This is a genomic window from Idiomarina sp. H2 (assembly GCF_004364275.1).
In the GTDB taxonomy this organism is placed as follows: domain Bacteria; phylum Pseudomonadota; class Gammaproteobacteria; order Enterobacterales; family Alteromonadaceae; genus Idiomarina; species Idiomarina loihiensis.
Genome location: NZ_SNZY01000007.1, coordinates 115,343 through 173,013, shown reverse-complemented (window position 1 = coordinate 173,013; position 57,671 = coordinate 115,343). Strand labels below are relative to the sequence as shown.

Sequence of the window (57,671 nt, the reverse complement as noted above, 5' to 3'; positions counted from 1 at the left end):
GCTAAAACAGGCGCCAATCGCTGTCGATGACAATGTCAAGTAACTGTAAAATATTCAGGCATAACATAAGTACTATGTTTATCGCTGATCTCATTATCCACAGATATCTGAATGTCGCAGTAGATAACGGCTACATGATCTTATCCACGGAATCTGTGGATAACCTTGTGTTTAACTCTGTTAAGTCGTAAGAGTGATGCGGGTTTGAAGGCATTTCTAGGGCTGGTTAAAAAATAACGCAGTGATTTAATTTATATAAAATACAATAGGTTACGTTATTTTGATGAATAAACACTCATGTTGGTGATTCCGTCACCAACCAATGCCTGAAGAATCAGCAACTTGTGTATTTCTTAGTGGATTTGACTAAAAAACGCGCCAAAAAATCTTTCCGGAAATAGGTTGATCGGGCTTGACATTGATTAAATTGATCGGGATCTAATTGACTTTATCTGAGGTGGACTTTTAGTAATTTGTAATAAAACTATCAAAATAGAAAAGGGCAATATTGGCGTGATTTAAGCTGGAATGACTGTTCAATTAATAGGGTTTTGGCGCTCATTCGGGGAAATGGCGCCAAAACCTTTATTTTATAAACTTTCTGAAAAGTCTTTAATTCTCTTAACCGCTTCTTTTAATACATCCATACTGGTTGCAAAGGACAGACGGCAATACCCATCGGTACCGAAAGCTGAGCCAGGCACTAAGGCTACGTTTGCTTCGGTTAGCAGTTTTTCGCAAAGCTCAACGTCGTTACTTACCTTAGCTTTAGCCATTAATCCATCAACCTGCGCGAATGCGTAGAAGGTACCGTCACCGGGCACACAGTTAACGCCGTCTATGCTATTTAAGGCATCTACCAAGTAGTCGTGACGCTCTTTAAATGCACTTACCATGGTGTCGATGCAGCTCTGGTCACCATTTAATGCTGCCGCCGCTGCATACTGACTAATGCTGGTTGGGTTTGAAGTACTTTGTGACTGCATTTTTTTCATGGCTGCAATAATAGGTTTAGGCCCGGCAGCATAACCGATACGCCAGCCTGTCATTGCATAAGCTTTGGATACTCCGGTCAGGATAACGGTGCGATCTTTAAGATCCGGAGCCACCATAGGCAAGTTGGCAAAAGCGGAATCACTCCAGAGGATATGTTCATACATATCGTCAGTGGCGATAAGTACCTTTGGATAGTCACGCAGTACTTCAGCCAAAGCTTTCAGTTCGTCTGCTGTGTATGCAGTTCCCGCCGGGTTAGACGGACTATTAATAAACATTAACCGGGTTTTATTGGTCAAGGCTTCGCGCAGTTGTTCCGGAGTGATCTTAAAACGCTGATCAATACCAGCTTTAACAATAACGGGCTCTGCGCCAACCAGTTTGGTCATATCCGGATAAGAAACCCAATAAGGAGCGGGGATAATGACTTCATCACCCGGGTTTAACCAGGCACTGAGCAAATTAAAAATACTGTGTTTGCCGCCGGCAGAGACAATAATTTCTTTGCGCTCATAGCTCAGGTTATTGTCACGCTCCAGCTTTTTAATGACCGCATCTTTTAGCTCGTCGATGCCATCAACTGCAGTATATTTTGTTTTACCATCGCGAATCGCCTGAATAGCCGCTTCTTTGATAAAATCTGGTGTATCAAAATCTGGCTCGCCGACGCCCAGACCAATAACATCTTTGCCTTGTTGGCGTAATTCATTGGCTTTTTGAGTAACCGCCAGAGTCGGCGATGGTTGAATCGCATTGATACGATCAGAGAGTTGATAATCCACGTTCAGATCCTGTTTTTCGCAAGGGTTGAAATGCCCATTACTATACGGATCGCAGTGGCTAAAGTCTATTCTCCGTAGCCACAAAGCACAGTCTCATGTACACTATTCGGCTATCGAACTGAGGAGGGATTGAATGGCAGCTGCCGACGCATCAAGAAGTCTTATCAGCGCGCCGGTAGGACAAAAACTCTGGGAAATGACCTGGCCGGTTATTTTCGGTGTGGCTACTCTCATTAGCTTCAATGTTGTCGATACCTTCTTTATCAGTATGCTCGGAACAGACCCTCTCGCGGCTGTCAGCTTTACCTTTCCCGTTACTTTCACCGTTATAAGCCTGGCCATAGGTTTAGGTATAGGAACATCTGCCGTCATTGCCCGTAAATACGGCTCCGACAGGCCGGAAGAGGCTCATTTTGACGGTTTTTCTGCGCTCTCGGTGTCCGCCATATTAGTTGCTGCATTGGCACTCATTGGCTATTTGCTGATGGACCCGGTTTTCAGTTTATTGCAGGCACAGGAACGGCTAATGCCATTGATACGGGAGTATATGACGCTCTGGTATCTGGGCTGCGTGATGTTGGTTACGCCTATGGTTGGGAATGCGGTTCTGCGAGCCGCCGGTGACACACGAATACCATCGCTTATTATGGCTTCCGGTGGGTTGGCGAACGCCATTTTCGATCCAATTTTAATTTTTGGGCTAGGGCCTATTCCTGCCATGGGAATTGAAGGTGCCGCTCTTGCCAGTGTTATTTCCTGGTTTAGTGGTGTCTTTTTAGTGTTTTGGTTGCTGCGCAGAAACAAGTTGGTTTCTTCCAAACCGCCGGGTGGACGAGCTTTTTTTCAAGCATGGGTTAAGTCAGCCCGCGGTATTTTAAAAATAGGTATGCCGGCAGCCAGCGCCAATATGCTGACGCCATTAGCTATGTCAGTGATGACTGCTATTGTCGCATCTTACGGAGCTCCGGCCGTGGCAGCGTTCGGTGTCGGGTCCCGACTGGAGTCACTGGCCAGCGTCATTATACTGGCGTTGTCCATGTCATTGCCGCCATTAATTAGCCAGAACTATGGTGCGGATCGTATTGATCGGGTGAAAGAAGCCTACCGGACGGCGTTAAAAGCCGTGCTGGCCATTCAGGCGGTCATTTATTTACTGATGCTGGTAACCGCACATTGGATAGCTCAGGTATTTGCTGAAGAGCAGGCGGTTGCGGACATTGTTAAGCTTTTTATTTATATTATGCCGTTGGGTTACGGGTTACAGGGCATTATTATACTGACCAATTCCAGCTTTAATGCTGTGCACCGGCCAATGAACGCGTTGTGGTTAAGTATCATTCGTCTATTTGTTTTATTCGTACCACTCTCATATTTAGGGAGTTTACTCGCTGACTTAACCGGTTTATTCATTGGTGGTGTGGTCGCTAATCTGTTTACTGCTGTTATTGCGTATTGGTGGTTTTCACGCGAGTTGAGGAGAGAACGTGGCTAAGAAATTTGAACTGGTTTCTAAATACAAGCCGGCGGGTGACCAGCCCAAAGCCATTGAGTCGCTGCTCGATAATCTGGACGCCGGTTTGGCGCATCAGGTGCTTTTGGGGGTAACTGGTTCAGGTAAAACCTTTACCATGGCAAACGTTATTGAACGCTCGCAGCGACCTACGTTGATACTGGCGCACAATAAAACCCTGGCGGCGCAGCTTTATGGAGAGATGAAAGAGTATTTCCCCAATAACGCGGTGGAATATTTTGTCTCTTACTATGACTACTATCAGCCCGAAGCTTATGTGCCGACAACTGATACTTTCATTGAGAAAGACGCCTCAATTAACGACCACATAGAGCAAATGCGTTTGTCAGCTACCAAGGCTCTGATGGAACGCCGTGACGTAGTTCTGGTTGCGTCAGTATCAGCCATTTACGGTCTGGGTGACCCTGAGTCCTACATGAAAATGATGCTGCATTTGCGTTGCGGTGACATTATCGATCAACGTGACGTTCTGCGGCGTTTGGCTCAGTTGCAGTATAAGCGAAACGACGCAGCCTTCGAGCGCGGTACGTACCGGGTTCGTGGCGATGTGATTGATATTTTCCCGGCCGAGTCGGAAGAAATAGCAGTACGTCTGGAGCTGTTTGACAGCGAGGTTGATCGTATTAGCTTTTTTGAACCGTTAACCGGGCAGGTGACGGAAAAAGACGTTGCGCGTGCCACTATTTATCCGAAAACGCATTATGTAACGCCGCGGGAAGTGCTGGTTAAAGCCATTGATAAGATAAAAGATGAGCTGAAAGATCGCCGCGATATTCTGCTTAAGCAAAACAAACTGATAGAAGAGCAGCGGATTAATCAGCGTACGCAATTTGATATTGAAATGATGCTGGAGCTTGGCTACTGCTCGGGCATTGAAAACTACTCACGTTACCTGTCGGGTCGTGCGCCGGGCGAGCCGCCACCAACGTTGATGGACTATTTACCGGATAACGCACTGCTTATCATTGATGAGTCACACGTTACTGTGTCGCAGGTTGGCGCTATGTATAAAGGCGACCGCTCGCGTAAAGAAAATCTGGTGGAATACGGTTTCCGTTTACCCTCAGCACTGGATAACCGGCCGCTTAAATTTGATGAGTTTGAGGCTATAGCGCCACAAACCCTATATGTGTCAGCGACACCGGGCAAGTATGAATTAGAGCGCAGTGGTAATGAAGTGGTTGAGCAGGTTGTCAGACCGACCGGGTTGATTGACCCTCAGATAGAAGTGCGTCCGGTTGCCACCCAGGTGGATGATTTAATGTCTGAAATACGTTTACGGACAGAGTTAGGCGAACGGGTTCTGGCGACAACTTTAACCAAAAAGATGTCGGAAGATTTAGCCGACTACCTGGATGAACACGGTATAAAAGTGCGTTATCTGCACTCAGACATTGATACTGTTGAACGTATGGAGATTATCCGCGATTTACGTCTGGGTAAGTTCGATGTGCTGGTAGGTATTAACTTGCTGCGGGAAGGTCTGGATATGCCGGAAGTGTCGCTGGTCGCGATATTAGACGCAGATAAAGAAGGCTTTCTACGTTCCGACCGTTCGTTAATTCAGACGATAGGGCGTGCCGCACGTAACGTTAACGGCCGCGCCATTTTATATGCCGACCGTATTACCGGCTCTATGCAACGCGCTATGGATGAAACTGACCGTCGCCGCGAGAAGCAAATTGCTTACAACAAAGAGCACGGTATTACTCCGCAGGGGCTGAATAAAGACATCACCGACGTGATGGATCTGGGTCAGGGTTCCGCTAAAGCTCGTAAAAGTAAGGCTGAAAAAGCACTGGCTGAAGTCGCCTCCGGGTATGATGCCCGGACTGTGGTTGTCAAAGACGCGAAAGCGGTGATGAAAGAAATCGACGCTAAAGAGAAAGAGATGTACAAAGCGGCGCAGAATCTTGAGTTTGAACAAGCAGGTAAACTGCGCGATGAAGTCGCTGAACTGCGTGAACAACTTAAACGAGCAGTTTAAAGATAAATACCCTGCAACGAACAGGGTTATCGCTTTTATCAATTGGCTGTAACAATCTTAATCGGCAATAATTAACAAAAGTCGAAGTGGGAGATTGTTATGAAAGACGCAGTAAAGACAGTATCATTTGGTATCATGCATTTTACTATCGCCTTTGGCGTAGTCTGGTTAATGACAGGTGACGTCGTGCTTGGTGGTGCTATTGCTCTGATTGAACCTTTAGTGAATACAGTAGGTTATTATTTCCATGAAAAAATCTGGCAGCGAGGCGACAAGCGCCGGGCAGCGATTGGTAGAGAGAGCACGATACCTGGATAAAGAAGGCCGGGCGAGTATCCCGCTTTCACTCCTGCTGGTGCTTTTATTTGAAATGCGTGGCTATGTCGCCGCCATCATATCTCTGACTTTTTCTGAAGACCGAACTCGATTATTGAAACTCTTCTACACCAGTTCAGAGCAGTTCGGGCTGATGCTACTGATTGGCCTGCCTGCCTTAATTGTTTTGCTGGCAACCACCTTTGTCGGCGAAGACAAACCTAACTGGGCAAATAGATTAATGCGTTTTGCTCAACCTCTGTTATTACTTTCTTTAGTTTTTGATGCCGTACTCATTTCCTGGTTGTTCATTGAGCAACATGGTGCTTTTTCATTTGGACGAGCAGCAATTGTTTTTGGTTGGTTTATTTGTGGTTGGTATTTAATAAAGTCCAGACACTGGCGTTTTTATCGACAGCACCTGATTAAGATAGAGTAACTTAAGTAAAGGGAGTTGATTTTTAAGGTTTAACGTTCTTTAATGGCTGTCTGAGAACTGATTCGGACCGGCATGAACTTCTTAAATAACTTTTTTCTGCTTAAAGACGAAGGAACGTCAGAAAATGGTGTTCCCAATTGGCGAGTCAGCGCACTAAGAATTATTCTTTTCTCGGGAGCTTTCCTTTCATTAGCTGTTTTTATTGATACGCTTGTCCCTTTATTAGAGTTGCATTTAATTTTCACTATAGGCGTTACCTCCACATTTTTGGGAGTGATGCTGACCCTATTTTGGTTAAGTACTCGATACTATCATTTTTGTGCTCATTCTCTGCATGTCATGATTATTGCCGCGAGTTTGTCCTGTAATCTTTTATTAGTCGACTTGAGCCTTGCACAAGTTAGCTCAATGTTTATGTATGCTTCACCACTTATAGCGTTGATGCTTTTAGGTGGACGTGCTGCATTATTCTACGGCATTCTTAATATTGTGCCGTTTTATATTATTCTTAACGATATCGACTTATCAGAATTGACAGGAATTAACGAACAGTTACCTGATGCGTCTCTATATATTTTGGGACTTATTTTTCTGTTTTTTAACATCTGTATTCCTCTCGCAGTGGCTCGTACAATAGTCGCTGCAAAACGTCTGAATCAGGAAACTCAAAAGTCTAACGATTACTTAAAAGGTAAGAACTCGCTTTACCGGGTGTTTTTTGCCGAGTCGAGAAGACCCAAAGTTATTGTTAATGAAGACGGGTTAATTACAGATTTTAATAAACAGGCCGGTGATATTTTTGGTTTAGATGAGTCGACGAGAAGTGGTTGTCAGTCTATTTCTAACTGGTTTCCCGATATTAATCATGCCAAATTACCCACGGGTGGTAAGATTATTCGTCATGAGCATACATACCAACAGGTTGTGAGATTAGAGGTTCCGGAAGCCAGCTCTTATGTTTATGAATTTGTTGATTGCACACAAGAGAAAACGCTGGAGAGTAACCTGACGTTTTTAGAGCAGGAAAACCGCCGTTTGCGTTACCTGGATACTCAGACAAATTTACCGAATAGTGACTGGTTTGAGTTGCAATGCAACAAGTTAATCTCTAAGTCAGATCGTGAATTCTTTGTGGTTGTCGCACAAAGTGAAAGCGAAGACTATTTGCGCTTAAAGTATGGTGAGAGTGTTATCAGAAAGCTCTTAGCGTCCTCTTACAGTCGGCTGAAGAAACACAGACAGCAGCCGCGTTTAACTGCGACTATTGCGTTAAATAAGCTGGTGTTTATTTTGCCAAAGACGGTAGAGAACGAATTAAAAGACGTTTTACTGGATATTAAAAACTCTCTCGATAAAGAATACACCTTTCAGGGTATTAAATGTCAGCAGTCTTTTCAGTTTGGTGTGGCCAGGTTTCCTAAGCATGGTGAAACCGCCGACGTTGTTGTTTCCCGTGCGTTGGAAGCGAAGAAGTTTGCTTCTGTGAACCAGTTTTATCATCTTTATGATACTGAAAACTCGGAAGAGTTTATGGAACGCCATGAAATCTCAATTCTTTTGGATGAAGCCATACAGAACGACGAGTTGGATGTTTGTTTTCAACCGAAAGTGACTGCCGATGGCACTTGTGTCGGGCTTGAAGCACTTGCCCGCTGGGACAGCCCTGTACTGGGTTCCATTTCTCCGGCTATTTTTATTCCAATTGCAGAAGAGTACCGAATGATAAGTCGTTTAACCGACTTAATTGTTCAGAAAGTCTGTGCTCAAATATCGCTGTGGAAGAAAAATGATTTTCCGCTGTTACCCGTAGCCATCAACATTTCACTGCTTGACTTTTCTCAGCCCGATTTTATTTCGAAGCTGGTCAAATATCTGGCCGATTTTTCGGTTAAACCTTCACAGATAGAGCTGGAGTTAACAGAAACCTGTCTGGAGTCGGACAGGGTCAACTCATTAGAGCTTATGAATGAATTGAAGTCCTGGGGCTTTAAGGTATCGGTTGATGACTTTGGAGTCGGCTATTCCAGTGTTACCCGCTTGGCTTATTACCCGATTGATAAGTTAAAACTGGACAGAGCGCTGCTTCGTGGCATAAAAACATCCGGGCGACAATACAGCTTAGTTAAGGGCATTTTTAATATTTGCTCTGAATTGAAAATTAAATGTGTCGTTGAAGGTGTAGAAGAAAAGTCTCAGTTAACAAGATTAACCGAAATTGGCTTTTCAGAGTTTCAGGGTTTTTACTTTTCTAAGCCGTTAACAGTAACTCGTTATGAGAAGCATGTTAAAACCCACGGTCTGGTATTTTTAGATAAAACCGGTCAGCAGCTGTCTTAAGTTGTCTGGCCGGTTAAGTAATACCATTTGCCGTCTTCGAAAATAAAATCAGATTTTTCTTCCATAAAAGCAATATCATCTCCGTCGCAATAAAATGCGCGGAAATGCACCTGCCCTTTATTCTGATCTACGCTGGAAGAAATAACCTGCAATTTAAGCCAGTTTGGTGAGTCGCTTAAATCGAGAAAGGCGGGGCGGTAGCTGCTATGCCATGTTGCTTCTAAGTAGCCTGCTAAGCGTCCGACAAAGGCACTGTAGCGTGAACGCATTAAGGCTTCAGGCGATGACGCAAGTGATTCTCCATTATGATATGGATAGCAACAATGTTGATAGGTTTTATCGAGGCCGCAAGGGCAGGGTTCAGATAGTTTCATAGCGCGAACTTTACCAGCACGCGCGCTGATTTCAACTGCAGTTTTTAATCTGTTTTGCCGGAGTGATTTTTGCCCAGGCCCCCACTTATTGTCAGCTGCAGGGCATCGGCAGGTTTCATAGTCAGTGACTCGATACAATCCGCCGGCACAATGACCATATAGCCGCCGACGTTATAACTCATGGGCAAAAATACCGCCACCTGGTCATCTTTCATCAATTCCGACAGGCGGTCACCCTTAATTCCGCTTTTCTTGGTGACAATACCAATAAGCCGCAGTTTGCTGCCGGGAAGTGTGACTAATACAACAGATTCTTCAGCGAAGTTTTTGCCCGACATCATTTCAAAGACATCGTTAATGGTACCGTAAAGACTGCGCAGCAGTGGCAGCCGGTTGATAAGTTTTCCGGGAAGCTGCCAGAGAGAATCAATGAAATTCCAGCGGGAGCTAAAACCAATAAGCAAAGCAATAGCTAAAAAGCTAATAAAGGCGAGCCCCGGAAAATAGGAAGACTCACCCAGTAAGGTTATCCATATAGGCTTAAGCCAATTTTCGATGGTAACTAGCAGCCATTGCAGTAACGCAAAGGTCACAACAATGGGCAGTAAAATGGCTAACCCTTTAAACAAATACTGCAGCGTTCTTTTCATTATTTAATAAGCCTTTTGGCAAAGAGTTAGCCGCATTGTGAAACGAATAAATCAATCGGACAAGTAATATTCTATGGTGGATACAACCCGCACATTTTTCAGATGAGGATTGTGTCGGTCGCGAGCACTGATACTAAACTGCCCCTGACGTGCCTGTTTGATTTTACCCAACTGAGAGTTCGAGTCTGTCGCAAATTTTTCTGCTACTTCCCGGGCTTTCTTAGTGGCCTCTTCTATCATTTCGGGCTTTACCTCATTCAACCGGGTAAATAAGTATTCAGGTTGCGCCTGATAATCGTCGCTGCTGAGAACAATCCCCTCTTTACCCAGCTCGGCAAGGTCTCCCATGACACTGCGAACCTGCTCTACGTTACTGGAATAGACAGTAATAGCTTGTGTGGCGGTATAACGAAATTCTGCGGGTTGAGAAGAGCCGTAACGCTGTGCAGATTTGTCTGTAATGGAAGGGGCAGATGAGGATATCTCTTCAGCTTTAATACCCTTTTCTCGCAAAAATTCTACGACCTTTTGGTTTGAATCTTCCATGGTTTCATAAATTTCGGTTAAGTCATTGCTGGCTGCTGTAAATTGAATAGGCCAGATAACTGTGTCGGCGAGGTATTCACGTTCAGATAGCCCCTTTACGGTCACACTGCGCTCCATAGACTTGTGCTCAAGCACTGCATTTGAACCGATAATGCTAACGATCGCGAAGCTGATGATAAGAGAAATGCTTATTATCAGAGTATTCTTAGTTGAGTTCATCAAAATCCCCATAGTTTTTAGAAAGAGTGGCTTATGGCAACGGGAGTTAATGTGTGCGTACACTCAACTATTTATAGGCGATAGAAGGGAATTTATCCAGAGTTTAATTTGGCCCTGCTGCGGGTTAGCAGCAGGGGGGAAAGCATAGTTAAGTTTATTAAAATGAATAGCGTACGGTAGCACTTAGGCTATCAACATCGAGGTACTGGACTTCACCGTATGTCTCATAGCCAAGACCAAACGACAGGTTTGCTGTCGCGTGATAGAAAGCAGATACACTAAAGCGAAAAGTATCTTCGTCAAACGCGATATAGTCCACCTTAGCATCGACCTCAACTTTTGGAGCTATCATAGAGCGAAGTCCGACTCCAACACCCCAGGCATTCTCGGATGCCGATGTCGACAGTCCCTGGCCAGAACCTGAAAATTTTGCTCGTTCAAACGATACTGTCGAGTATAAATCAGTGGTGTTAGTTAAGTGCTTATATGAACCGATACCTGCTGACAGAAAGTCGATATCTAAATCGAAACCTGAGTCGTCATTGGAGACAGAGTCGAAATCTGCAAATACGAAAAGGTTATCTAAAACGACGAGGTCCGGATTAATAGCGGCCGAACCGCCGACTCTGAATCCGTCGAAAGAAAGATCGCCAGCTCCGTCAACGCCAACATCGGTATCAAGATAGGACGCATCAACTTTATTCCAGTTAGGGGTCTCAGCTAGAACTGCGCCAGGTAAGGTCAGCATTGCCAATGCGATAACAGCTTTTCTCATAAGTCTCTCCTTGGTTGAGAAAAGCGGGCAATATACCTTTAATAGCTAAGTGCTTCAATTGCTTTATATTTAACCTGACAAGAGATTGACGAGCGTCTATTCTCCTACGCTGTAAGACAGAATTCGCGACAAATGACTGTAAGGTAACTGGGTCTGCTGATGCCAGTGGTTAAACGCACTTTGAGCTTGTTTTAACCCTTTTTGACTGGTGGGAGAAGCGTCTATCAGCTTGTAGTTGGTCAACGCGGTGATAACATCATTGGAAAGAATAAAACCGTCCCAGCCAAGCTCGCGCAAAACATACTGTGGGGTAACGCCGCCTAATCGCGAACCGTTCTTTTTAAGATAATGCAACAACTCCGCTTGTTGGCTCGATGGCCATTGAGCCAGAAACTGACCAAAACTGCCGTATTCTTCGGCTACTTCCACAATCATTCGTGCGTTAGCGGGCACGGTGTTTATTTTTTGCTGGTTGCGGACAATACGTTCATCTTTGGAAAGTGCCTCTAAGACTTCTGGGGGCACTTGTTGCCAGTAAAGAGGCACAAAGCCTTTAAAGGCTTCTTCAAAACCCGGCCACTTCGCTTCAATAATGCGCCAGACAAAACCGGCGCGGAAAATACAACGGGTAATGGTTGATAAAATGACCCGGTCATCCAGCTGTTTCAGCTCGCTTGCAGGTGTAACTTTTGGCATGCGTGAAAGCATAGCGTTTTCGCCGCCTTTGCGTTGACAAGCGCGCTCATAAAATTGAGAAAAGTCTGTGGTTAGGTCTGTCATGGTTAACCTGCTGTTATTTCAACATCCAGTCGGCAATAGCCCGGCAGTGCAGTTCCGTGGTATCGAACAATGGCAAAGCCGAATGTTCCTGCTGAATCAGTAAACCTATTTCCGTGCATCCCAGAATAACACCTTGTGCACCCCGTTCGGCTAGCGAATCAATAATGCGAAGGTAATGCTCTCGGGCTTTTTCAGTAAACTGACCGTGACAAAGCTCTTTAAAAATGATGCTGTCGACAGTAACGCTGTCCTCTTCCTCTGGCACCAGAACTTGTACATTGTTTTGTTCCAGGCGCTCTTTATAGAAAGGCTGTTGCATGGTGAAACGGGTACCAAGCAGCCCAACGTTATGGACACTATTTTGTTTGAGATGAGCGGCTACCGCGTCAACAATATGCAGTAAGGGTATGGTTACAGCGGTTTCAATCTGAGGTGCCACTTTATGCATTGTATTTGTCGCTATAACAATGCATTCGGCTCCCGCGGACTCAAGTTGTCTGGCTTTACCGATAAGAGCCTGCGCGGCTGCGTCCCAGTCGCCCTGACTTTGCATTTTTTCAATAGGCGCAAAGTCAACGCTGGCAAGCAGGAGCTCTGCGCTATGCAGGCCACCAAGTCGTTCATTGACTAGCTGGTTCAGGCGTCGGTAGTAAGTGCTGGTTGATTCCCAGCTCATGCCACCAATAATGCCGACTGTTTTCATTAAGACCTCCGCTCCGCAATAGGCTATTTAAAAATAGCCTAGCGCAGTTTGGACGTTAAGTTAACGGCGATATTAGATGGAAAAAATCTAGCTTATGTTTAACTTTATTTTAATTGAACAGTTAATTAAGAAAGTTTGATTTTAATTGAACGATCAATTAACCTTCACGCCGTTGTCACATTAGACTCATATATTAAGGAACTTGACTACAACACAAGAAACGGGAACTTTTATGAAAACTTATGTGCCTATGAAGCAAAGTTTAATTGCATTATCTGTACTATCAGCATTATCTGCTACCTCCCTGCCAGCAATGGCGCAAGACAACCAAAATCAGCAAGCAGAAGAAGAAAAAGAACAAATGGAAGCCATTGTCGTTACAGGCCGCAGTGTCTCATACGCCAATAACGCAGCTTCTGCTGAAATGAAAAAGCAACAAACTCCAATGACCAGCGCTCTGGCAATGGTTGATAACCTGCCTGGTGTGTTGGTTAACGAAGGTGACCCCTTTGGCTCTGATGAATGGTCAACCAGTATTTCGATTCGCGGTTTTCAGTTAGATTTGGAATCTCAGCAAATTGGCATGACTGTAGACGGCATCTCTAATGGTAATTCAAATTACGGCGGTGGTACCAAAGCAAGTCGTTATATTGATACTGAAAATTTACGCGGTACTGAAGTTTCGCAGGGAACGTCAGACATTAGTTCGCGCTCAAACGAAGCTTTGGGCGGGACGCTTAATTTTACAACTATTCGCCCGGCGTACGAAGAACAGTTCACTGTTAGTACCACTATTGGCGAGCACAATGCACAGAAGGTTTATGCTCGTTACGACACTGGTGAAATTGCAAAAGATACATTCGCCTGGTTCTCATTGTCTAGTCAGCAAAACGACGACTACATGGATGGTTCTGTAACCAATACCCGAGATCATGCCGAAGGTAAGATTATCAGCCGTGTTGGTGAAGTGGATTTAACTGGTTATGTGAGTTATGACGATGCTCAGGAATATACTTACCAGCGTGTTTACGGTCTGGCACAGTATGAACAAAACTCTGAGTGGGATGGCTTAACCGAAGACTGGACGGGGGTTCCTTATCAAGATCAGGCTTTTCGTGAAGGTTGGGTAACTGAACGTGAAAACATGTTTGGTTATTTAAAAGCTGATTTCATGCTGGGTGAAGTGGATGTCAGCACCAACGTTTACTATCACGAGAACGAAGGTGTTGGTAAATGGATTCCTTACTATATCGCTGATGTAACAGATGACGGTGCCGGTAACCCTCATTCTGAACTTGACCCGTCGACCACTGCATACGGTGGTTCACAGTCTGGTTTAATTCATTTCGTTAACCGTGATGGTCAATCACTATCTCCTAATGCGGGCTGTGAAAGCTCAATTGGATACCCCTATGGCGGCGGCGGTGCCGAGATTGATCCGGGCTGTTACGATCAAGGCGCTATGCCGGTCAGTTCTCATCGTCATACCCACTATGAGAAGCAACGCTACGGTGTAAATGCTGACTTTGTCTGGGATACGACTGTTGCAGGTATGGCAAACACCTTACGCGGTGGTTTTTGGTATGAAGATTACCAGCGCGATGAATACCGTGACTGGCATAAAACCATTGATGCAGCAGCAAGCCCGCGCCCTGAAAGCAACCCTTACTGGGTTCAGTATAGTCGTGAATTCCCGGTAGAAACTTTAATGTATTACATTGAAGACGAAATTGATGCTGGGTTTGCAAAATTCCGTCTGGGTGCAAAAAAGTTTGATGTTGAGGTTTCAAAAGAAGACCAGTTTAACCCAGAAAACAACTTGAGCGTATCGTCTGACTCTGATGCATTATTATCAGCTGGCTTTGTTGCGCCTTTACCGGTCAGCGGACTGGAAGTTTTTGGTGGTTACGCAGAGAACTTTGCTGCTGTTAAAGATGCGGTACTGGAGCGTGATGATACGGATGTAAGCCAGGTTGAACCTGAAACAGCGGATAACATTGATTTAGGTTTACGTTACTCAACACCGGGCTTCAACGCCAGCTTAACTTACTATGACATTACCTTTGAAAATCGGATTACCTTTGTCAGTAATGAAGACGTTGACGGCATCGACTTCTTAGAAGCGGCTGCTGGTGGTTATGTGAATACTGGTGGTATTGAGTCAAATGGTATTGAAGCATCATTGGATTACAACCTCAGTGATAATCTGGGCGTTTATGTGTCTTACACAAAAAATGACTCAACGTATACCGATGAAGAGTTCCGGGGTAATACGGTATTGGGCAGCGCTCAGGACATGGCCGTCATTAGCTTTGATTACACTAAAGGTGACTTCTATGCCGGCTTTAGCACCAAGTATGTTGGTGAGCGTTACTTAGATCAGGCTAATACCCAAGAAAGTGATTCTTACGTTGTGGGTGATTTATACGTGGGTAAGACTGTTTATGACATTGGTGGTGGAATTGACAGTATGGAATTGAGTTTCACCGTGAATAATGTCTTTGACGAAGATTACCTTGGTACTATCGCTCCAAATGCGGGCTGGATTGGTGCACCACGTACGGTAGCGTTTAATGCTAAGTTTGTATTCTAAATGGCCTGAGAAACCACATGCGGTTATGCCGCATGTGGTTGCTTTATGTTAGCAACAACAAGGTAAAAGATACTTATGTATAAATTACTCGCGATATCCACGTTACTACTTAGCGGCTCTGTTTTTGCCGATGCACCGAGCCGTATTTTATTTGGTTCGTGTTCGCATCAGGACAAAGACATTCCTATTTTCAATAGTATTCTTAAAGACGACCCTGAAGTTTTTGTGTTTCTCGGGGACAATGTCTATGGCGACACAGAAGACATGTCAGTGTTGCAAAACAAATATGAAAAGCTGGGTGCAAAGCCGAGTTTTAAAGAGTTAAAAGAACAAGCGGAACTTATCGCTATCTGGGATGATCACGACTACGGTGCTAATGATGCCGGTAAAGACTATCCGAAGAAAGAAGCGTCGCGCGATATCATGCTCGATTTTTGGGGTGAACCGGAAGACTCCCCACGACGCACTCGTGAGGATGGCATTTATACCTCCTACACCTACGGTGAGGGCGAAGAAAGCATTCACGTAATTTTGCCCGATTTGCGTTGGAACCGGGATGACGTTGCCCACGTAACACGTGAAGAGTACGCCAATGATCGTGAGCCGAAGAATATGGGCCCTTATAAAGTCCATAGCGACCCTAAGGCCAGTATGATTGGTGAAAAACAATGGCAATGGCTGGAAAAAGAGCTGCAAAAACCAGCTCGTATAAAAGTTATTGGCTCAAGTTTACAACTTTTGGCAGACTTTACCGGCTGGGAATCATGGGCTAATTTTCCGTCAGACCGTCAGCGTTTATTTAATCTTATTAAAAAACATAAGGTTAATGGTGTTATCTTGATAAGCGGCGACACCCACTGGGGAGAAATTAGTTACTACGACGAAGATTTAGACTACCCACTGTGGGAAGTTACGTCGTCAGGACTGACTCAGGAGTGGAAAGACGTTAGCCCCAATAAACACCGCATCGGTCAGTTTATCAATAAGGTAAATTATGGCGCGCTGGACGTTGACTGGGAAAAAGACGATCCGGTTGTGACTCTAGGACTTTACGATGAAGAAGGTGATGTCGTTAACGAGCATCGCTTCAGATTGTCAACGCTGGAACCTTATGAATAAAAATTAAATTATGTGAGAAAGCTATGCCAAAAGTGGGAATGGAATCAGTGCGGCGTCAACAGCTTATCAATGCAACCATTGATGTGGTAGCTGACGTAGGCTTACGAGGAGCTACAATTAACTTAATTTCGCGCAGGGCGGGGATGTCGTCCGGCATTATTAGCCACTATTTTGGTGGTAAGCAGGCGCTAATTGAGGCCTCTGTAAGGTATTTGCTTTCTCAGCTCAAAATGGAGCAGTCACCGGATAATCCGTATGACCGCTTGATGAAAATTGTTGATTTGAACTTTTCTGATGTGCAACAGGCAGATTCAAGCACGAAAACTTGGTTAAGTTTTTGGGGACAGTCAATGCATGACGCTGACCTATACCGCTTACAGGAGTTGAATAAGCGCCGGCTTGTGAGCAATTTGCGTTACAGTTTCAAGCAACTATTGAATCCTGAAAGTGCGTGTGAGGCAGCGGAAGTGACTGCCGCGTTAATTGATGGTTTTTGGTTGCGCTGCGCATTGAGCCGGGCAAATGAAGAAAAGTTCAGTCAGGCGAAAAGACACTGCAAAAAATACATTAATGGTGTGCTGGAACAGCACGGCGTCAGTTAAACCATTGCCAAATTATAAGGGAGTTATCGTTGTCCTCTACATTACTTAAGAACTTTATTCATGGCTGTTATGTCGATGACAGTAACCATGAGTACTTTGACGTTATCAATCCAGGTACCGGGAAAGTGATTTACACCGTAGAGTCGGCAGGAGAGTCGCTGTTGGAAGATGCGGTGGAAAGCGCCCAAAGAGGGTTTGAGGTTTGGTCAAAAACCTCTGCAATTGAGCGAGCCCGGGTATTACAACGTGCAGCGGCGATTCTACGAGAGCGCAATGACGAGCTGGCAAAGCTTGAAGTGCTGGATACCGGTAAGCCCTGGCAGGAAGCTGTTGAAGTCGATGTTCAGACCGGATCGGATGCTATCGAGTATTTTGGCAACTTATGCCCGTCAATGATGGGCGAGCAACAAAGTGTCGGTAACGACTTCTTTTACACACGACACGAGCCTTTAGGTGTCTGTTTTGGCATTGGCGCATGGAACTACCCGTTGCAAATTGCTTGCTGGAAAGCGGCTGCGGCCCTTGCTGCAGGTAATAGTATGATTTTCAAGCCATCTGAAGAGACGCCTCGTGGAGCGGCGATGCTGGCAGAAATATTCATCGAAGCTGGTGTGCCGAAAGGCGTCTTCAACGTGGTGCATGGCGATGGTGTTGTCGGCAGCTATTTGGTTCAGCATCCGGCTATTGCCAAAGTGTCGCTGACCGGTGAGGTTGGTACCGGGAAAAAAGTGATGGCTTCAGCCGCAGGCACTTTGAAAAATGTCACTATGGAACTGGGTGGTAAATCACCACTTATTGTCTTTGATGACGCAGATATTGATGAAGCGGTAACCGGCGCCATGATGGGTAACTTTTATACCCAGGGCGAGGTCTGTACCAATGGTACCCGGGTCTTTGTGCATAAAGACTGTTATGACACTTTTATGGAGCGTTTATTAGAACGCACCAAGAACAATATCGTAGTTGGCGACCCGATGAACCCTGAAACTAATCTCGGCGCGTTAATTTCTGAAAATCACCTGCATAAGGTTATGTCTTATATTGAGCTTGGCAAAGAACAGGGCGCTACCCTGGCATTTGGTGGTGAACGATTAACGCCTGCGGGCTGTGAAAATGGTTACTTTATTGGCCCCACTATTTTTACTGACTGCACGGACGATATGCGCATTACACGGGAAGAGATTTTTGGTCCGGTGATGTCCGTTCTGACCTTTGAAACCGAAGAAGAGGTGATTCAACGGGCGAACAATACTGATTACGGACTGGCAGCTGGTATTTTCTGTCAGGACTTGCGCAGAGCTCATCGTGTCATCGCTCAGCTGGAGGCCGGTATTTGCTGGATTAATGCCTATGCTAATTCGCCGGTAGAGATGCCGGTAGGTGGTTACAAGCAATCGGGTATTGGTCGTGAAAACGGTGTGGAAGCACTTAAGTCTTATACTCAGACAAAATCAATTTATGTCGGAATGGATAAGCTGGAAGGTCCATTCTAATGACAGTGAATGAGAAATTCGATTACATCGTTGTGGGGGCGGGTTCGGCCGGCTGTGTGCTGGCCAATCGGTTAACAGAAGATCCGGATGTCTCGGTATTGTTATTAGAGACTGGCGGCTCAGACAAAAGCATTTTTATTCAGATGCCAACCGCGCTGTCGATTCCGATGAATACGAAAAAGTACGCCTGGCAGTTCCATTCGGAACCTGAGCCTTATCTGAATAATCGCGAAATGCATTGTCCCCGGGGCAAGGTTCTTGGTGGGTCATCGTCGATTAACGGCATGGTTTATGTTCGCGGTCATGCGCGCGACTTCGATGAATGGCAGGAGCGTGGCGCAGAGGACTGGGACTACCAGAACTGCCTGCCGTATTTTAAAAAGGCAGAAGACTGGGCCTTTGGTGCCGATGAATTCCGTTCGAAAGGTGGCCCTTTGGCGGTGAATAACGGTAACAATATGCAAAATCCGTTGTACAAAGCCTTTATTAAAGCCGGAGTTGATGCCGGCTATATGGAGACCAACGACTATAACGGTTTTCAGCAAGAAGGTTTTGGTGCCATGCATATGACCGTGAAAAACGGTGTGCGCTGGTCCGCTGCTAATGCGTATCTAAGGCCTGCTATGGCTAGGCCTAACCTGGCAATAAAAACCGGTGTTCAGGTTAGTAAAGTGCTACTGGAAGACAAGCGGGCTATTGGTGTTGAGCTTTATGAGAAAAACAACATTGTTCGCTTTTTTGTGAATAAAGAAGTGCTTTTAAGTGCGGGCTCCATTGGCTCTCCGCATATTCTGCAGCTATCGGGTATTGGCAACAGTGAGAGCTTATCTTCAGCTGGCATTGAAACTCTGCATGAGCTGCCTGGTGTCGGTGAAAACTTGCAGGACCACCTGGAGTTTTACTTTCAGTATCAGTGTAAAAAGCCGCTGACGCTGAACAGTAAGCTCGGACCTCTGAGTAAGTTGGCTATTGGTGTACGCTGGATTTTATTCAAAACGGGCTTAGGCGCGACTAACCATTTTGAGTCCTGCGGTTTTATTCGCTCGAAAGAAGGTATTGAGTGGCCGGATCTGCAATACCATTTTTTACCGGCAGCCATTCGCTACGATGGTAAATCTGCTTTTGAAGGGCATGGTTTTCAGTTACATATCGGGCACAATAAGCCGAAAAGCCGTGGTTGGGTGAAAGTGAAAAGCTCAGACCCTTTTACCTCGCCTGAGATTCAATTCAATTATTTGCAGCATCAGGATGACATTACCGCATTTCGAGCCTGCGTACGATTATCCCGCGAGATTATTGCTCAACCGGCAATGGATGAATACCGCGGCGAGGAAATACAGCCCGGAAAAGACATCGTAACTGATGAGCAGATAGACGCTTTCGTACGTGATGCAGTAGAAAGTGCCTATCATCCCTGCGGCAGTTGTCGTATGGGTGCCGAAGATGACGACATGGCAGTGATTGACTCTCAAATGCGTGTACGGGGCTTGCAAGGACTTAGGGTTATTGACTCGTCGGTTTTCCCGACGATTCCAAACGGCAACCTGAACGCGCCAACCATTATGGTTGCGGAGCGGGCGTCGGATATCATCAAGCATCAGAACCTGCCGACGGCCGATGTTGACGTTCATAAAGACCCGCAATGGCAACATCGTCAGCGCAGTGGTGAGGCCAAGCGGAGCGCGTCATGTTAACTCTTGTCAGTGTTGGCATGTTGTTTTTTATGGCCATGGTGGTGTTTATTGTGGTTCGCTGGGGGCGGTTGAAGCTTAACGGTCGATACCCAGTTTCCACTTTGACTTTCATTGCTATTCTGTTTACCTCGGGTCTGGATGTCGGGCTAATCATGTTCCCGCTGACAGAGTTCCCAGTTTACGCCGATATAAAAGAAAACAGCGAGTACGCCTTTGCCAACCCTTTGGCTATTGAGTTTGGCTTCTGGGGCTTTCTGGTCTGGGCTATTTATTTTGTCACTTGTTTTTATTTCTGCGCAATTGAACCCAAAGTAAAATTCTTTGAGATTACCTGGGTTAAGTGGATTAATAACATCGTGATAATTGGCACCTGTGCTTTTACCGCGCATTTATTGTTCGCTAATTTAAGCTGGTATTTACCCGGCATTGCCGTTAGTGAAGGTTTTCCCTGGTATTACGCGCTGATTGTTGGTGCTACTATTTTGTTCTCAGTGTATTCAAGCACGGAACTGAAATTTGTAAAAATCCTGAGCTTATCGTCAGGTGGTCTCTTCTTTGCGCTGATTATTGGGCTTGGCAGTATTGCGCTGATGTCTAATAGTGTTTCTGCGCCCGATTACTTTAGTACGTTACCCTTATTGACAGACTACTTTGAACATCTGCACCGATTTGTTCTGCCGATTAATGATTACCATGCGTTTTATCTGTTCTGGTGGTTTGCCTGGAGCATTATGATTGGTCAGTTTACTGCGCGCTTTGTTGGTAACATGCGCACCATCTGGCTCTTCTTAGCCATGCTGATATGGCCGTCATTGTCCATTGGCCTGTGGTTTAGTGTTTTATACTTATTCCACTTAAAAGGCCTCGATACTTCCGGATTTATTAATTTGGCGATGGTGTTTGTCGGTATCGTCTTTGTCATTAACTCACTGGATTCTTTAATCCGGCTTTATTCCGATAACCTGAACTTGACTGTCGCGCGTTTTGGTAAACAAAAGTACATGGCCTTACACGCCTTTTTAATGATGTCACTGACGGTATTGTTTAGCGTACAGTTTATAAAGATTCAGTGGGTTGGTGCGTTGGTTATTGGTATTGGTTTGTGTTGTTTTGTTTATATCGCACTGGGAAGACAGCAGCACCCGCTGCCTAAAACCTCGGCATTGGTACCACTGCCTGTTAAGAAGAAGTAGAAACAAGAGGGTGTCTACGCGGACTACTGCTTAAACTCCATTTAACACCCTCTTGTCGGTGCCCATTGCTTAATCAAACGAGCGAGACTTAAGAATCTCCGGTTTCAGGAAAGGTTTTTCACCGGTATTGTCATGGTCACCCAGAACCTTGCCATTGATCTCTTGTCCGTATAAAGACCACTGATAGAAATTCTTATATTTTTCTCTGGTTTCTTTTATTTCGCCAGTATAACGAGGATCTTGAGGGCGTTCGTGTGCATTGATGAAATAAGCGACATTCCAGGCTTCTTCATCACTTAAGCGACCAGGCTGTCCTAGTGGCATATTGTTTTGAATGAATGAGGCCGCAGTGAAAATGCGGGTCATTCCGGCTCCCCAGTTGTATGAGGCGTCACCCCAAAGAGGTGGAAATACCACTTGGTCATCTACTCTTTTACCGCCGCCATTTTGGCCATGACAAACAGCGCAGTTATCTTCATACACCTTTTTTCCGGCGTCGTAGCTTATGTTCTCTGGCATTTGTTTTCCTAAATGGCTAAAGCCTCGCCCGGCAATATTGCTGTCGTAAACTTTTGCACCCTTTGCCATGTACTGGTGATAGGCAACCATAGCCAACATATCGTCACTGCCATATTCGGGTGGTTTACCATTCATGGAAAATGAGAAGCAACCAGCAATTCGTTCTTCCAGCGAGTTGACGTGCTGGTTTTTACCACGAAAATCGGGAAGTGTTGTTGCTGCTGGCCAGACAGGCGCTGCCCAAGGTAGTCGACCTTCACCCATATGGCATGACTTACAGTCCATGTCGTTGAATACGTACTCACCGCGGTACTGCTGAGTATTCATAAACATGTCGCGCCCTTTAAGAATGACTTTGCGTAGTTCTTTATGCAGGTTTGGGTCGTTCTCAATATCGCTTAAAGTTGGCGCTTCATGAACATATTGTCCCTGCTCAAACTCAGGCAACTTAACCTCGCGTGGCGACTGAGATTGCGCGATAGCCAGCCCACCAATAGAAATTCCAATTAAAGATAAAGTAACTTTTAGTGAAGTATCCATAGTTGCACTCCTATTATGTAGCTGGTATCGAGGCAAGATAAGCCGAAACCGCTTCTATCTGCTCATCGCTCAGTCGTTTTGCTACGGCTTCCATAAGCTGAACTTTGTCGGTTTTACGGTTGCCGCTTTTCCATGCATTAATTTGTTGCTTGATATAACTCGCATGCTGACCTGCGATGCCAGGGAAGTTTTCGTTAACGCCGCTGTTATTAGGTCCGTGGCAAGTACTGCAAGGCGGAATGTATTCCCCCCAATCGCCGACATTCACAAGGCGCTCACCTTGTTTTAATAATTCTGAATCGGTGTCTTTTGAGGTACTAGCGGGCTTGCTTAAGCTGGCATAATAAGCCGCGATATCATGCAGTTGCTGCTCGTTGAAGTTATCAACATTCATGGACATAACGGCATTATTTCGTTCTCCTGTCTGGTAAGCTTTCATCTGTCGATATAAATACTGTTCGTTCATACCTGCAATGTAAGGAAATGCGCCTGCTGCATTACCTTCACCGTTAGGTCCATGGCAAGCCATACAGGGGGCACCGCTTCCGTCACCTTTCATCGATAACTGCTGACCTGATTCCGGATCGCCTTTAGCCGAAACACTCAGGGAAGCTCCCAGAAGTAGAGCACCCAAAATGCAATTTACGACTAGCTCTTGTTTATTATTCATAGTAATACCCTATATTTAATGACGAGTATGATAGTTAGTATAGTAGCAAATAATATCTTATAGCCACACTATTAGTATGGTTATTGGCAAAGGACTGAACTATGACACTTTCGAGAATTGCAGTCGCATTGTGCTTAGGTGGTTTACTGAACGTTTCAGCACAAGCGGAAACAAATTTATCGAGTCAGTTATTTATTAATGCAAGTAATATTCAGCAGAAAGGGCAAGTTTCAAATAGAGAAGGTTGGGAACTGGATTTAAAGCGGTTCTATCTCGATTTTAGCCATAAGTTTGATGAAAACTGGAGCACGGTAGTAACAACGGATGTCCAATGGCGTCGGCAACAGGACCCGACCGATGTTTGGTTTCGTCATGCATATGTTCAACGTAACTTGCCGGATAAGCAACTTCTGCAACTTGGTGTGGCACCACTGCCATGGATTGACTACATAGCCCGCAAAGTGGGCTACCGCTATGTGGATCCAAGTCTGACACCAATGAACCAGTTTGCCGGCCCCACTGATTTAGGCGTTCATTACTCGAATAAAAATGACAATGTCAGTTATGCCGTGTCAGTTGTGACTGGCGGTGGCTTTAAGAAGCCAAGAGTAGGGGATTCAGTCGACGTAGAAGCCTATGCAGCCTGGCATATTGCTCCGGGGCTCGATATTGCTGTTGGTGGGTACCGTGGCGCTCGCACTCAGGACAAAGATGAGGCACCCAAGATTAATACCGCGGAGCGTTTTAATGCCTCTATCAATTATCAGGTAAAGAGAATCCGCCTTGGGGTTGAATATGTCCACAATAATAATTGGGGACAGGTAGCAAGCCTTCTAAAAGATGCTAAAAGTGGTTGGGGAAGCTGGGCGAGTTATCGTTACGCACCAAAGCAGTCGGTATTTGTGCGTTATGACACAACGAAGCCAAATCGCCGCCTAAATCCTGGCTATGAGAAAGATTATGTTCAGGTTGGTTGGGACTGGAAAGTTGCACCCTATCTGACAGTGGCCATTGTTGGTAAACGCATTGAAGAAACTAGCGTTAATTTTCACAGAGAGTCGAACGAGTTTGGACTGTGGAGCATGTGGAACTTTTAGTTTAAGGCGGCCTTAGTCTTTTCGACTAGGGCCGCATAAAGCCGTTTAACTTATGTTTAATCCCCAGTCGTTATAGGCTGCTTGCGCGAGTTCATCCCGGAATTTAGGATCGGCAATATGAATCAGTTCGCGCGCGCGTTCATTCATACTCTTGGCGCGTAAGTTAGCGACACCATGTTCAGTGACAATGTAATGCACATGGGCACGAGTGGTGACCACGCCGGCGCCTGGCGCAAGCAGTGAGCTAATGCGTGAGACAGTGCCGCCGCAGGCTGTTGAAGGCAGAGCAATAACCGAACGACCACCTTCCGATAAGCTGGCGCCGCGTACAAAGTCCATTTGGCCGCCGACGCCTGAGTATATTTTAGTGCCAATAGAGTCTGCGCAAACCTGACCGCTCAGGTCGACCTGCAAGGCGCTATTTATAGACATAACCTGCTTGTTTTGGCGAATAACCGAGGTGTCATTGGTGTACTCAACATCAAGGAAGAAAACTTCCTGGTTATCATCAACAAAGTCATAAAGTGCCTGAGAACCCATCGCAAAAGTTGTGACAATGCGTCCTCGGTGTTTACGCTTGCGACTGTTATTAATAACGCCACGCTCAACTAAAGGCAGCACACCATCTGAAAACATTTCGGTATGAATACCTAAGTCTTTATGATGATGCAGACAAGCCAGAGTCGCATCGGGTATCGCTCCAATGCCCATCTGTAAACAGTCACCGTCGTTAATGAGCCCGGCAACTTGCTCACCAATTTTCTGAGTAATAGGGTTCTGTTGCGGTTGTTTATGCTCGGGAATCGGTGCCGCTTCTTCAAAATAGCGATCGAAGCGCTTAAGTTGAACCAGTGCATCGCCATGGGTGCGTGGCATATTCGGATTTATCCAAGCTATAACCTTCTTTGCAACTTGCAGGGCGGCTCGCGTTGCTTCTACCGAAATACCTAAACTGCAGTTACCGTGTTTATCTGGCGGCGATACCTGAACAATAGCTGCGTCCAGCGGTTGTTCGCCTGAACGAAACAGCTTTGGAATTTCAGACAGGAAAATAGGAACGTAGTCGGCCAGACCCTGATTAACGGCCTGGCGGGTTGATGCTCCGACAAAAAACGCTCGTTGTCGAAGGTGTCCGTTTAAGTCTGGATCCCCTAAAGCTTCGCTGTATTCTGTATGCAATTGCAATAGTGTTAAGTTTACACGCTGTTTGGCAACTTCCTTTAGGCCTTCTAATAATTTATAGGGTGTTGCCGCCATCGACTGACACCAAATAACATCTCCATCGTTTAGAACTGATAACGCTTGTATTGCCGAATTAACTTTCATTACTGCATCCTGTTTTGAGCTTGGTGCGATTATAACTGGTTATGAAATAAGGGTATTTACCCAGTAAGTGATACTCCTTACTTTGACATAGCGTGCCATTTAGCTAAAGTTGTTAACAAAATAGATCATTGCAGAACATTTGTTCAATGACTACTATTTAGCCAGTTTCTAAACATGGGCTTACCTTATGTCAATTCGCAATAAACTTCTCTCCGTCGGTGCGGTAACAACGGCTGCTTTTATCATACTACTAATGCTGATGATGTTTTTTCAGTCTCAAATTAGTCAGCTGCATCGCGCCAGTGAATTGCGGGAATCTGTACATAACGGTTTGTTACAAGTGCGTCGTGCCGAAAAAGATTTCCTGTTGCGAATGGATGAAAGTTACGCGGATAAACTACAGCAAGAAGTTAGTGTAACGGTTAAAAGGTTAGAACAGCTTAACCAACTGGTTGCTGATGAGGGCTCTACGCGACTTATCGATGGTCTTGCTGAGCAGGTTTCAAAATATGAAGAAAATTTTAATAGTTTAGTTGCTGCGTTTAAGCAACGGGGGTTGGATGAAAATAGTGGGGCCTATGGCGCGCTGCGAGCGGCGACGCATGAGCTGGAAGAAGCTATTGATACAGCCGACCGAACCGAATTGTTGGTAACTCTGTTGCAGATACGCCGTAGCGAAAAAGACTTTATGCTGCGTTTTGACGACAAGTACCTCGGCCGAGTTAACAATTTACTGGATGAGTTGAAAGCCGAGCTATCGGCATCGCCGAATCTGGCTTCCAAAGTTGACGCTTATCGTCGTGACTTTGGCCGTTATGCCAGCTTGTCGAAAGAAATTGGCCTGGATGAAGAGTCCGGCATTAAAGGTGAAGTCAGAATTATTGCCGGTAATATGGAGAGTTCGTTAGCTGAGTTAGATGAGAATCTCAATGAGTTGCTTCAGTCACGTCAGGCAACCATGAAATGGGTTCCTATTGTGGTTTTTGCAGCAATTGCATTTATTGTTGTAGCCATGCTGTTCTGGGTTGTTCGCTCCATTAATCAGCCGCTAACTCAGTTACGCGAAGACATGAAAAAAGTCCAGAGTAGCAATGACTTAACTCTGGTATCAGAAAAGTTCCGTAGTGATGAGTTAGGTGATTTAGTCGATAGCTTTAATGAACTTCTGAGATACTTCCGTAACGTTATTAAGCAGATTAATGAGTCAGTCGAGACGGTTAACGGGTTAACCCAGCAGGTGTCGGATACCGTCACTCACACGTCTGAAAATTTGGATATGCAATCGCATGAAGTTGATCAGGTTGCAGCTGCTATCAATGAGATGGGGAGCACGGCTCATACTATTGCCAATGATGCGGAAGACACCGCCGAGCAGGTGAACAGCTTGTCCGAGCAGGCTAAGCATGGCAGTACTTCAGTACAAGCTGGCGTTGAAAAGGTTCGTTATCTGGCAGAGCGTTTAAACAGCAGTGTGAGCGAAGCAAATACCTTAGCGGAACGCAGTGCTTCAATTACACAAATAGTGACGGTTATAAATGGTATTGCAGAGCAAACCAATTTACTGGCACTGAATGCGGCTATCGAGGCTGCGCGGGCAGGTGAGCAAGGCCGCGGCTTCGCAGTTGTTGCTGATGAAGTCCGGACATTGGCATCACGCACGCAAAAATCTATTGGTGAAATTGAGTCTATTACCAGTCAGTTAAATCAGCAGACGCAGATTATTGTCACCACATTGCAGGAGTGCAATGAACTGGGTGAAGAGAGTGCTCAGCATTCATCGGAGTCGGATGAGTTATTTAATCGCATCCATATGGAGCTTTTAAAAATTAACGACCGCTCTGCGTCTATCGCAACGGCAGTTGAAGAGCAATCGGCGGTTGTGGATGAAACCGCCAGAAATATAACCCGTGTGCGGGATGCCGGTGTGGAAGCAGCGAATGATGCGCAGTCAAATGCCGATGCCGTTGCTCAGGTTCGCAATCAAACAGAGCAATTACGCCAGGCGGTTATCAAATTCCGCGTGTAGCCTGATGTTCACATCAGGGGCGATATCTCACCTGACATAAATGTCAGGCTACGTCGGCGGCGTGTTACGCGTTTAAATACTTCGCATGGAAGCGAAGCTGGGCTTCTATAAACGAGGATATAAAGTAGTAGCTGTGGTCGTAACCGTCGTGTAGGTGAACGGTGCCACCACCCTCTGCTTCAGCAATGGCTTCTTTCAGGTTTTCAGGTTTCAGCTGTTCTTCTAAAAAGCCATCAGCTAAACCTTGATCTACCCGAATTGGCAATGTCTGACCTTTCGACTTAATAATCTCAACAGCATCGTATTGCTTCCACTGTTCGCGATCATCGCCTAAATAAGCACTAAAGGCTTTTTCACCCCAGGGGCACTGTGTTGGATTAGTAATAGGCGAAAAGGCAGAGATACTGCTGTAGCGGCCGCTGTTACGTAAACCAATAACCAAGGCACCATGGCCACCCATGGAATGGCCTGCAATAGCGCGTTTATCATTAATTGGCAATTCGGCTTCCACGAGCTCCGGAAGCTCTTTCACGATGTAATCGTACATCTGATAATGACTTTTCCATGGTTCCTGAGTGGCGTTGACGTAAAAACCGGCGCCTAAGCCTAAGTCGTAAGCCCCGTCCGGGTCATCAGCTACGTTATCTCCACGCGGGCTGGTATCCGGTACAATTAAAGCAATACCGAGCTCCGTTGCTACCCGTTGCGCACCGGCTTTAGTGGAAAAATTTTCGTCAGTGCAGGTTAAGCCCGATAAAAAATAAACCGCCGGAACTTCTGCTTTTTCTGCGCGTAATGGCAAAAAGACACTGAACTGCATAGCGCAGTTCAGTACTTCAGAGTCATGTTCAAAGCGTAACTGACGTCCGCCGAAACAGCGGGTTTCGCTAACTTGTTTCATTACAGACTCCATTAATAATGAATAACTGAACGAATCGACTTACCTTCGTGCATTAAGTCAAACGCTTCGTTAATCTCTTCTAACGGCATGGTATGAGTGATAAAGGTGTCTAAATCAAATTTCCCGTCCATGTATTGTTTTACATAATCAGGCAATTCGGTACGACCTTTAACGCCACCAAAGGCGCTGCCACGCCATACACGGCCGGTAACTAGTTGGAAAGGGCGGGTAGAGATTTCTTCACCGGCACCGGCAACACCAATAATGACGGATTCGCCCCAGCCTTTGTGGCAGCACTCTAACGCGGCGCGCATAACGTCGACGTTACCAATGCATTCAAACGAAAAGTCTACGCCACCGTCAGTCATATCGACAATAACTTCCTGAATAGGCTTGTCGTACTTGGTTGGGTTTACGAAGTCGGTTGCGCCTAGCTCTTTGGCAATCGTTTGTTTGTCGTCGTTTACATCAATGGCAATAATGCGCGAAGCTTTGGCTTGTACGGCACCAATAATAACGGCCAGACCAATACCACCTAAACCAAATACCGCAACTGTGTCGCCTTCCTGGACTTTGGCGGTGTTTTTAACCGCGCCCATGCCGGTGGTGACACCACAACCTAACAGACAGACTTTTTCTAAAGGAGCGTCTTTTGGAATTTTAGCCAGCGAAATTTCTGGTAAAACGGTGTATTCAGAAAAGGTTGAAGTGCCCATGTAGTGATAAATGGTCTCGCCGTCTTTTGAAAAGCGGCTGGTACCGTCCGGCATTAAGCCTTTACCCTGAGTGGCACGAACGGCCTGACACAGGTTAGTTTTACCCGAGGTACAGAATTTACACTCACCACATTCCGCGGTGTACAGAGGAATAACATGATCACCCACTTCAACTGAGGTGACACCTTCGCCGACGGATTCAACAATACCGCCACCTTCGTGACCTAGCACAGAAGGGAAAATGCCTTCAGGATCTTTACCGGAAAGTGTGTAAGCATCGGTATGGCAAACACCTGTTGCTATAATGCGAACCCGCACTTCACCTTTCTTCGGTGGTGCAACATCAATAGTTTCTTCTTTCAGCGGTTCGCCCGGGCCCCAGGCAACCATGGCGCGTGACTTAATGGTTTCCATAATAATTCCTTATAGTCTTGGATTTTCATTTTATTAGGTAAAAGCGTAGCGTAAGTTTAACTTTTTCTCATTAGCAGGTAATCTACTGTTTTTACAAATTACTTTTTCATAAATGAAATAATGGGTGCGAGATGAAGCCATGGCAGGGGATCAGTGAATTTGCGGCAGTGGCTGAGCAACAGAGCTTTACTGCGGCTGCCCGGCAACTCAGGTTATCTGTGGCGCAGGTTAGCCGTAATATAGCAGCGCTTGAGCACCGGCTGCAGATGCAACTGCTGTACCGCTCAACCCGCAGTGTCAGTTTAACGGAGGAAGGGAAGCTTTACTTGCCTCATTGTCAGCATCTGGTTGCCAGCTTAAGAGACGCTGACCAGGCCATTCAACAGCGAACACAGCAGCCGCAGGGTCTCATTCGCATTACGGCACCGGTTTATTATGGTGAGCGTTTCATTGCACCTTTGTTGAATGACTTTTTACATATTTACCCCGAGTGCCGTCTGGATTTTCAGTTAACCAACGAGCAGGTCGATTTAATAGAGGGCAGCTATGATGTTGCGATTAGATTGGGGCAACTGGGTAACCCGCGGTTACGGGCCAGAAAACTAGGCTCGCGTCGACATTTTGTAGTGGGTTCTCCTGATTATTTTGAAGAGTTTGGTCGTCCGCAAGATATTAACGCACTGGATGCGCATCGCTGTTTTACCGGAACGGTCAGACAATGGCGTTTTCAGGTTGAGGATAAACTGGAAACGGTTCGTCCGGAATCCTACCTGCATTGCAACAATGGCCTGGCGCTTCGTGACGCCGCTATGAAAGGTCTGGGGCTGGCTATGCTGCCGGACTATTATGTAACGGACTCATTAGCTAACGGGCAGCTAGAGGAAGTATTAGCGGACTACCGGCAACCCGATGACGGGATATGGGCGTTGTATCCGGAAAACCGTCAGGTGATTCCAAAAGTACGGGTGTTGCTGGACTATTTGTCAGGGAATTTATCAGGGAATTTTTCAGGAAAATTTAAAACTGGAGAAATAGAGAACTGAGAGAGTAAAAAAATGGTGGTTGCTACTGGGCTCGAACCAGTGACCCTCGCCTTGTAAGGGCGATGCTCTCCCAACTGAGCTAAGCAACCATCCTGAAGGTCTGCAATTGACGGAAGAAGAGAAGTGGTGGTTGCTACTGGGCTTGAACCAGTGACCCTCGCCTTGTAAGGGCGATGCTCTCCCAACTGAGCTAAGCAACCATTTTCACTGTGACACTTCTGCGTCGTTGCGAGGTGGCATTATAGGGCGCAGATCTAAACTGTCAAATAAAAATTGCCAACTTGTGTTCGTTTGCTGACATTTTAATCATTTCGAATAGCAGATGCGTCAGGCGCTCAGTCTTGATAAACTTGCGCCCATAAAATTGACTGGTTTTAAAGAAAGGAACAAACATGAGTGTGGTAACGCGTTTTGCCCCCAGCCCGACTGGGTATTTGCATGTTGGTGGTGCCCGTACGGCATTGTATTCATGGTTAGTCGCAAAAGCGCAGGGCGGCGAGTTCGTACTGCGTATAGAAGACACCGACCGTGAACGTTCAACTCAGCCTGCTATTGATGCCATTTTAGAGGGCATGGAATGGTTAGGTTTAAGCTGGGATCGCGGGCCTTATTACCAGACTCAGCGTTTTGAGCGCTATCAGGAGTTAATCGACAAATTACTGGAAGAAGACAAAGCCTATAAATGCTATTGCTCAACCGAACGTTTAGAAAAAATGCGTGAAGAGCAAATGGCTGCCGGTGAAAAGCCTCGCTACGATGGCCATTGTCGGGATAACCCGAATGTTGGCGGTGATAAGTACGTCATTCGTTTTCGTAACCCGCAAGAGGGCAGTGTTGCGTTTGATGACCATATTCGCGGGCGCATTGAATTCGCTAATACTGAACTGGATGACTTGATCATTGCCCGTACCGACGGCACACCGACTTATAACTTCTGTGTGGTGGTTGATGACTGGGACATGGATATTACGCATGTGGTGCGTGGTGAAGACCACATTAATAATACCCCGCGTCAAATTAATATTCTGAAAGCTCTGGGCGCACCGGTACCGCAATACGCTCACGTGTCGATGATTTTAGGTGATGATGGTAAGAAGCTGTCGAAGCGTCATGGCGCAGTCAGCGTTATGCAATACCGCGACGATGGCTACGTACCGGAAGCTGTTGTAAATTACTTAGCCCGTTTAGGCTGGTCTCATGGTGATCAGGAAATATTCAGCCGCGATGAACTGGTGGAGTACTTCAAGCTGGATGACGTGAATAAAGCAGCCTCTGCGTTTAATACCGAAAAACTTAACTGGCTAAACCAGCACTACATGAAAACTTTGTCTGCGGAGCAAGTTGCACCGCAATTGCAATGGCAGTTTGGCCAAATAGGTGTGGACACCAGTAATGGTCCAGCGCTAGAGCAAGTTGTGTCGTTGCAGGCTGATCGGGTAAAAACCTTAAAAGAAATGGCTGCAATTAGCCGTTACTTCTTTGAGTCATTCGATGAGTTTGACGAAAAAGCGGCGAAAAAGCACTTACGTCCGGTAGCGAAAGAGCCGCTGGTAAAAGCCAAAGAACTGCTCGGAGCAATTAGTGACTGGAATGCTGCTAATATTCAGGCGGCAATTAACCAGACGGCTGCCGATTTGGATGTTGGTATGGGCAAAGTTGGCATGCCACTGCGTGTTGCTGCGACTGGTGGCGGTAACTCTCCATCATTGGATGTGACTCTGGAATTAATTCCGCAGCAGACTGTTCTGGCACGTATAGACCTGGCGTTGGAATTTATTGCTAACCGCGAAAACGCGTAATTTGATGCTAATAAAAATTACGCCTGGCCTGATAACGCCAGGCGACCGCCACGATGGGATGAGTAATGGCAGATATAAAACATTTGATTGCAAACAACAAAGAGTGGGCGGAGCAACAGGTAAAGAACGATCCTGATTTTTTCAAACGCTTAGTAGGACAACAATCCCCGCAATATCTATGGATAGGCTGTTCCGATAGTAGGGTGCCGGCGAACGAGATTGTGGGGATGGCTCCGGGTGAATTGTTTGTACACAGAAATGTCGCCAATCAAGTCATCCAGACTGATTTTAACTGCTTGTCGGTTATTCAGTTTGCCATTGAAGCGTTGAAAGTTCGGCATATCCTTGTGGTGGGTCATTACGGTTGTGGGGGTGTAAAAGCGGCACTTGAGAGTAAACCTCACGGGCTGGTTGATCACTGGTTGTATCCAATTCGTGATGTATATCGTGAGCATGCCGAAGAGTTAGAGCAACTGGGCGAGACCGAGCAGATTGATCGTTTGTGTGAACTGAACGTGATTGAACAGGTTAAAAACCTGGCCAAAACCAATATGGTGCAGGAAGCCTGGGACAAAGGTGAGTCATTGACAATACATGGTTGGGTCTATCGTTTAGATAATGGTTTGGTTAATGATATGAATGTATCGGTTTCAAGCCGGGAAGGCATGGAGCAGGTGTATCATGTTTACCACCAAAAGTTGCCGAAAGGCGGTTAAAGTTAAGATTTGATGAATTACTGAGCAAACTGCCATAAAAACGCTCAAACAGAAGTATTTTTAGAAAAAATAGTTGACACATTAGCTCAGGTCACAATAGAATGCGCCCCGCTGTCAAGGCAGTCTGCGACTGTCAGGTGCGGGGCTATAGCTCAGCTGGGAGAGCGCTTGCATGGCATGCAAGAGGTCAGCGGTTCGATCCCGCTTAGCTCCACCAAGTTGTTTTGGTAAAGCACTATTTGGTAGTAAGTATTTGGTTGTTGCGTCCCCTTCGTCTAGTGGTCCAGGACACCGCCCTTTCACGGCGGTAACAGGGGTTCAAATCCCCTAGGGGACGCCATTCAAATACAAAATGTAAAAAGTAATTTCTGCGTCCCCTTCGTCTAGTGGTCCAGGACACCGCCCTTTCACGGCGGTAACAGGGGTTCAAATCCCCTAGGGGACGCCATTACTTTTCTGCATATATTAAATTAAGTTCCATGGGTCCCCTTCGTCTAGTGGCCTAGGACACCGCCCTTTCACGGCGGTAACAGGGGTTCAAATCCCCTAGGGGACGCCACTTAAATCAACCGCCCGCAGGCGGTTTTTTTGTTTCTGGCTTTTGCTACTGCGCCAACTTCAGTAAATAAGGTTCCAGAAAATCAGCTATCTTTGGCTGGGCTTCCGCGGTGGGGTGAATGCCATCATCCTGCACATAATCCGCATTTGTTGCTATTTCTTCCATAAAGAAAGGTATGAGTGTCACATTTTTTTCTTCTGCAACTTCCTCAAACATTTTCTGGAACTGTTCAGCAAAACGCTGGCCATAGTTTGGTGGCACCATAACCTGACTCAAACCGACTTTAACGCCTTGTTGCTGCGCCTGGTCGATGATTTGTTTCAAATTTGAACGAACTGTGTTTAGGTCGAACCCACGAAGTCCGTCATTACCACCCAGCTCAATAAATAATGCGTCGGGTTTATGACGCTCTAAAACGCCTTCTAAGCGGCGCAAACCACCACGAGTGGTCTCGCCACTAATGCTGGCGTTAATGATGTTAATATCGGGATGAGAGCTCTCCCAGCGGCGATCTAACTCGGCAACCCAGGTTTGTTCCTGAGAAAGCCCATAACCGGCGCTTAAGCTGTCACCTAAAACGACAAGTGAGACATTTGCGGAAACGCTGCGTATAACCAACAACAGCGCTAAAAATAAACACGTTTTCAAAAGGAAGTTTTTCATTTTATGCTCATTCAAGCTCAACAACTGGAAAAAACCGTAGACACCTCTGAGGGTCCATTACAGATTCTGCAGCCAATTAACGTCAGTATCAATGCCGGTGACACCGTAGCCATTGTCGGCGCTTCCGGCTCAGGTAAGTCGACGTTATTGTCACTACTGGCGGGTTTAGACCTCGCATCCTCCGGAGAGGTTCTTATAGAGAACGAAAAATTAAGCGAATTGGATGAGGAGCAGCGCGCAAAAGTTCGTGCTGACAAAGTCGGCTTCATTTTTCAGTCGTTCCTGCTGGTACCTAGCTTAAGTGCCTTAGAGAACGTTATGCTGCCGGCAGAACTGGCCGGACATAAAGGCGCAGAGAAAGAAGCCAGAGAATTACTGGCGAAGGTTGGGCTGGAAGATCGCTGGCACCATTATCCGAACCAACTGTCTGGCGGTGAGCAGCAACGCGTAGCTATTGCTCGGGCTTTTGTTGGACAACCCAAAATTCTGTTTGCTGATGAACCTACCGGTAACCTTGATGCAAAAACCGGCGGCAAGGTTGAAGAGCTGCTATTTGACTTGAATAAGGATTATGGCACCACACTTGTTGTGGTCACCCATGATCAGCGACTTGCTGCGCGTTGTCAGCGCGTGTTGCAAATGGAAGCAGGCCAGCTATCGGAGGCAGCTCAGGATGTGGCATAAGATTTCATTTCGTCTGTTAAAGCAGGAGCTGAGGCGCGGTGAACTGACCATTATGGCACTGGCTATTATTTTGTCGGTGACCGCAGTGCTTTCGTTGTCTATTTTCAGTGATCGTCTGCAAGCAGGATTAACTGAACGTAGCAGTGAGTTTCTGGCTGCCGACAGAGTACTAAGTTCCAGACGCGATATTCCGCAGGAGTGGCTTGAGCAAGCCGGGCAAATGAACTTGAAAACCGCCTGGAAAGTGGTTTTCAATTCCATGGCTTTTGCTGATGGAAACATGACCCTGGTGGATGTTAAAGCGGTGAGTGACGGTTATCCGCTGCGCGGTGAGCTGGAAATAGCGGATCAACCTTTTGGGCAGGGTTACGTTGCCAAAGGGCTGCCCGCAGAAGGTGAAGCCTGGGTAGCTTCGCAGCTGTTTCAGGCGCTGCAATTAGAGATTGGCGATGATATTGAAGTGGGCAATAGTAGCTTTAAAGTCACTAAGGTGGTTACTTACGAGCCTGACGTTGGCTTTTCAGTTTTTACCGACAGTCCTAACGTATTGATTCGCCATTCGCAGCTGGAAGAAACCGGTCTGATTCAACCCGGCAGCCGGGTTCGTTTTAATGTGCTGATGGCTGGTAATAACAGTGATATTGATGCTTACGAAGAATGGCTGTTACCACGCCTGAATGACGATACGCACAGCTGGCGTAGTATTGAAGATGGCGACAGTCCGTTGTCACGGTCGCTGAATCGTGCCGAGCGCTTTATGATGCTCGCAAGCTTACTTGGTGTGGTTCTGGCTGCAACAGCTGTTGCGGTTGCAGCACAGCGTTATTGCCAACGAAATTACGATGTGGTCGCCATATTCAAGACCTTAGGTGCCAGTCGTCAGCAAATCCGTCGTATTTTTATGCTGCACCTGTTGCTATTAACCGCTGCGAGTGTGGCCATCGGTATGGCGCTTGGCTGGGCTCTTCAGTATCTGGTTATTGAGTGGGTCGCACAGAAACTGGATGCGACTTTACCTCAGGCGGGCTGGCAGCCTTATGTTTTAGCCGGAGCCACCGGTGTTATCAGTGCCGTTATGTTTACACTGTATCCGTTATTCCGACTGGTCTCTATTCCGCCGCTGCGCGTGCTGCACCGTCAGTTAACGGCGGGTAACGCGGTACGCTGGCTACAATGGGTACTAAGTGGCGGAACCATATACGCATTGCTGGTTATTTACAGCCAGCAGTGGTGGTTGTCGACAGCCTTATTCGCAGGTGGTGCGGTTGCCGCTGTCTTACTCCTTGGGTTAGGGCGCTTGTTTATTTCTGCCAGCCGTAAGGCAGGTATGCAAGCAGGCAGTAGCTGGCGCCTGGCTATGGCGGGCTTACAAAGAAGAGCAGCCGCCAACAGTGTTCAAATGCTGAGTTTTTCAACAGCCATTATGCTGTTGTTGCTCGTTATTGTTTTGCGTAACGACTTACTGGAAGACTGGAAAAGTCAGTTACCAGCGGATGCGCCAAACTATTTCGCCATCAATATAGCCGAAGACAAAGTTGATGACATGCAGACTATGTTTGAGCGGGAGAATATTCCGTCGACTGATCTGTATCCCATTGTACCGGGACGCTTAACCCATATTAATGGCGAGAAGCTGCTAGACGAAGTCACCAAGGAAGATCGTGATGACGATGAAGCTGAAGGCCGCGAAGGTATAGGAAGAGAGCTTTCACTGACCTGGAGAGACACCTTACCACCTAACAACGAACTTACCGCTGGAGAGTGGTGGGGCGACAACGCTGAACCTCAGGTCTCTGTCGAATTAAATGTCTCCGAACGACTGGATATAAAAGTGGGTGATGAACTACGCTTTAACTTAGGTGGCGAAGAGTTCACTGTGCCGGTAACCAGTTTACGTAAAGCCGACTGGAATACCCTGCAGCCAAACTTTTACATGATCTTTAATACCTCGACACTGGAAGATTTTCCGGCAACTTACATCACCAGTTTTAGACTGGGTGAAGACCGAAAAGACGAATTGTACCAATTGTTTAAACCTTTTCCGCAAACGTCGTTGATTGATCTGGACGCTATGATTAATCAGATTCGCGAGGTGATTGGGCAGGTCAGTTTAGCCATTGTTTTTGTACTGGTGCTGGTCATTATTGCTGGAGCTTTAGTGCTGGTTGCGCAAGTGCAGGCCAGTATGGAAGAACGGCAGAAGGAATTGGTGATTTTACGAACCCTGGGAGCGCCGGGTAAACTATTGAGTCGCAGTATTACTTATGAGTTTCTGGTGCTTGGGGCAATTAGCGGGCTAATAGCAACCTTAGCCATGGAAGTCTCGCTATTTATATTGCAAAACCAGGTATTTAATATGACGCCAGTTATTCATTGGAAACTTTGGTTGTTAGGACCGGTATTTGGTGCTGTTGTGGTGGCTGTTTTAGGTCGTTTATCCTGCCACCGGCTCATTCAGAGAAATACGGCGCAGCTTATACGTAAGCTGGCCTGATGGAACATAAAAGAGGTGACCGATGAACATTTTAATGACAGGTGGTACTGGGCTTATTGGCTCAGCGTTTATTCATAAGTACCAGGACACGCATCAGTTTACGGTCACCACTCGCAGCAAGGAAAGGGCGAGAAAAAAGCTGGGCGACAATGTAACTTTGCTGTCTTCGGTCGATGAAATTGTGGATATTGGTCAGTTTGATGCGATTATAAACTTACAGGGCGAGGGTATTGCGGATAAACGTTGGTCTGATTCCCGTAAGCAAGCCCTGAAAGACAGTCGTTGGCAGGTGACAGAAAAGCTCGCCGCCATGATTAATAAAGCAGAAAAGCCACCTAAAGCCTTTTTGAGTGGCTCGGCCATTGGCTATTATGGTCCGCGTGATGCAGAGCCGGTTAATGAAGACCATGTCGCTGAGCATAAGGACTTTGCTGTTACTTTGTGTCAGGAGTGGGAGCGACGGGCTTTGGCAGCAAAAGATGCAACTCGTGTAGTTTTGCTGCGTACCGGTGTCGTTTTGGCAAAAGGAGAGGGAGCATTAGCAAAAATGCTGCCGCCTTATAAGTTTGGTTTAGGTGGTCCGTTGGGTGAGGGCAATCAGATGATGTCCTGGATCCAGCTGGACGATATGATTCGAGCCATTGAGTATCTGTTGGAGCACGATAATCTGTCTGGGCCCGTTAATATGACGGCTCCCGGACCAGTGACTAACGAAGCCTTTAGTCGTACCCTGGCATCTGTTATGAATAAACCGCACTTTATGAGAGTACCGGCGTTTGTCCTTAAGTTAGGCTTGGGTGAAATGTCGTCGATGCTACTTGAAGGGCAAGCTGTGGTGCCGGATAAACTGCGCAATCATGGCTTTCAGTTTGAGTATCCGACAGTGCGTGAAGCTTTTAAGGTAAGTGTATAATTTTTTACACGTCTTTTGGGTTTCTTAACGGACAGTGTTTTCGGAACTCAGTAAAATTGAGAAATGAAAACAAAAAACCAGTATCCACTTAAACAATTAACCCTTGGCGTTGGCATTTTTATGCTGGCGCTTACCGGGTGTACTTCTATTCCCGCTGAAAGCCCTCAAAACGTAGTTGGTACTAGCGAGTCCGGAAAGGCTTCTTACTACGCCATGAAGTATCAATTTAGAACAACGGCAAGCGGTGAGACTTATAACCACTTTTCCAGCACCGCAGCACACCGGACACTGCCGTTCGGGACCAAAGTGCGCGTCACCAATATTGCTAACAACAAAAGCGTTGTGGTCAAAATTAATGACCGTGGACCATTTATTGACGGCAGAGTCATTGATTTGTCGCGCTCCGCATTCGATAAAATAGCCGATCTTGATTTAGGTGTTATCAAAGTGACTACTGAGGTTATCAGGTAATATCAGAGCTCGTGCCTTAGTGTTACAAAAACTAACAATTTAGCGCGTGACCTCTTAACGTATTGATATTAGCTTTCTTGTTTTAGTTAAACTTTAGAGGTGGGATGCCGGTGTCAATGTTTAGGACTTTAGTTTCAGTAAATACTTTGGCATTGCTAACACTGGTATTAACTGGCTGTTTTCACTTGTTGGAGGTGAACAGCGAAAGGTGAATGTGGAGCCAGATCCAGAGCTGATTGATGCAACCGATGCGGTATTATACTCCCATATTCATTACGATCATTTTAATAAGAGCGATATTGAAACCATAGGGCGCAAGCCCGGATACTTAGTGCCATTGAATCTGGCCGATCACTTTCCATCCATTGGAGCAAATATAACTGAACTCGGTTGGTTTTCTTCGAAGAAAATAGGTGACTCTCTGGTGACTGCGGTGCCTGCTCACCACTTTAGTAGCCGCACCTTGGTGCCCTTTATTTACGAAGATAACAATAAAGACTCCTGGAATGCCTGGTTAATCGAAAACAAGGGGAAGACGTTGCTTTTCGCCGGAGATACCGGTTATTCAGAACACTTTAAAGTAATAAACAAGCGCTACGGTGATATTGATGTGTGTCTGTTGCCGATAGCGTCTTATTACAGTGAGGAGTCACCTGAATGGTACCGCTACGTTCACTTGACTCCGGAAGATGCTCTGACGGCAGCCGCTGAACTTAATTGCAAAGTATTTATCCCCTGGGGTTACGGCAACGCCAGCTGGGGGATGGGAGATCTATCCTCTCACTCGGCACTAACTCGTTTTCTGAATATGGCAGAGAAATTTGGCACATCAGCTGAAATCGTGATTTTAAAAGAAGGGGAAAGCTTGTAGCTTTCCCCTTATCTATTTTTATGAAGACTTACTCATAAGCTGCTCAATAACGAGCTTTAAGTCACCGATAAGATCGTCGCTGTTGCGGAAGCCATTCATCAGAATTTTGTATTTTCCGTTCACAATCAACGTTGGAGTACCGGTAATGTTTTTATCGCGGACGTCTTTTTCCATTTGTTTTGCTCGAGCTTTGACTGAGAAGTTATTGAATCCTCGTTTGAACTCGCTTTCCGAAACGCCTGCCTGAACAAAAATATTTTTAATTTTCTCCTGTGTATCAATTGACTGGCGTTGTCCAAATTGCTGTTCGAAAATACGCTCGCTAATAGCTTGCTCTTTATTCAGCATTAAGGCCAATGAGTAAGCTTGAGTCATTTTGCTGCCCATGCCCGGTTTAGGGCTCAACCCTGAGGTGTGTGACTTCTTAAATGCGTCGGGAAAGGCAGCGGCAAGTTCTTTTGCGATGGGCTCGAAACGGTAACAGGCCATGCAATAAAAAGAGAAGTACTCAATAATTTCAGGCGTTGTCGAAGCCGGGTTATCTAGAACCTCGTAGTGTTCGTTCTCGCTAAACTCTTTAGCCTGCAGTGTTACTGCTATGAATAGTGCGCAAACTAACGTCGTGATTCTTACTAACATAGTGAACTCCTTTTCGTTGTTCTTGGGCATTGAAGTATTGCAAGTAATGATTTCAAGAACAAGCAGTTACCATCCAGTAATGCGTTGCCAGGTGTTATGCGAACCGTCACTCATTAGCACATGGTAAACGGGATGCATGGCGGCAGTGGCACAGGCATGATTGGGCATAATGCGTAGCTGATGACCAACGGGAAAGTCTTCTAATTGGTAAGCGTCGCTTAACTCTATAACGCCGTGCTCTTGCGAGGTACTATTAACACAAAGGCCATCAAGCACAGAACCGTCTATTTTACATACTTGTCCATAGCCAAAATCACGGTTCTGACCCGCTGTTCCACGATCACGCGACAATGCCATCCAGCCGCTGTCAGTCAGCAGCCAATTCTTCTCTTTGTTGTGGCCGATTACTGTGGTGACGACGGACATGGCTATGTGCGAGAAGTCGCATACACCGATGTTTTTCATGACTAAGTCAAAGGTGGTGTAAACGCCGGCTCTGACTTCACTAATGTCACTAAAGTCTTCGCCAAAATGAGCTGTCGGCGTTGAACCAACGCTGGTTATAGCGCAGTGAATACCGGCGGTTTCCAGGTTGTTTCGTGCTATTCGAACGGCATCGCATTCTTGTTTGGCGAAGTTTTTTAAGCCTTGTTCCGTATTGCAGGCGTATGAGCCACCGGCATGGGTCATTAAACCGGTGAAATGCTCGCCAAGTGTTTTTGCAATGGTTAACAATTTTGAATCGCTTGGCTTAATACCACCACGGTGATCGTCACTGTCTATTTCAATAAAAACGGAAAAGTCTTGCCCAAACTCAGCAGCATAATCAACAACCGCTTGTGCCTGCGTTATATTATCTAAAAGAATATGCAGATTAATGCCTTGCTGTCTTAGTGCGGCTACACGCTTTAGCTTTGCCGGCGCTATGCCAACAGCATAAAGTAAATCGGTATAACCTGCCTTCGCGTAGGCCTCGGCCTCAGCTAACGTTGATACTGTGGCCGGAGCACTCTTACTATCGAGTAGATACTCAGCCGCCTCCAGAGTACGCAGGGTTTTTAAGTGCGGGCGTAAATGACTGCCAAGGGACTCAACCCGTTGCTTAAGATAGTTAATGTTACTCTTCAATTTAGCTTCATCGATGAGCAAATAAGGTGTATCCGGATGTGCAATCCAGTCAGGAGCTGATTTCATAATTGTTGTCCTGCGTTTGTGATAATTAAAACTGCCAAAAGGCGTAAAGCAAGCCGGGAATAACGCTTAAAATCATGTAAATAGCGTAACGATAGTGCAATTTAATACCGGCGACAGAAGCGAACATAATGCCTTTAAGCAGAGTATTACTGACACAGGCTAAGATAATTCCCGTAGCGGCTACCTGGCGCGAGAGTTCGCTCTGAGCTGAGCGTGATAGTGACAAGGTAATAGCGTCAACATCCATCAGACCGGATATTATGGAAAGGCCGTATATCCCGGCATCACCAAACCAGTTTTTCATTGCCTCTGCCAATAACAAAATAACTGCTAATAAAATACCAAACTGGATAGCAGTGGTCAGTTGCAGTGGGTTATTGATGGTAATCTCTCCGGTTTCGGAGGGAGGATTACGTTTATGTTGTCTGTACATGAGTGTTATGACAGTTAATAACCCGGCGAACATGAGAAGAATAGGCGGCCACAATAATGGTAAAAGTTCACGGTTAACCACAAAGACCTCAATAAGAACTCGCGGGAACATAATGCTACAGGCGAGCAGCATGCCGCTGGCGTAAATTACGCTCTGAGAGTTTTTTTTCGCAAAACGAGCCATAGTTAGGGTAACGGCTGTGGATGATGCGAAGCCTCCGGCGATTGCGGTAATCAAAGTGCCGCGCCTCTCTCCCAGCAGTTGGGTAAACAGATAGCCAATAAAAGACAGACCCGAAATTAAAACGACCATCCACCAAAGCCAGTAGGGGTTCAACGCCTGCCAGGGGCCGTAGCCTTCATTTGGCAGCAAAGGCAGAACCACCACAGATATCAATAGTAGTGTGATACCTGAGTAAAAGGCCTTAGGTGAAATGCATTTAAGCAATTTGTGCAGACTTTTTTTATGGCCGAGAAGAGCAACAACTACCGCACCGCAACTGAGCGCAGGTAGAGGATCACCAGAGGCAGCCCAAATTGCCAGTGCAAAAGTCAGCAGCATTGAGAATTCGGTGGTAATACCTGCGTCATCGGAGAGCTTGCTATAACTTATATAAGACGATGCAATGAGTATGGCAACAACAATGAAACCGGTAACGATAAGCCATACGCCCCATTGTTGAGCTAAAATAGCAAAAACACCGCCGCTAAGACCTATTAGGCTGAAGGTTCGTACGCCGGCAACACGAGTGCCCTCATCACTGTCTCTGCCGCTCCAGCCGCGTTCAATGCCTATCATCAAGCCTAACGCCAGAGCTGCCAGTAAAGATAACGCCAGTTCGATTTGGTAGTGCATTGCAAAGCGCCTTTATTAATTAGACTGATTCTATAACGACTTTAATTGACCTGCAGTGCGTCTAGCAAGCTTTTACGCCAGAGAGACTCTTTGAATTGACTGCGAAAGAAGTTGAAATGCCCGATACCTTTGCTTTCGGTTATTTCCGGTTGCAAGTCTTTTAATACCTTCTCTGCGTTAGGGTAGTGCGACAGCAGGTTTTCGATGTTGGAGCGTTGCAACAATTCGTCGTCAGTAATATGAAAGGCGCTGATGGGTGCAGAAAATTCATCGTAACGGACTTTTTGATCAGTACTGATGTTATCAAACAAATAGTCTTTACTGCGGCACCAGCGGCTCCATTGTTTCATCGCTGCTGCGGGCATATCGCCAACCATGTTTAAGCGTTTACCGGGAAAGTAACCGGCAATAGGTGTGCTAATAGGAGCTGCAAAATACCAGAGTAACCATGATGTCCAACGGACCTGTTTGCTGGCTTTTAACCAATAACCGGTGCCACTGGCTATGGTCACCATCTTATCTATCTTGTTGGCATTCTGCGCCATGGCGACAATTTGGCCGCCCAGGCTATGTGCTAGCCAAATTAAGGGCTCACCCCTTTGGCAGGACTGAGCATAGTCAATCACGGCGGTCATATCGAGCTCGGCCCATTCGATAATATCAGACTTGATTTGTTTCAAAGGCTTATCAACGGACTGGCCAATACCATAATAGTCAAAGGTAATGACGCGGTAACCCTGTTTGCTTAACCAGAGGGCTATGGGTTGATAAAAACGTTGTTTCACACCTAACGCAGCAGCTATAACAACAGTGGCCTTAGCGCTCGATTCAGGCTCAAAGCGGACACAATGCAGGTAGCGATTATTGGCGGTAAGTTCGACGCTCTGCATAGTCACTAATTAACCTGATTAGTTCGGTAAAACGGCGTTAAATGGCTTAACCGTTGCTTTTTTATAGACACCGGCTTGCCAGTAGGGGTCGTCGTTAGCCCATAGCTCTGCTTCTTCCAGAGTCTCAAATTCAGCGATGACCACAGAGCCGGTAAAACCAAGCACACCCGGGTCCAGTTCCGCGATGGCCGGACAGGGGCCTGCGACGAGCAGGCGACCGTCATTTTGCAACGCTTTTAAGCGTTCAAGATGAGCAGGGCGTGCCTGCTTACGACCTTCCAGAGAGTTCTCATGGTCTTCTGCGAAAATAACAAACCACATTAGTCCTGGGTCTCCTCATCAATGGCGTGATGGTACATATAGAATCCGGTACCAATTGTGAATACGAGTGAAATACCCAGTATGCCAAAGACTTTAAAATTAACCCATGCCTCCTGGCTCCAGAATTCCGCAATGTAGAGGTTTACTGCTGCCAGTGCCAGGCAGAATATGATCCAGGCATAGGTTAAGCGCAACCAGGCGGTATCTGGCAGCTTTATATCTTTACCCATCATGGCCTGAATCGGGCTGCGCTTTTTCCATATTAAGCCGCCTAAAAGCATGAGCGCTATGGCCACGTAAACGACGGATACTTTCATTTTAATGAACCAGTCGTCGCGCAGTAACAGCGTGACGGCACCAAAGACCATAACAACCGCCAGGATGACCCAGTGGCGAGTGGTTATAGGTTGCTTGAGGAGTTTAAGACCCAGTAGCTGTAATACGGTACCGGCCATTAATACGCCAGTCGCAACGTAAATATCCGCTAGTTTGTAAAACACAAAAAAGGCGATTATGGGTAAATATTCTAACAACAGGGCCATTAACTACTCCGGAGGCAACTCTACGACAATTGGGTTGCGGCTTTCATGGCTTTTACAAAAGCCTTTAAGTCCGCTACTTGCTGCGCGTTATTGTCGAGGTTTTTCTCGATAAGCGCAACCACAGCTGAGCCACTAATAGCGCCGTCGGCACCTGCCGCAAGCGCCCGCTGAACATGTTCAGGCTGCGATATACCAAACCCAAGTAAAGTCGGCGGTGCACCGGCTTCTTTCAGTTTGTTAATCAGTTCCGAAGCGGGGGCCTGCATTTGTGTATCAGCACCGGTAACCCCGGATCGACTCAGTAGGTAGACATAGCCGGCACATTGTTTAGCGATATCAACTAACAGCGCATCACTAGCATCTGGCGGCGCAATAAACACCGCTTCAATTCCAATTTCTTTGGCTATGTCGGCGAAGCGTTTAGCTTCTTTTGTAGGAACGTCGGCAATAAGCACTGAATCTACGCCTGCATCTTTCATTTGTTGGTAAAAGTTGCGAACACCTTTCGCGTAGATCAAATTTGCGTAAACCAATAAACCTATGGGGATCTGTGGTGAATAGTCTCTAACTTCTTTTAAAATCTCTAAAATATGCTTAAAGGTTGTTCCCGACTCCAGGGCTCGTAAATTTGCCCGCTGAATCATGGGGCCATCTGCAACCGGGTCTGAAAATGGCAGACCGAGTTCCAGCGCATCGGCGCCACCATCAATAAGAGCCTTGATAACTTCCACACTTTGCCCCGGAGTTGGGTCACCAAGCGTGACAAAAGGAACGAAGGCACCCTGGTTATTAGCTTTTAATTGTGCGAAACAGCTTTCATACCGGCTCATTTTTGTTCTCCTTTCGCGCTAACTTCAGCATTTTCCTGAGCACTAAAAATACGACGTACGTGGTCAATGTCTTTATCGCCGCGGCCGGATAAGTTAAGTAATAATATTTCCGGAGCGTCCGGCTCAGCGGCCCGTTTGAGCGCGTAAGCCAGCGCATGGGCCGGTTCCAGCGCAGGAATAATACCTTCATGGCGCGAGAGCAGTTTAAAGGCTTCCAGTGCTTCTTCATCGGTTACTGATTCGTATCGCGCGCGACCAATAGCTTTTAAATGCGCATGTTGAGGGCCCACGCCGGGGTAGTCCAGACCGGCTGATACTGAATAGGACTCCTCAATTTGTCCTTCGTCGTTCTGCATTAGAAACGACAGGCAACCATGCAAAATTCCCGGTTTACCCGCAGCCAGTGTAGCGCCGTGCTGCTTGGTTTCCACGCCCTTACCCGCAGGCTCAACACCCACTAAATCAACACCTTCCTCGTCGATAAAGTCGGCGAACATACCAATGGCGTTGGAGCCGCCGCCGACACAGGCAATAACTTCGTCCGGTAAGCGACCCGCCTGCTCAATAATCTGGGCTTTAGCTTCTTCACCAATCATACGGTGAAATTCACGCACTATAGTCGGGAAAGGGTGTGCGCCCGCGGCTGTCCCTAATAAATAATGGGTGTTGGGGTAACTTGCAGTCCAGTCACGCAAAGCTTCGTTGACCGCATCTTTTAACGTACCGCTGCCGGTATCTACAGGTACCACTTTCGCGCCCATTAATTCCATACGGAAGACATTGGGTTGCTGGCGCTCAACGTCTTTTTTGCCCATATAGATAATGCATTCCAGATCCAGCAAAGCGCAGGCCAGGGCTGTTGCGGTGCCATGCTGTCCGGCACCGGTTTCAGCAATAATGCGCGTCTTACCCATGCGCTTAGCCAACAAAGCTTGTCCCAGCACCTGGTTGGTTTTGTGGGCGCCGCCATGAAGTAAGTCTTCACGTTTAAGATAAATTTTGGTTTTATTCGGGCTGTTCAGCGGCAGGTTACGGCACAAACTCAGTGGTGTCGGTCTGCCTAAGTAGTTTTTCAACAATCCGCGAAATTCAGCCTGAAAGTCATCGTCCTGTTGTGCCTCTATAAAGGCCTGTTCCAACTGCTCTAGTGCGGGTAGTAAGATCTCAGGAACGAACTGGCCGCCGAAATCGCCAAAATAAGCGGGTAATGACTGACTCATACAGCCTCCTGTTGGGTATTCTTATTTGAAAGATGTTTTTCTGAAAAACGACCATAATGGCGGATTTTCGTGAATGTTTGAGCTACTTTTTGGCTATTTTTAATGCCAGGTTTCCATTCGGCTTGAGAGTTAATGTCCACTCCGGCAAAGCCTAACTCTATTGCACTGCTAATACTGTCGGGGCCAATGCCTCCGGCTAACAGACAACGTTGACGCTCCTCTGTACTTAATGGTTCCAGCAACTCCCAGTTAAAAGCCTTGCCGCTGCCACCACCGCGGTTATCCAGAACAAAGGCATCAACCGCAAGATCCGGCAACTGTGCCGGGCTTTCAATAGCTAAAGCTTTCCATATTTTTACTGCTTCCAGACCTGCCTGACGCAATTGCTGACGTAATTGAACAACATAGTCGATATCTTCATGGCCGTGCAGTTGAATAGCAGAGAGCCCGACGTTTTTTGCCGTGTCGATAAGGCTCTCTAACGGTTGATCAGCAAAAACACCAACATACTCAAGTCCGTTTGCTTCAGTTGTTATTTGCTTTGCCTGCTTTAGTGTCACACAACGAGGTGAACGCTCAACAAATATCAGTCCCCCGAATACCGCACCCTGAGAACGTGCGTTTATGGCATCTTCAGCGCGAGTCAGGCCGCAAACTTTATTTTGTCCATAAAGCAGTTTGCGGCAGGCTAAATCAACGTCCGGCTGGGCGCTCAATGCGCTGCCGATAAGAAAGCCGTTAACAAAAGGGGCAACCCGGCGAATGTCGGCGTGTTCGGAAAAACCTGACTCTGCAATGAGTAAAGCATTTTGAGGAGCCAGCGGAGCTAACTGCGCACTACGGTTCGGATCAATACTCAAGTCTGTTAAATCGCGATGGTTAATGCCAATGATGTTTGCGTCCAGTTTCGCGGCTCGTTTCATTTCTTCTTCGTTAGCAACTTCGGTGAGTACATCCATAGCAAGTGACTCAGCGATATCGCGCAGGGCGATATATTGCGCATCATCCAGGACTGATAACATAAGCAAAATAGCATCCGCACCAAAGTAGCGGGCGCGGTAAACTTGCTCTTCATCAATAAAAAAGTCTTTGCATAAAACCGGCTGGGTAACCTGCCGGCGCACGGCTGTCAGATAGTCCAGTCGCCCCTGAAAAAACTCAGGCTCGGTTAATACGGAAATAGCTGCGGCATAAGGCTGGTAGCTTTTTGCCAGTTGCGGTGCGTCAAAGTCAGCACGAATTAAACCTTTTGAAGGAGAGGCTTTTTTACACTCCAGAATAAAACCTGCCTGCTCACCGCTTAATGCTTCATATAAGCTACGGTCACTGGGTCTGAGCTGAGACTTTATTTCACTCAGGGGCATGAGCTCGGCCTGAGTTTTGTTCTGCTCAACCTTGCGCTCAACGATCGTTTTCAGCACGTTCTTTTCTAAACGAATGGTGTCAGACATGATAGGTCTCCTGAGCATCCTGCACCCGACGTAAATGCAAGAGTGGCTGGCCTGTGTCTAAATGCTCCAGCGTTGCAGCGGTTGCGGCTTTCATATCGTTGTATTGTCCACTTAAATAAAGCAAAGCGGCAACGTTCATTGCAACCGAGTGGCGCTGAGCCGGGCTGCCGCCTCCGGCAAGAATGTCTTCCAGAATACGAGCGTTAAAGTCAGCGTCGCCACCTTTCAGTTCATCAAGCGGGGCGCTGGGAACCCCAAAGTCATTAGGTGTTACATGGTAGTCATTGAGCTCGCCGTTGCGCAGTTCAATAACTCGCGTTGGCCCGTGCAGAGCCAGTTCATCCAGCCCACTTCCGTGTACGACCATAGCACGTTTAACCCCCAGTCGTTGCAGGGTTTCAGCCATTGGCCTTACCCATTCCTCGCTATAAACACCGAGCAGTTGAGCATCAGGACGCGCAGGGTTAACTAAAGGACCAATCAGGTTGAATAAGGTGCGTGTTTTCAGCGTTTGTCTTACCGGCATCGCATGCTTAATGCCGGGGTGATAATGCGGAGCAAATAGAAAGCAAAAACCATTATCGGCTAACTGAGTCGAGGCATCCGACGGATCCAGATTAACGCGAAGTTTGAGTGCTTCGAGTACATCAGCGGATCCCGAACGTGAAGACACACTGCGATTACCATGTTTGGCCACAGCCTGACCCATACTGGCGGCAACTAAAGCCGCCGTCGTAGAAATATTGATGGTATTACTGCCATCGCCGCCGGTACCGCAACTGTCAATGACTGTGGTGTCCGGGCGTAAGAATGGCTTCGCTGCGGATAATATGGCTTCAGCGGCACCGGCTAACTCGGCTGGGGTCTCGCCCCGCATTTTCATGGCGATAAGTGCGGCGGATACCTGAATGTCGTTGAGCTCGCCTTTAATTAAGCGCTGGAAAAACTCACGGGTTTGATCTTGTGTCAGAGACTCACCAGACATCAGAGTTTGTAGGGCTTTCATGGCTTTGCTCCTGTTAGTAAATACTGAATACTGTTGCTAAGTAATTGTTTTCCCTTTGGCGTTAGAAGCGATTCAGGGTGAAACTGAAAACCAATGGCATTGGTGTTGTTTTCTTCTTTACCGAAGAATTCAGCAGCCATAGGAATACTACCGTCAGGGCCATCCAAACTGGCAATTATGCTCACTGTGGAGGGCAGGTCATAACCGCTAAGCGAGTGGTAACGAGCCACAACGCATTGGTTGTTGTCTGTCGCGCTGACAAACACCGGGTGTGGCGCGGTGTCTATTTTTGCGGTTTTACCATGAACAATCTCACCACAGGTATCCACGCGGCCACCGGCGTGTTCAATGAGCGCCTGAAAGCCGAGGCAAATACCCAGCATGGGTATGCGACCACTGCAGTATCGGATCACTTCCATTAAGTTGCCTGCGTTTGCTGGGTGCCCGGGGCCGGGTGAGAGGCAGACCAATTGAGGGCCACTGTAACTTTCCAGCTGTTCAATCACATCGGCTGCGGCCAGCTGGTTACGATAAACGACCAGCGGAAAGCCTAACTGACGCAACTCATCCACCAGGTTGTACGAGAACGAGTCGACGTTATCTATCAGTACGATACGAGCTGACTGAGTCATTATACCGCCTCCTGGTCAGGTAAAGTGTGAGCCTGCTGAATTGCCAGAATAACGGCCTTAGCTTTGTTTTCGGTTTCGGTTACTTCGCTGGTCGGGTCTGAGTCATGTACTACGCCAGCACCTGCTTGCACTATGGCTTGGTTGTTTTTAACGAAAGCGGAGCGAATAACAATACAGGTATCCATGTCGCCATTCCCGGCCAGATACCCAACAGCGCCGCCGTAGCTGCCGCGGCGTTGCTTTTCAACCTGACGAATAAGCGTTGCAGCGCTTACCTTCGGCGCACCAACCAGAGTCCCCATGTTCATGCAGGCACGGTAAGCGTGAAGGGCATCGCAACCGTTTCGTAGTTTTGCTACTACGCGTGATACCAAATGCATCACATGAGAATAACGGTCAACCTGAAGTAGATCGGCAACGTACCGGGTGCCGGTTTCGCTAATACGGGCTAAATCGTTGCGGGCTAAATCAACCAGCATTAAATGCTCTGCCAGTTCTTTTTGGTCAAGCCGCAGTTCCAGTTCCATGCGGCTGTCGAGATCAGGGTTAATGCTGCCGTCGGCGCTCTTACCGCGCGGGCGAGTACCGGCAATAGGGTAAAGTTCTACCTGATTGGTCTCCTGCTGATATTTTAGTGCGGATTCAGGTGAAGCACCGAACAGACAAAAATCCGGGTGACTCATAAAAAACATATAGGGTGAGGGGTTATTCTTTTTCAATTGCTGGTAAGCGGCTAACGGGTCAGGGCATGGCATTTTAAAACGTCGGGACGGTACCACTTGAAAAATATCGCCCGCGACAATGTTCTCTTTTAATCGGGTCACAATACCTGCAAATTCTTCTGCTGAGGGCGTGGCTGTTACTTGCACATCAACCGGCTGCGGCTGAGGTTTTATTACCGGCAATTGACAACGTGCGGCCAATTCTCCAACACGCTGGCTTATAGTCTGATAACGTTGGTCGTGGCTCTCACCGCTGAACACGCTGCCAAGCAGCTCCGTGGTCTGCTGTTGGTGATCAATAATTAGCAAGGTTTCCGCCAGGTAAAAGACATAGTCAGGGCAGTTGTTTTCGCCTTCATCAACTTGCGGTAGTTGCTCGTAGCTGGCGACGAAGTCATAGGCAAAAGCACCACCGAGGAAAACCGAAAACGGATGCTGTTTTGCTGTGTTGTTGGCTTTATTGAGCTTTTGTTGGAGTACTCGCAGCGGCTCCATGTTACTGATTTGACGTAAACGGGAGTCTTCGTCAATCGGTGTATTTGCTGCACTGAAAGTTAACCCGAGTTGTTCAGGCGTTCTTTCAATGGCGGCACTATCTTTGAGTTGCTCTTCAATCCAGCTGAGCAGAACAGCACCGTTATCGGTGAGGGCAATAATAGTGACTTGTTGGTCGTTACAGGTAATTCGTAACGCTGCATCAATCAGTAGCAGGCTCTTTACCTGTTGCTTGGTGCCGATATCGGCTGAGTCCAGCAGTAAATGTTCACCTTGTGTGCTGCAAGTATTCTGAAATACTTTTAGTGGCTCCGCCTGATAAGGCAGCGACACTCGTAGTGTTTCTAAATTGCCGTTTTGTTCAGTTGTCAGGTTTTTCACCTCAGACCTCGTATTCTCTTGTTGTTGTTCAAACCTGCTCCAGTGAAACGGCAATAAAAAACCCGCTCAAAGGAGCGGGTTTCTCAAAGTGAAGCTATTTACGTTACACGCACAACTACACCACCCGCTCGTTTGGGAAGTGCCACCACCAATGCTGTGTTGTTGTGCGTAAAAACATAAGTTGTATAGCTCTCTTAATTCAATTTAATGCTGACAAACTAACGCTTGCGCGAAAGCCTGTCAATAGTTGTTTTTCTTTCAGTCTATACTTTCTATTTATATTCTGCCGGTTTGCCTTTTGAATCAGACTTACGAATAAACTCGCGTAAATCATCATTCGCCTTCTCCAGGTCCGCACGGCGCAGATACATCATATGACCGCTACGGTAACCTTTAAAGTCAATGCGATCAGTCATTTGAGTACTTGGATCCAAATGCCAGGTTGTGTACTTCGCGTCAAAATAGTTGGTTGCACCGTCAAAGTAACCTGACTGTACTAACACGTTCAGGTAAGGGTTTTGTGCCATGGCCTGGCGCAGTTGTTTACCTGTGTTGTTGTTGGTGCGATCCCACGGGTGAACTGGGCCAAACATGTTGTATTTAATGTCGGTCACAAAATTTAATTCTTCACGCAGGTAGTAGTTAATCGCCGGTGTGAACGAGTGTAACCATGAAGTCAGTTCGGCGTTAAAGTCAGGACGGTCCCCGGCGCGCTTTTCATCAAGGCCAAGGTAGCGCGAGTCTAAACGGCCAATGGTGCGGTCGCGGTCACGCAGTAACTCTTTCCAGAAATACCAGGTGCTCGGTGCCAGGTTGTTATCCAGTACAGCCTGCTTAGATAACCCCGAGTATTTCGCCACTTGCTCAGCCATTTGCTCACGCTCGCTTTCCGTAAGCATGGCGCCTTTGGCTAATGCAGGTAGGTATTGATCCAAAGTGAAACGCTCCACTTCAGGCAATAACTCGTCTAAATCTTTACTTTGTAAAGCTTCTGGCAGTGCGTCGTGATACCAGGCGGCGGCTGCAAAGTAAGGTAATTGGTTCGCTTGTTTTACCGGTCCGTCACGGTCAATGCCTATATCGGTTGGTGAAACCAAAACAACACCGTTCAAATACATCCACTGGCTATTCTGAAGTTCTAGTGCAAGACCTGAAACTCGTGTTGTACCATAGCTTTCGCCAATTAAGTACTTAGGTGACTGCCAGCGATTCATGCGCGAGGTAAAGGTATTCATCCACTCCGCCAGATATTTAACGTCGGAGTTTACGCCGAAAAATTTCTCTTTTTGTTCTGCACGCGAAGGCATTTCACCTTCTTCATTTGGCAGTACGCGCGAATAGCCGGTGTTAACCGGGTTAATGAAAACAATGTCAGCAACATCAAGAATTGAGTGCGGGTTGTCCTGCACGCCATAAGGCTGAACCGGGTAACCTTCATCGCTCAGGTTTAGCACTTTTGGACCAGTGTAAGCAATGTGCATCCAGACCGATGCCGAACCCGGGCCACCGTTAAAGGAGTATACAATCGGACGAGATTCGCGGTTATCAACATCCTGACGTTCATAATAGGTGTAAAATAGTGATGCGGTCGGATTACCCTCATCATCCCACACTGGCTGAGTACCGGCGGTGGCAGTGTAATCTACAGTTTCGCCTTTAATTTCTACGCTGTGCTCAGTAACGACTTCGGTGTCTACCGGAAGCATGCGTTTATGGTTATTCGGGGCTTCTTCTGCAGTAACAGGGGCAGAAACGATTGAGCAGCCCATTAAAGATAAAGAGGCAACTAAAGCGAGACTCTTGTGCATAAGATTGTTCTCCGTTTTTATAATCTTGCCTCAGATTAACAAATAATTACTTTAAAGAGTCAAAGGTTATGCGATTATTGGGTTTATTCCTGCGACTGGAACCTATTTGAATGAGGTCATCAATGAAATTTACAACTATAACGCGGGCGGCTTTTTGGTTGTTCTTACCCCTGCTGAGCTTCTCCGTTGCGGCTCAGAATTTGTCTGATGCGATGAAAGAGGGGTTGCAGGCAATGGCCTCGGAGCAGTTAAATGCCGATCTGGAAGTTGGCGAGCTTGAGGTTAACTCACTGACGGATGGTCTGACCGCAAGTAATGTTCGTTTTGCGACCCGGGTCAAAGCCTTGTCGGAGCCTGAAAATCAACTTCTGCTTGCTAAGCAATTAATGCTAACCGGTGACTGGCAGGCACTTGGTAGCAGCCGTGTGGATATTTCTAAAATTGAGATGTCCGGCGCTCAGTTAACTGTCGCATATTATGATACCGGGCGCTCAAACTTGCATGAATTTCTAAAGCAAATGAGTGGTGTTAAAGTTCAAAAGGTGAATTCGGTGCCTTTAAACTGGCGGGTTGATGAGTGGTTAATGGAAGACGTTACCATTAACTTATTTGATAAAGGTGAGCCAATTTTAAGTGTGCATGTTGACCAGCTTAAATTGAAAGACCTGCAGTCAATGCAAGACGCCAATGATCAGGTACAGGAGCTGCTGTGGCCGATTTTTGAGCAGGTTTCGAAACAAGTGCGCAATGGAAACCCGAACGTACAAGTAGATAGCATGGCGCTTTCGCGGTTTTTATTGCGTGAAGCCATGGCGTTCTGAGCTTGAGTTAAACGGGTTTAAGCAGTAAAGTTAGGAAAAATTAAACACCCGTTTAAAATAAGAGGTTGGCGTGGAAAAATCATATCCAAATTTACTGAAACCCCTGGACCTTGGTTTTACGACATTGAAGAACCGAGTCTTAATGGGCTCAATGCATACAGGCCTGGAAGAAGAAAAAAATGGCTTTAGTAAATTAGCCAGCTTTTATGAAGAGCGCGCCAAAGGTGGTGTCGGTCTTATTGTCACCGGCGGTATCAGCCCTAACTTTCGTGGGCGTCTGGCGCCTTTTGGCAGTGAAATGTCCAAGCCCTGGCACGTGGGAAAACATCGTCAGGTAACCGACGCCGTTCACAAATATGGCAGTAAAATATGCCTGCAGCTTTTGCATGCCGGGCGTTACAGTTATCATCCGTTTTCTTTGGCTCCCAGCGCCATAAAAGCCCCGATAAACCCGTTCAAGCCAAAAGCCATGTCGGAGCGCCAGATTAAAAACACCATCAAGCATTATGCCCGCGGCGCAAAGCTGGCGCAGAAGGCTGGCTATGATGGTGTGGAAATCATGGGCTCGGAAGGTTATTTAATTAACCAGTTTTTGTGTCCAAGAACAAATAAGCGTGATGATAACTGGGGCGGCAGCTTCGAAAATCGTATGCGTTTTCCACTGGAAATTGTCAAAGCTGTGCGCGCGGCTGTGGGTGAAAAATCGATTATTATTTTCCGTTTGTCGATGCTGGACTTAGTTGAAGACGGTCATCAGCTGGATGAAGTTCTGCAACTAGGTAAACTGCTGGAGCAAGCAGGCGTTACTATTATTAATACAGGTATTGGTTGGCACGAAGCCCGGGTACCAACCATTGTCACCTCGGTACCACGTGGCGCCTTTAGTTGGATAACTGAGCGCGTGCGCCGGGAGTTATCGGTTCCTGTGGTTGCCGTTAACCGTATCAATACGCCGGAAATTGCCGAGCATATTTTAGAAAGCAACCAGGCGGATATGGTGTCCATGGCGCGACCGCTACTGGCTGATCCTGAGTTTGTGAAAAAGGCAGAACAAGGTCAGTCTGAACGCATTAATACCTGTATTGCCTGTAATCAGGCTTGTCTGGATCATGTGTTCGAAAATAAAAGGGCGTCATGCTTAGTTAACCCCAGAGCCTGCTTTGAGCAGGAACTGGTAATGAAGCCAGCGGCGCAGAAAAAGCGCATTGCGGTCATCGGTTCTGGCCCGGCAGGGTTAGCCTTTGCCTGTAATGCTGCAGAGCGCGGTCATCAGGTCGATTTGTACGACAAGTCCGAAGAAATTGGCGGTCAGTTTAACTACGCTAAACAGATTCCGGGTAAAGAAGAGTTTTATGAAACCCTGCGCTACTTTAAGTACCGCATTGAAGACACTGGGGTTAATTTGAAGCTTGGAAAAGAGCAGACTTGCGAAGGGTTGCTGGCAGAAAAATACGATGATGTGGTTCTGGCAACCGGCGTCAGTCCTCGTCAGGTTGATATTCCGGGTGTTGATTTGCCGCATGTGCTGGGTTACTTAGATGTTTTACGTGATCACAAAGCTGTGGGTAAAAAAGTGGCTGTGATTGGTGCCGGTGGTATTGGTTTTGATGTCTCTGAATACCTGACCACCGAAAAGTCACTAACACTGGATGAACCAGAATGGTCAGAGCGTTGGGGTATTGATAAAAGCTACAGTGATCGCGGCGGTCTGAAACCGCAGCAGCCAGAGCAAAGTCTGCGCCAGGTTTGGTTGCTTCAGCGAAAAGAGAGCAAAGTCGGTAAAGGGTTAGGTAAAACCTCTGGCTGGGTTCATCGTAACGAACTAAAAAGTAAGTCTGTGAATATGTGGAATGGGGTGACCTATCATCGTATTGTGCCAGAAGGTATTGAAATAGAACGTGAAGGTGAAAAACAATTGCTGGAAGTTGATAACGTTATTATTTGTGCGGGGCAGGTACCGCAACGCTCCTTGCACGACGCGTTGCAGTCGGCCGGCCAGACTGTGCACCTAATTGGTGGCGCTGATGTTGCTGCTGAACTCGACGCTAAACGCGCGATTCGTCAGGGTACAGAACTGGCGGCGGAGATTTAATGCCAGTTTACGACTTACATTGTCACAGCACCTGTTCTGATGGCTCTTTGTCAGTTTCAGAGCTTGTGATGCGCGCCTGCGAGCAAAACGTCGATGTACTGGCGATAACCGATCATGATTGCGTTGACGGGCTGGCAGAAGCGAGTAGTCTCATCGAACATGATAACTTGCCGATTGAGCTGGTGAACGGTGTCGAAATTAGTTGTCGCTGGCACAGCTTTGAAATTCATATTGTTGGACTTAATATCGACCCTAGGGCGGAACCTTTAAAGGCTTTGCTGAGTCAACAACAGCAACGTCGCTATGATAGATTCGATGCGATGTTGGAAAAGTTATACCAGCGCGGTGTCAGTTTATCGGCAGAAGAATGCCAAACGGAGGGGTTGCCAACACGTAAGCACATTGCTGACGCTATGGTACGGAAAGGTATCGTCAGTAACCCACAAAAAGCTTTCGATCGCTATATTGGCAAAGGTAACAGCGCCTATGTCAATCCCGAATGGTGCGATATTTCCACCGCGATAGAAGCCATCCACAGCGCCGGGGGGAAGGCGGTACTGGCGCATCCTCACGGTTACAAAATGTCGAATAAATGGCTGCGCAAGCTTTTAATACAGGGTAAAGAGTGGGGGCTCGATGCCATGGAAGTCAGTTTGTGTCAGCAGTCTCCCGGTCACCGTGATGCCCTGGCGAAAATGAGCCAGGAATATGGCCTGTTAGCCTCGCAGGGGTCGGATTTTCACTATCCGGGGAATTGGCGCGAATTGGGTAAAAATCTTTGTCTGCCAGCGGACTGTGTGCCAATATGGGAGCATTGGTCACAGTAGAAGGATTGAGGTGATATTATGAGTCAATATTTTGAAATTCATCCGGAAAATCCTCAAGCACGTTTAATTCAGCAGTCGGTTCAAATTATTCGTAAAAGTGGGGTGGTGGTTTATCCTACCGACTCGGGTTATGCCATTGGTTGTCAAATTGGTGATAAAGCAGCGGCTGACCGTATTTGTCAGATCCGTGAAATAGACAAAGAGCACAACTTTACTCTAATGTGCCGTGATTTATCTGAGCTTGCGACTTATGCGCGGGTTGATAACGATGCCTTTCGGTTGCTGAAAAATAACACTCCCGGACCTTACACTTTTATTCTGAAAGGAACGAAAGAGGTTCCCAAGCGGCTGTTAAACCCCAAACGTAAAACTATCGGTATACGGGTTCCGACCAATCGTATTGCGATGGCTCTGCTGGAAGAGTTAAATGAGCCATTAATGTCGACCAGCTTGATCCTTGGCGAAGGAATGCTGGCTGAATCTGATCCGGAAGAGATTCGGGATAAGCTGGAAAAGCTGGTGGATTTAATTATTGATGGCGGCCATAAAGGTGAAGAACCAACCACGGTTGTGGACTTATCTGAGGGAGCACCGACCATTCGTCGCGAAGGTTCCGGAGACGTAGAGCCTTTTGATTTTTAGTCATTTAAACAGGCACTCGGTTTAATTATGGCGGAACAACAGTCACTGCCTTTAGGCTTTGTTCGCGGCGAACCGGTTATAGAAAAGCCTGAAGACCTCTATATACCGCCGGATGCGCTGGAAGTTATACTCGACACTTTCAGTGGTCCGATGGATCTTTTGTTGTATTTAATTCGCAAACAAAAGCTCGATATTGTGGACATGCCTATTCTGGCTATTACCCGGCAATACGTTGAGTATGTGGATATGATGCAAGAGCTGAAGCTGGAGCTTGCCGCCGATTATTTAGTGATGGCGGCCATTCTTGCCGAAATAAAAAG

General features: G+C 46.7%; 51 protein-coding genes, 6 tRNA genes, 1 pseudogene and 1 other annotated feature (1 of these 59 cut by a window edge). Of the genes and pseudogenes, 30 read left to right on the top strand and 28 right to left on the bottom strand.

What is annotated here, in order from left to right:
* Positions 1–590 precede the first annotated feature (590 nt).
* The gene (locus DET62_RS10680; RefSeq protein WP_110013891.1) at positions 591–1,778 is read right to left on the bottom strand and encodes a pyridoxal phosphate-dependent aminotransferase; all 1,188 of its coding nucleotides are present in this window, start codon (positions 1,776–1,778) and stop codon (positions 591–593) included.
* Positions 1,779–1,911: 133 nt separating this feature from the next.
* On the opposite strand from DET62_RS10680, the gene DET62_RS10675 reads away from it, so the two are divergent.
* The 5 genes from DET62_RS10675 to DET62_RS14565 all read left to right on the top strand — a co-directional run bounded on the left by DET62_RS10675 (position 1,912) and on the right by DET62_RS14565 (position 8,387).
* Positions 1,912–3,270 carry an MATE family efflux transporter gene (locus tag DET62_RS10675; RefSeq protein ID WP_110013890.1) on the top strand — a complete coding sequence of 453 codons (1,359 nt, stop codon included), beginning with the start codon at positions 1,912–1,914 and terminating at the stop codon, positions 3,268–3,270.
* Positions 3,263–5,296, top strand: a complete 2,034-nt coding sequence (gene uvrB / locus DET62_RS10670) for an excinuclease ABC subunit UvrB (protein WP_110013889.1) — start codon at positions 3,263–3,265, stop codon at positions 5,294–5,296. Before DET62_RS10675 ends, uvrB begins: the two co-directional genes overlap by 8 nt.
* Before the next feature lie 99 nt (positions 5,297–5,395).
* Positions 5,396–5,614 carry a DUF2061 domain-containing protein gene (locus tag DET62_RS10665; protein WP_011235021.1) on the top strand — a complete coding sequence of 73 codons (219 nt, stop codon included), beginning with the start codon at positions 5,396–5,398 and terminating at the stop codon, positions 5,612–5,614.
* Positions 5,544–6,050, top strand: coding sequence for a DUF2919 family protein (locus DET62_RS10660; protein WP_110013888.1), 507 nt, complete (start codon positions 5,544–5,546; stop codon positions 6,048–6,050). Before DET62_RS10665 ends, DET62_RS10660 begins: the two co-directional genes overlap by 71 nt.
* A 72-nt stretch (positions 6,051–6,122) precedes the next feature.
* Positions 6,123–8,387 (top strand): GGDEF domain-containing phosphodiesterase, encoded by a 2,265-nt coding sequence (locus tag DET62_RS14565; protein ID WP_243734990.1) that lies wholly within the window; start codon positions 6,123–6,125, stop codon positions 8,385–8,387.
* Here the strand turns inward: DET62_RS14565 and DET62_RS10650 are convergent.
* The 6 genes from DET62_RS10650 to DET62_RS10625 all read right to left on the bottom strand — a co-directional run bounded on the left by DET62_RS10650 (position 8,384) and on the right by DET62_RS10625 (position 12,434).
* Positions 8,384–8,761: a YchJ family metal-binding protein gene (locus tag DET62_RS10650; RefSeq protein ID WP_110013887.1), complete on the bottom strand. Its 378-nt coding sequence runs from the start codon at positions 8,759–8,761 to the stop codon at positions 8,384–8,386. The genes DET62_RS14565 and DET62_RS10650 overlap by 4 nt on opposite strands.
* Positions 8,762–8,805: 44 nt before the next feature.
* Positions 8,806–9,411, bottom strand: a complete 606-nt coding sequence (locus DET62_RS10645; protein WP_011235016.1) for a DUF502 domain-containing protein — start codon at positions 9,409–9,411, stop codon at positions 8,806–8,808.
* A 51-nt stretch (positions 9,412–9,462) separates the two neighbouring features.
* Positions 9,463–10,176, bottom strand: coding sequence for an SIMPL domain-containing protein (locus DET62_RS10640; RefSeq protein WP_110013886.1), 714 nt, complete (start codon positions 10,174–10,176; stop codon positions 9,463–9,465).
* Between the two features lie 157 nt (positions 10,177–10,333).
* Positions 10,334–10,951, bottom strand: a complete 618-nt coding sequence (locus tag DET62_RS10635) for an outer membrane beta-barrel protein (protein ID WP_011235014.1) — start codon at positions 10,949–10,951, stop codon at positions 10,334–10,336.
* Between the two features lie 96 nt (positions 10,952–11,047).
* Positions 11,048–11,731, bottom strand: a complete 684-nt coding sequence (locus DET62_RS10630; protein WP_011235013.1) for a DNA-3-methyladenine glycosylase I — start codon at positions 11,729–11,731, stop codon at positions 11,048–11,050.
* A 13-nt stretch (positions 11,732–11,744) separates the two neighbouring features.
* Positions 11,745–12,434, bottom strand: coding sequence for an aspartate/glutamate racemase family protein (locus DET62_RS10625; RefSeq protein WP_110013885.1), 690 nt, complete (start codon positions 12,432–12,434; stop codon positions 11,745–11,747).
* Between the two features lie 232 nt (positions 12,435–12,666).
* Between DET62_RS10625 and DET62_RS10620 the strand changes: the two genes are divergently transcribed.
* From DET62_RS10620 to DET62_RS10595, 6 genes are all read left to right on the top strand, one after another.
* On the top strand, positions 12,667–15,027 hold the full coding sequence (locus DET62_RS10620) for a TonB-dependent receptor (protein WP_110013884.1): 2,361 nt from the start codon (positions 12,667–12,669) through the stop codon (positions 15,025–15,027).
* A gap of 75 nt (positions 15,028–15,102) precedes the next feature.
* Positions 15,103–16,146, top strand: coding sequence for an alkaline phosphatase D family protein (locus tag DET62_RS10615; protein ID WP_110013883.1), 1,044 nt, complete (start codon positions 15,103–15,105; stop codon positions 16,144–16,146).
* 23 nt (positions 16,147–16,169) lie between these two features.
* Positions 16,170–16,748 (top strand): transcriptional regulator BetI, encoded by a 579-nt coding sequence (betI, locus tag DET62_RS10610; protein WP_110013882.1) that lies wholly within the window; start codon positions 16,170–16,172, stop codon positions 16,746–16,748.
* 29 nt (positions 16,749–16,777) lie between these two features.
* Positions 16,778–18,241 carry a betaine-aldehyde dehydrogenase gene (gene betB / locus DET62_RS10605; protein ID WP_110013881.1) on the top strand — a complete coding sequence of 488 codons (1,464 nt, stop codon included), beginning with the start codon at positions 16,778–16,780 and terminating at the stop codon, positions 18,239–18,241.
* Complete coding sequence (gene betA, locus DET62_RS10600) at positions 18,241–19,935, top strand: choline dehydrogenase (RefSeq protein WP_110013880.1); 1,695 nt, start codon at positions 18,241–18,243, stop codon at positions 19,933–19,935. The genes betB and betA overlap by 1 nt, the downstream gene beginning before the upstream one ends.
* Positions 19,929–21,128, top strand: a complete 1,200-nt coding sequence (locus DET62_RS10595; protein WP_110013879.1) for a BCCT family transporter — start codon at positions 19,929–19,931, stop codon at positions 21,126–21,128. The genes betA and DET62_RS10595 overlap by 7 nt, the downstream gene beginning before the upstream one ends.
* Before the next feature lie 69 nt (positions 21,129–21,197).
* On the opposite strand, the gene DET62_RS10590 is transcribed toward DET62_RS10595, so the two are convergent.
* Positions 21,198–22,187, bottom strand: coding sequence for a c-type cytochrome (locus DET62_RS10590; protein ID WP_110013878.1), 990 nt, complete (start codon positions 22,185–22,187; stop codon positions 21,198–21,200).
* A 13-nt stretch (positions 22,188–22,200) separates the two neighbouring features.
* A complete protein-coding gene (locus DET62_RS10585) occupies positions 22,201–22,857 on the bottom strand; it encodes a c-type cytochrome (RefSeq protein ID WP_110013877.1) in 657 nt (218 codons plus the stop codon).
* Positions 22,858–22,958: 101 nt separating this feature from the next.
* Between DET62_RS10585 and DET62_RS10580 the strand changes: the two genes are divergently transcribed.
* The gene (locus DET62_RS10580) at positions 22,959–23,954 is read left to right on the top strand and encodes a hypothetical protein (protein WP_110013876.1); all 996 of its coding nucleotides are present in this window, start codon (positions 22,959–22,961) and stop codon (positions 23,952–23,954) included.
* 45 nt (positions 23,955–23,999) lie between these two features.
* On the opposite strand, the gene DET62_RS10575 is transcribed toward DET62_RS10580, so the two are convergent.
* Positions 24,000–25,280 (bottom strand): acetyl-CoA hydrolase/transferase C-terminal domain-containing protein, encoded by a 1,281-nt coding sequence (locus tag DET62_RS10575; protein WP_110013875.1) that lies wholly within the window; start codon positions 25,278–25,280, stop codon positions 24,000–24,002.
* A gap of 187 nt (positions 25,281–25,467) precedes the next feature.
* On the opposite strand from DET62_RS10575, the gene DET62_RS10570 reads away from it, so the two are divergent.
* Positions 25,468–27,306: a methyl-accepting chemotaxis protein gene (locus DET62_RS10570; RefSeq protein WP_110013874.1), complete on the top strand. Its 1,839-nt coding sequence runs from the start codon at positions 25,468–25,470 to the stop codon at positions 27,304–27,306.
* Between the two features lie 64 nt (positions 27,307–27,370).
* Here the strand turns inward: DET62_RS10570 and fghA are convergent, their stop codons facing one another.
* Both fghA and DET62_RS10560 read right to left on the bottom strand, forming a co-directional pair.
* Complete coding sequence (gene fghA / locus DET62_RS10565) at positions 27,371–28,207, bottom strand: S-formylglutathione hydrolase (protein WP_110013873.1); 837 nt, start codon at positions 28,205–28,207, stop codon at positions 27,371–27,373.
* Positions 28,208–28,218: 11 nt separating this feature from the next.
* On the bottom strand, positions 28,219–29,337 hold the full coding sequence (locus DET62_RS10560) for an S-(hydroxymethyl)glutathione dehydrogenase/class III alcohol dehydrogenase (RefSeq protein WP_110013872.1): 1,119 nt from the start codon (positions 29,335–29,337) through the stop codon (positions 28,219–28,221).
* A gap of 131 nt (positions 29,338–29,468) precedes the next feature.
* On the opposite strand from DET62_RS10560, the gene DET62_RS10555 reads away from it, so the two are divergent.
* Positions 29,469–30,380, top strand: coding sequence for a LysR substrate-binding domain-containing protein (locus tag DET62_RS10555; protein WP_110013871.1), 912 nt, complete (start codon positions 29,469–29,471; stop codon positions 30,378–30,380).
* Between the two features lie 13 nt (positions 30,381–30,393).
* Here the strand turns inward: DET62_RS10555 and DET62_RS10550 are convergent.
* Both DET62_RS10550 and DET62_RS10545 read right to left on the bottom strand, forming a co-directional pair.
* A tRNA-Val gene (locus DET62_RS10550) sits at positions 30,394–30,469 on the bottom strand.
* A 35-nt stretch (positions 30,470–30,504) separates the two neighbouring features.
* Positions 30,505–30,580 (bottom strand) — tRNA-Val (locus DET62_RS10545).
* Between the two features lie 192 nt (positions 30,581–30,772).
* Between DET62_RS10545 and gltX the strand changes: the two genes are divergently transcribed.
* From gltX to DET62_RS10515, 6 genes are all read left to right on the top strand, one after another.
* Positions 30,773–32,179, top strand: coding sequence for a glutamate--tRNA ligase (gene gltX / locus DET62_RS10540; RefSeq protein WP_110013870.1), 1,407 nt, complete (start codon positions 30,773–30,775; stop codon positions 32,177–32,179).
* Between the two features lie 65 nt (positions 32,180–32,244).
* Positions 32,245–32,895 (top strand): carbonate dehydratase, encoded by a 651-nt coding sequence (can, locus tag DET62_RS10535; protein WP_011235005.1) that lies wholly within the window; start codon positions 32,245–32,247, stop codon positions 32,893–32,895.
* Positions 32,896–33,036: 141 nt separating this feature from the next.
* Positions 33,037–33,112, top strand: a tRNA-Ala gene (locus DET62_RS10530).
* 47 nt (positions 33,113–33,159) lie between these two features.
* Positions 33,160–33,235, top strand: a tRNA-Glu gene (locus tag DET62_RS10525).
* A gap of 32 nt (positions 33,236–33,267) precedes the next feature.
* Positions 33,268–33,343 (top strand) — tRNA-Glu (locus DET62_RS10520).
* A gap of 35 nt (positions 33,344–33,378) precedes the next feature.
* Positions 33,379–33,454, top strand: a tRNA-Glu gene (locus tag DET62_RS10515).
* A gap of 45 nt (positions 33,455–33,499) precedes the next feature.
* On the opposite strand, the gene DET62_RS10510 is transcribed toward DET62_RS10515, so the two are convergent.
* Positions 33,500–34,117, bottom strand: coding sequence for an arylesterase (locus DET62_RS10510; protein ID WP_011235004.1), 618 nt, complete (start codon positions 34,115–34,117; stop codon positions 33,500–33,502).
* A gap of 3 nt (positions 34,118–34,120) precedes the next feature.
* Between DET62_RS10510 and DET62_RS10505 the strand changes: the two genes are divergently transcribed.
* The 5 genes and pseudogenes from DET62_RS10505 to DET62_RS10485 all read left to right on the top strand — a co-directional run.
* Complete coding sequence (locus tag DET62_RS10505) at positions 34,121–34,801, top strand: ABC transporter ATP-binding protein (RefSeq protein ID WP_110013869.1); 681 nt, start codon at positions 34,121–34,123, stop codon at positions 34,799–34,801.
* Entirely contained in the window at positions 34,791–37,295 is a 2,505-nt protein-coding gene (locus DET62_RS10500) for an FtsX-like permease family protein (RefSeq protein ID WP_110013868.1), read from the top strand. The genes DET62_RS10505 and DET62_RS10500 overlap by 11 nt, the downstream gene beginning before the upstream one ends.
* Before the next feature lie 22 nt (positions 37,296–37,317).
* Complete coding sequence (locus DET62_RS10495; protein WP_110013867.1) at positions 37,318–38,208, top strand: TIGR01777 family oxidoreductase; 891 nt, start codon at positions 37,318–37,320, stop codon at positions 38,206–38,208.
* A 63-nt stretch (positions 38,209–38,271) separates the two neighbouring features.
* Positions 38,272–38,679 (top strand): septal ring lytic transglycosylase RlpA family protein, encoded by a 408-nt coding sequence (locus DET62_RS10490; protein WP_110013866.1) that lies wholly within the window; start codon positions 38,272–38,274, stop codon positions 38,677–38,679.
* Between the two features lie 166 nt (positions 38,680–38,845).
* A pseudogene (locus DET62_RS10485) lies at positions 38,846–39,550 on the top strand (MBL fold metallo-hydrolase); the annotation flags it as partial.
* A gap of 18 nt (positions 39,551–39,568) precedes the next feature.
* Here the strand turns inward: DET62_RS10485 and DET62_RS10480 are convergent.
* From DET62_RS10480 to DET62_RS10420, 13 genes are all read right to left on the bottom strand, one after another.
* Positions 39,569–40,189, bottom strand: coding sequence for a thiol:disulfide interchange protein DsbA/DsbL (locus DET62_RS10480; protein WP_166635833.1), 621 nt, complete (start codon positions 40,187–40,189; stop codon positions 39,569–39,571).
* Positions 40,190–40,255: 66 nt separating this feature from the next.
* Positions 40,256–41,383, bottom strand: a complete 1,128-nt coding sequence (locus DET62_RS10475; protein WP_110013864.1) for a DSD1 family PLP-dependent enzyme — start codon at positions 41,381–41,383, stop codon at positions 40,256–40,258.
* 25 nt (positions 41,384–41,408) lie between these two features.
* Positions 41,409–42,671: an MgtC/SapB family protein gene (locus tag DET62_RS10470; RefSeq protein WP_110013863.1), complete on the bottom strand. Its 1,263-nt coding sequence runs from the start codon at positions 42,669–42,671 to the stop codon at positions 41,409–41,411.
* A 41-nt stretch (positions 42,672–42,712) separates the two neighbouring features.
* Entirely contained in the window at positions 42,713–43,561 is an 849-nt protein-coding gene (locus tag DET62_RS10465) for an alpha/beta fold hydrolase (protein WP_110013862.1), read from the bottom strand.
* Positions 43,562–43,579: 18 nt separating this feature from the next.
* Positions 43,580–43,882, bottom strand: a complete 303-nt coding sequence (locus tag DET62_RS10460) for a YciI family protein (protein ID WP_110013861.1) — start codon at positions 43,880–43,882, stop codon at positions 43,580–43,582.
* Positions 43,882–44,424: an inner membrane-spanning protein YciB gene (locus DET62_RS10455; protein WP_110013860.1), complete on the bottom strand. Its 543-nt coding sequence runs from the start codon at positions 44,422–44,424 to the stop codon at positions 43,882–43,884. Before DET62_RS10455 ends, DET62_RS10460 begins: the two co-directional genes overlap by 1 nt.
* Positions 44,425–44,444: 20 nt before the next feature.
* On the bottom strand, positions 44,445–45,254 hold the full coding sequence (gene trpA, locus DET62_RS10450) for a tryptophan synthase subunit alpha (RefSeq protein ID WP_110013859.1): 810 nt from the start codon (positions 45,252–45,254) through the stop codon (positions 44,445–44,447).
* The gene (gene trpB, locus DET62_RS10445) at positions 45,251–46,474 is read right to left on the bottom strand and encodes a tryptophan synthase subunit beta (protein ID WP_011234991.1); all 1,224 of its coding nucleotides are present in this window, start codon (positions 46,472–46,474) and stop codon (positions 45,251–45,253) included. Before trpB ends, trpA begins: the two co-directional genes overlap by 4 nt.
* On the bottom strand, positions 46,471–47,925 hold the full coding sequence (gene trpCF / locus DET62_RS10440) for a bifunctional indole-3-glycerol-phosphate synthase TrpC/phosphoribosylanthranilate isomerase TrpF (protein WP_110013858.1): 1,455 nt from the start codon (positions 47,923–47,925) through the stop codon (positions 46,471–46,473). The genes trpB and trpCF overlap by 4 nt, the downstream gene beginning before the upstream one ends.
* Positions 47,918–48,931 carry an anthranilate phosphoribosyltransferase gene (trpD, locus tag DET62_RS10435; protein ID WP_110013857.1) on the bottom strand — a complete coding sequence of 338 codons (1,014 nt, stop codon included), beginning with the start codon at positions 48,929–48,931 and terminating at the stop codon, positions 47,918–47,920. Before trpD ends, trpCF begins: the two co-directional genes overlap by 8 nt.
* Entirely contained in the window at positions 48,928–49,563 is a 636-nt protein-coding gene (locus tag DET62_RS10430; RefSeq protein WP_110013856.1) for a gamma-glutamyl-gamma-aminobutyrate hydrolase family protein, read from the bottom strand. Before DET62_RS10430 ends, trpD begins: the two co-directional genes overlap by 4 nt.
* On the bottom strand, positions 49,563–51,161 hold the full coding sequence (locus tag DET62_RS10425) for an anthranilate synthase component 1 (protein ID WP_110013855.1): 1,599 nt from the start codon (positions 51,159–51,161) through the stop codon (positions 49,563–49,565). Before DET62_RS10425 ends, DET62_RS10430 begins: the two co-directional genes overlap by 1 nt.
* A 52-nt stretch (positions 51,162–51,213) precedes the next feature.
* Positions 51,214–51,318, bottom strand: a sequence feature (Trp leader region).
* A gap of 115 nt (positions 51,319–51,433) precedes the next feature.
* The gene (locus tag DET62_RS10420) at positions 51,434–52,969 is read right to left on the bottom strand and encodes a carboxypeptidase (protein ID WP_110013854.1); all 1,536 of its coding nucleotides are present in this window, start codon (positions 52,967–52,969) and stop codon (positions 51,434–51,436) included.
* 122 nt (positions 52,970–53,091) lie between these two features.
* Between DET62_RS10420 and DET62_RS10415 the strand changes: the two genes are divergently transcribed.
* The 5 genes from DET62_RS10415 to DET62_RS10395 all read left to right on the top strand — a co-directional run.
* On the top strand, positions 53,092–53,790 hold the full coding sequence (locus DET62_RS10415) for a hypothetical protein (protein ID WP_243734991.1): 699 nt from the start codon (positions 53,092–53,094) through the stop codon (positions 53,788–53,790).
* A 70-nt stretch (positions 53,791–53,860) separates the two neighbouring features.
* A complete protein-coding gene (locus DET62_RS10410) occupies positions 53,861–55,882 on the top strand; it encodes an NADPH-dependent 2,4-dienoyl-CoA reductase (protein ID WP_110013853.1) in 2,022 nt (673 codons plus the stop codon).
* On the top strand, positions 55,882–56,709 hold the full coding sequence (locus DET62_RS10405) for a PHP domain-containing protein (protein ID WP_110013852.1): 828 nt from the start codon (positions 55,882–55,884) through the stop codon (positions 56,707–56,709). The genes DET62_RS10410 and DET62_RS10405 overlap by 1 nt, the downstream gene beginning before the upstream one ends.
* Before the next feature lie 18 nt (positions 56,710–56,727).
* On the top strand, positions 56,728–57,351 hold the full coding sequence (locus tag DET62_RS10400; protein WP_110013851.1) for an L-threonylcarbamoyladenylate synthase: 624 nt from the start codon (positions 56,728–56,730) through the stop codon (positions 57,349–57,351).
* 27 nt (positions 57,352–57,378) lie between these two features.
* Positions 57,379–57,671, top strand: partial view of a ScpA family protein gene (locus DET62_RS10395; protein ID WP_110013850.1) — the 5' portion only. It continues 523 nt past the right edge of the window; 293 of the gene's 816 nt are visible here — the first part of the coding sequence; it begins with the start codon at positions 57,379–57,381; the stop codon falls past the right edge of the window.

What these genes read in the sequence shown, in the direction of transcription:
- DET62_RS10675 (WP_110013890.1), top strand. Translation starts at nt 1,912, where the DNA reads ATGGCAGCTGCCGACGCATCAAGAAGTCTTATCAGCGCGCCGGTAGGA.
- DET62_RS10665 (WP_011235021.1), top strand. Translation starts at nt 5,396, where the DNA reads ATGAAAGACGCAGTAAAGACAGTATCATTTGGTATCATGCATTTTACT.
- DET62_RS10660 (WP_110013888.1), top strand. Translation starts at nt 5,544, where the DNA reads ATGAAAAAATCTGGCAGCGAGGCGACAAGCGCCGGGCAGCGATTGGTA.
- DET62_RS14565 (WP_243734990.1), top strand. Translation starts at nt 6,123, where the DNA reads ATGAACTTCTTAAATAACTTTTTTCTGCTTAAAGACGAAGGAACGTCA.
- DET62_RS10650 (WP_110013887.1), bottom strand. Translation starts at nt 8,761, where the DNA reads ATGAAACTATCTGAACCCTGCCCTTGCGGCCTCGATAAAACCTATCAA.
- DET62_RS10645 (WP_011235016.1), bottom strand. Translation starts at nt 9,411, where the DNA reads ATGAAAAGAACGCTGCAGTATTTGTTTAAAGGGTTAGCCATTTTACTG.
- DET62_RS10640 (WP_110013886.1), bottom strand. Translation starts at nt 10,176, where the DNA reads ATGAACTCAACTAAGAATACTCTGATAATAAGCATTTCTCTTATCATC.
- DET62_RS10635 (WP_011235014.1), bottom strand. Translation starts at nt 10,951, where the DNA reads ATGAGAAAAGCTGTTATCGCATTGGCAATGCTGACCTTACCTGGCGCA.
- DET62_RS10630 (WP_011235013.1), bottom strand. Translation starts at nt 11,731, where the DNA reads ATGACAGACCTAACCACAGACTTTTCTCAATTTTATGAGCGCGCTTGT.
- DET62_RS10625 (WP_110013885.1), bottom strand. Translation starts at nt 12,434, where the DNA reads ATGAAAACAGTCGGCATTATTGGTGGCATGAGCTGGGAATCAACCAGC.
- DET62_RS10620 (WP_110013884.1), top strand. Translation starts at nt 12,667, where the DNA reads ATGAAAACTTATGTGCCTATGAAGCAAAGTTTAATTGCATTATCTGTA.
- DET62_RS10615 (WP_110013883.1), top strand. Translation starts at nt 15,103, where the DNA reads ATGTATAAATTACTCGCGATATCCACGTTACTACTTAGCGGCTCTGTT.
- betI (WP_110013882.1), top strand. Translation starts at nt 16,170, where the DNA reads ATGCCAAAAGTGGGAATGGAATCAGTGCGGCGTCAACAGCTTATCAAT.
- betA (WP_110013880.1), top strand. Translation starts at nt 18,241, where the DNA reads ATGACAGTGAATGAGAAATTCGATTACATCGTTGTGGGGGCGGGTTCG.
- DET62_RS10595 (WP_110013879.1), top strand. Translation starts at nt 19,929, where the DNA reads ATGTTAACTCTTGTCAGTGTTGGCATGTTGTTTTTTATGGCCATGGTG.
- DET62_RS10590 (WP_110013878.1), bottom strand. Translation starts at nt 22,187, where the DNA reads ATGGATACTTCACTAAAAGTTACTTTATCTTTAATTGGAATTTCTATT.
- DET62_RS10585 (WP_110013877.1), bottom strand. Translation starts at nt 22,857, where the DNA reads ATGAATAATAAACAAGAGCTAGTCGTAAATTGCATTTTGGGTGCTCTA.
- DET62_RS10580 (WP_110013876.1), top strand. Translation starts at nt 22,959, where the DNA reads ATGACACTTTCGAGAATTGCAGTCGCATTGTGCTTAGGTGGTTTACTG.
- DET62_RS10575 (WP_110013875.1), bottom strand. Translation starts at nt 25,280, where the DNA reads ATGAAAGTTAATTCGGCAATACAAGCGTTATCAGTTCTAAACGATGGA.
- DET62_RS10570 (WP_110013874.1), top strand. Translation starts at nt 25,468, where the DNA reads ATGTCAATTCGCAATAAACTTCTCTCCGTCGGTGCGGTAACAACGGCT.
- fghA (WP_110013873.1), bottom strand. Translation starts at nt 28,207, where the DNA reads ATGAAACAAGTTAGCGAAACCCGCTGTTTCGGCGGACGTCAGTTACGC.
- DET62_RS10560 (WP_110013872.1), bottom strand. Translation starts at nt 29,337, where the DNA reads ATGGAAACCATTAAGTCACGCGCCATGGTTGCCTGGGGCCCGGGCGAA.
- DET62_RS10555 (WP_110013871.1), top strand. Translation starts at nt 29,469, where the DNA reads ATGAAGCCATGGCAGGGGATCAGTGAATTTGCGGCAGTGGCTGAGCAA.
- gltX (WP_110013870.1), top strand. Translation starts at nt 30,773, where the DNA reads ATGAGTGTGGTAACGCGTTTTGCCCCCAGCCCGACTGGGTATTTGCAT.
- can (WP_011235005.1), top strand. Translation starts at nt 32,245, where the DNA reads ATGGCAGATATAAAACATTTGATTGCAAACAACAAAGAGTGGGCGGAG.
- DET62_RS10510 (WP_011235004.1), bottom strand. Translation starts at nt 34,117, where the DNA reads ATGAAAAACTTCCTTTTGAAAACGTGTTTATTTTTAGCGCTGTTGTTG.
- DET62_RS10505 (WP_110013869.1), top strand. Translation starts at nt 34,121, where the DNA reads ATGCTCATTCAAGCTCAACAACTGGAAAAAACCGTAGACACCTCTGAG.
- DET62_RS10500 (WP_110013868.1), top strand. Translation starts at nt 34,791, where the DNA reads ATGTGGCATAAGATTTCATTTCGTCTGTTAAAGCAGGAGCTGAGGCGC.
- DET62_RS10495 (WP_110013867.1), top strand. Translation starts at nt 37,318, where the DNA reads ATGAACATTTTAATGACAGGTGGTACTGGGCTTATTGGCTCAGCGTTT.
- DET62_RS10490 (WP_110013866.1), top strand. Translation starts at nt 38,272, where the DNA reads ATGAAAACAAAAAACCAGTATCCACTTAAACAATTAACCCTTGGCGTT.
- DET62_RS10480 (WP_166635833.1), bottom strand. Translation starts at nt 40,189, where the DNA reads ATGTTAGTAAGAATCACGACGTTAGTTTGCGCACTATTCATAGCAGTA.
- DET62_RS10475 (WP_110013864.1), bottom strand. Translation starts at nt 41,383, where the DNA reads ATGAAATCAGCTCCTGACTGGATTGCACATCCGGATACACCTTATTTG.
- DET62_RS10470 (WP_110013863.1), bottom strand. Translation starts at nt 42,671, where the DNA reads ATGCACTACCAAATCGAACTGGCGTTATCTTTACTGGCAGCTCTGGCG.
- DET62_RS10465 (WP_110013862.1), bottom strand. Translation starts at nt 43,561, where the DNA reads ATGCAGAGCGTCGAACTTACCGCCAATAATCGCTACCTGCATTGTGTC.
- DET62_RS10460 (WP_110013861.1), bottom strand. Translation starts at nt 43,882, where the DNA reads ATGTGGTTTGTTATTTTCGCAGAAGACCATGAGAACTCTCTGGAAGGT.
- DET62_RS10455 (WP_110013860.1), bottom strand. Translation starts at nt 44,424, where the DNA reads ATGGCCCTGTTGTTAGAATATTTACCCATAATCGCCTTTTTTGTGTTT.
- trpA (WP_110013859.1), bottom strand. Translation starts at nt 45,254, where the DNA reads ATGAGCCGGTATGAAAGCTGTTTCGCACAATTAAAAGCTAATAACCAG.
- trpB (WP_011234991.1), bottom strand. Translation starts at nt 46,474, where the DNA reads ATGAGTCAGTCATTACCCGCTTATTTTGGCGATTTCGGCGGCCAGTTC.
- trpCF (WP_110013858.1), bottom strand. Translation starts at nt 47,925, where the DNA reads ATGTCTGACACCATTCGTTTAGAAAAGAACGTGCTGAAAACGATCGTT.
- trpD (WP_110013857.1), bottom strand. Translation starts at nt 48,931, where the DNA reads ATGAAAGCCCTACAAACTCTGATGTCTGGTGAGTCTCTGACACAAGAT.
- DET62_RS10430 (WP_110013856.1), bottom strand. Translation starts at nt 49,563, where the DNA reads ATGACTCAGTCAGCTCGTATCGTACTGATAGATAACGTCGACTCGTTC.
- DET62_RS10420 (WP_110013854.1), bottom strand. Translation starts at nt 52,969, where the DNA reads ATGCACAAGAGTCTCGCTTTAGTTGCCTCTTTATCTTTAATGGGCTGC.
- DET62_RS10415 (WP_243734991.1), top strand. Translation starts at nt 53,092, where the DNA reads ATGAAATTTACAACTATAACGCGGGCGGCTTTTTGGTTGTTCTTACCC.
- DET62_RS10405 (WP_110013852.1), top strand. Translation starts at nt 55,882, where the DNA reads ATGCCAGTTTACGACTTACATTGTCACAGCACCTGTTCTGATGGCTCT.
- DET62_RS10400 (WP_110013851.1), top strand. Translation starts at nt 56,728, where the DNA reads ATGAGTCAATATTTTGAAATTCATCCGGAAAATCCTCAAGCACGTTTA.